The sequence below is a fragment of the Psychrobacter sp. C 20.9 genome, assembly GCF_001921765.1.
GTDB lineage: Bacteria > Pseudomonadota > Gammaproteobacteria > Pseudomonadales > Moraxellaceae > Psychrobacter > Psychrobacter piscatorii_B.
In genome coordinates this window covers 1-57671 of the sequence record NZ_MRYC01000015.1, presented here as the reverse complement: position 1 = coordinate 57671, position 57671 = coordinate 1, and the positions used below count along the sequence as shown (strand labels likewise).

Annotated in this window: 50 protein-coding genes and 1 tRNA gene (1 of these 51 running past the window's edge); 21 read left to right on the top strand and 30 right to left on the bottom strand. The window is 43.3% G+C overall.

From position 1 onward, the window contains the following. A protein-coding gene (putP, locus tag BTW00_RS10635) for a sodium/proline symporter PutP (RefSeq protein ID WP_075107391.1) crosses the window boundary here: on the bottom strand, window positions 1–1052 show its 5' portion. It extends 448 nt beyond the left edge of the window; 1052 of the gene's 1500 nt are visible here — the first part of the coding sequence; its start codon is at window positions 1050–1052; its stop codon lies beyond the left edge, outside the window. A gap of 475 nt (window positions 1053–1527) precedes the next feature. Beyond that, on the bottom strand, window positions 1528–2400 hold the full coding sequence (locus BTW00_RS10630; RefSeq protein ID WP_075107390.1) for a LysR family transcriptional regulator: 873 nt from the start codon (window positions 2398–2400) through the stop codon (window positions 1528–1530). A 473-nt stretch (window positions 2401–2873) separates the two neighbouring features. Between BTW00_RS10630 and leuC the strand changes: the two genes are divergently transcribed. The 6 genes from leuC (at window position 2874) to BTW00_RS10600 (ending at window position 8917) form a co-directional block, all read left to right on the top strand. After that, window positions 2874–4292: a 3-isopropylmalate dehydratase large subunit gene (leuC, locus tag BTW00_RS10625; protein WP_075107389.1), complete on the top strand. Its 1419-nt coding sequence runs from the start codon at window positions 2874–2876 to the stop codon at window positions 4290–4292. 14 nt (window positions 4293–4306) lie between these two features. Next, a complete protein-coding gene (locus BTW00_RS10620) occupies window positions 4307–4609 on the top strand; it encodes a hypothetical protein (RefSeq protein WP_143506591.1) in 303 nt (100 codons plus the stop codon). An 86-nt stretch (window positions 4610–4695) separates the two neighbouring features. After that, complete coding sequence (gene leuD / locus BTW00_RS10615) at window positions 4696–5346, top strand: 3-isopropylmalate dehydratase small subunit (protein ID WP_075107387.1); 651 nt, start codon at window positions 4696–4698, stop codon at window positions 5344–5346. 139 nt (window positions 5347–5485) lie between these two features. Continuing rightward, entirely contained in the window at window positions 5486–6205 is a 720-nt protein-coding gene (locus tag BTW00_RS10610; RefSeq protein ID WP_075107386.1) for a hypothetical protein, read from the top strand. A 39-nt stretch (window positions 6206–6244) separates the two neighbouring features. Beyond that, window positions 6245–7348: a 3-isopropylmalate dehydrogenase gene (gene leuB / locus BTW00_RS10605; RefSeq protein ID WP_075107385.1), complete on the top strand. Its 1104-nt coding sequence runs from the start codon at window positions 6245–6247 to the stop codon at window positions 7346–7348. A 294-nt stretch (window positions 7349–7642) separates the two neighbouring features. Further along, a complete protein-coding gene (locus BTW00_RS10600) occupies window positions 7643–8917 on the top strand; it encodes a L,D-transpeptidase family protein (RefSeq protein ID WP_075107384.1) in 1275 nt (424 codons plus the stop codon). A gap of 257 nt (window positions 8918–9174) precedes the next feature. Here the strand turns inward: BTW00_RS10600 and infA are convergent, their stop codons facing one another. The 7 genes from infA to dinB form a co-directional block, all read right to left on the bottom strand. Beyond that, window positions 9175–9396 carry a translation initiation factor IF-1 gene (gene infA, locus BTW00_RS10595; protein WP_021814850.1) on the bottom strand — a complete coding sequence of 74 codons (222 nt, stop codon included), beginning with the start codon at window positions 9394–9396 and terminating at the stop codon, window positions 9175–9177. Between the two features lie 111 nt (window positions 9397–9507). Beyond that, a complete protein-coding gene (gene truA / locus BTW00_RS10590; RefSeq protein ID WP_075107383.1) occupies window positions 9508–10347 on the bottom strand; it encodes a tRNA pseudouridine(38-40) synthase TruA in 840 nt (279 codons plus the stop codon). A gap of 43 nt (window positions 10348–10390) precedes the next feature. Then, window positions 10391–11464, bottom strand: coding sequence for an asparaginase (locus tag BTW00_RS10585; protein ID WP_256714055.1), 1074 nt, complete (start codon window positions 11462–11464; stop codon window positions 10391–10393). Window positions 11465–11649: 185 nt separating this feature from the next. Further along, window positions 11650–13302, bottom strand: coding sequence for a FimV/HubP family polar landmark protein (locus tag BTW00_RS10580; protein ID WP_075107382.1), 1653 nt, complete (start codon window positions 13300–13302; stop codon window positions 11650–11652). Between the two features lie 51 nt (window positions 13303–13353). Then, window positions 13354–15144 (bottom strand): peptigoglycan-binding protein LysM, encoded by a 1791-nt coding sequence (locus tag BTW00_RS10575; RefSeq protein ID WP_075107381.1) that lies wholly within the window; start codon window positions 15142–15144, stop codon window positions 13354–13356. 113 nt (window positions 15145–15257) lie between these two features. Beyond that, a complete protein-coding gene (queA, locus tag BTW00_RS10570; protein ID WP_075107380.1) occupies window positions 15258–16463 on the bottom strand; it encodes a tRNA preQ1(34) S-adenosylmethionine ribosyltransferase-isomerase QueA in 1206 nt (401 codons plus the stop codon). Between the two features lie 176 nt (window positions 16464–16639). Then, window positions 16640–17725, bottom strand: a complete 1086-nt coding sequence (dinB, locus tag BTW00_RS10565; RefSeq protein WP_075107379.1) for a DNA polymerase IV — start codon at window positions 17723–17725, stop codon at window positions 16640–16642. A gap of 508 nt (window positions 17726–18233) precedes the next feature. Here dinB and BTW00_RS10560 point away from each other — a divergent pair. Next, window positions 18234–18479, top strand: coding sequence for a hypothetical protein (locus BTW00_RS10560; protein WP_058023809.1), 246 nt, complete (start codon window positions 18234–18236; stop codon window positions 18477–18479). A 75-nt stretch (window positions 18480–18554) separates the two neighbouring features. On the opposite strand, the gene BTW00_RS10555 is transcribed toward BTW00_RS10560, so the two are convergent. Together BTW00_RS10555 and BTW00_RS10550 are read right to left on the bottom strand one after the other, a co-directional pair. Next, window positions 18555–18641: transfer RNA gene (locus tag BTW00_RS10555), tRNA-Leu, on the bottom strand. A gap of 132 nt (window positions 18642–18773) precedes the next feature. Next, on the bottom strand, window positions 18774–19547 hold the full coding sequence (locus BTW00_RS10550; protein ID WP_075107378.1) for a ferredoxin--NADP reductase: 774 nt from the start codon (window positions 19545–19547) through the stop codon (window positions 18774–18776). Between the two features lie 427 nt (window positions 19548–19974). On the opposite strand from BTW00_RS10550, the gene tsaA reads away from it, so the two are divergent. The 8 genes from tsaA (at window position 19975) to gspK (ending at window position 28029) form a co-directional block, all read left to right on the top strand. Then, window positions 19975–20832, top strand: a complete 858-nt coding sequence (gene tsaA, locus BTW00_RS10545; RefSeq protein WP_075107377.1) for a tRNA (N6-threonylcarbamoyladenosine(37)-N6)-methyltransferase TrmO — start codon at window positions 19975–19977, stop codon at window positions 20830–20832. A gap of 58 nt (window positions 20833–20890) precedes the next feature. Beyond that, window positions 20891–22678: a GspE/PulE family protein gene (locus tag BTW00_RS10540; RefSeq protein ID WP_075107376.1), complete on the top strand. Its 1788-nt coding sequence runs from the start codon at window positions 20891–20893 to the stop codon at window positions 22676–22678. Between the two features lie 174 nt (window positions 22679–22852). Continuing rightward, window positions 22853–23641, top strand: coding sequence for a TatD family hydrolase (locus BTW00_RS10535; RefSeq protein WP_075107375.1), 789 nt, complete (start codon window positions 22853–22855; stop codon window positions 23639–23641). A 234-nt stretch (window positions 23642–23875) separates the two neighbouring features. Then, on the top strand, window positions 23876–24559 hold the full coding sequence (locus tag BTW00_RS10530) for a TetR/AcrR family transcriptional regulator (protein WP_058023814.1): 684 nt from the start codon (window positions 23876–23878) through the stop codon (window positions 24557–24559). Window positions 24560–24725: 166 nt separating this feature from the next. Continuing rightward, entirely contained in the window at window positions 24726–25565 is an 840-nt protein-coding gene (locus BTW00_RS10525) for a prepilin-type N-terminal cleavage/methylation domain-containing protein (protein WP_083603630.1), read from the top strand. Beyond that, on the top strand, window positions 25565–26068 hold the full coding sequence (gspI, locus tag BTW00_RS10520) for a type II secretion system minor pseudopilin GspI (protein ID WP_227517161.1): 504 nt from the start codon (window positions 25565–25567) through the stop codon (window positions 26066–26068). The genes BTW00_RS10525 and gspI overlap by 1 nt, the downstream gene beginning before the upstream one ends. A gap of 2 nt (window positions 26069–26070) precedes the next feature. Beyond that, window positions 26071–26934: a type II secretion system minor pseudopilin GspJ gene (gene gspJ, locus BTW00_RS10515; RefSeq protein WP_075107374.1), complete on the top strand. Its 864-nt coding sequence runs from the start codon at window positions 26071–26073 to the stop codon at window positions 26932–26934. A 48-nt stretch (window positions 26935–26982) separates the two neighbouring features. Beyond that, entirely contained in the window at window positions 26983–28029 is a 1047-nt protein-coding gene (gspK, locus tag BTW00_RS10510; RefSeq protein ID WP_075107373.1) for a type II secretion system minor pseudopilin GspK, read from the top strand. 21 nt (window positions 28030–28050) lie between these two features. On the opposite strand, the gene BTW00_RS10505 is transcribed toward gspK, so the two are convergent. The 4 genes from BTW00_RS10505 to ychF all read right to left on the bottom strand — a co-directional run bounded on the left by BTW00_RS10505 (window position 28051) and on the right by ychF (window position 32093). Continuing rightward, complete coding sequence (locus tag BTW00_RS10505) at window positions 28051–28731, bottom strand: TetR family transcriptional regulator (RefSeq protein WP_058023818.1); 681 nt, start codon at window positions 28729–28731, stop codon at window positions 28051–28053. A 108-nt stretch (window positions 28732–28839) separates the two neighbouring features. Further along, complete coding sequence (locus BTW00_RS10500; RefSeq protein WP_075107372.1) at window positions 28840–30255, bottom strand: deoxyguanosinetriphosphate triphosphohydrolase; 1416 nt, start codon at window positions 30253–30255, stop codon at window positions 28840–28842. Window positions 30256–30333: 78 nt separating this feature from the next. Further along, the gene (locus BTW00_RS14110; protein ID WP_075107371.1) at window positions 30334–30816 is read right to left on the bottom strand and encodes a hypothetical protein; all 483 of its coding nucleotides are present in this window, start codon (window positions 30814–30816) and stop codon (window positions 30334–30336) included. A gap of 185 nt (window positions 30817–31001) precedes the next feature. After that, window positions 31002–32093, bottom strand: coding sequence for a redox-regulated ATPase YchF (ychF, locus tag BTW00_RS10490; protein ID WP_071001307.1), 1092 nt, complete (start codon window positions 32091–32093; stop codon window positions 31002–31004). Between the two features lie 454 nt (window positions 32094–32547). Between ychF and BTW00_RS10485 the strand changes: the two genes are divergently transcribed. The 3 genes from BTW00_RS10485 to BTW00_RS10475 all read left to right on the top strand — a co-directional run bounded on the left by BTW00_RS10485 (window position 32548) and on the right by BTW00_RS10475 (window position 36651). Next, a complete protein-coding gene (locus BTW00_RS10485) occupies window positions 32548–34746 on the top strand; it encodes an ATP-dependent helicase (protein WP_075107370.1) in 2199 nt (732 codons plus the stop codon). A 264-nt stretch (window positions 34747–35010) separates the two neighbouring features. After that, window positions 35011–36258, top strand: a complete 1248-nt coding sequence (locus tag BTW00_RS10480; protein WP_075107369.1) for an FAD-binding oxidoreductase — start codon at window positions 35011–35013, stop codon at window positions 36256–36258. 54 nt (window positions 36259–36312) lie between these two features. Continuing rightward, window positions 36313–36651 carry a RidA family protein gene (locus BTW00_RS10475; RefSeq protein WP_055124581.1) on the top strand — a complete coding sequence of 113 codons (339 nt, stop codon included), beginning with the start codon at window positions 36313–36315 and terminating at the stop codon, window positions 36649–36651. Window positions 36652–36838: 187 nt separating this feature from the next. Here the strand turns inward: BTW00_RS10475 and BTW00_RS13935 are convergent, their stop codons facing one another. Both BTW00_RS13935 and BTW00_RS10470 read right to left on the bottom strand, forming a co-directional pair. Then, complete coding sequence (locus tag BTW00_RS13935) at window positions 36839–36964, bottom strand: hypothetical protein (protein WP_256714054.1); 126 nt, start codon at window positions 36962–36964, stop codon at window positions 36839–36841. Between the two features lie 258 nt (window positions 36965–37222). Then, window positions 37223–37723, bottom strand: coding sequence for a lactoylglutathione lyase family protein (locus BTW00_RS10470; RefSeq protein ID WP_075107368.1), 501 nt, complete (start codon window positions 37721–37723; stop codon window positions 37223–37225). 107 nt (window positions 37724–37830) lie between these two features. On the opposite strand from BTW00_RS10470, the gene BTW00_RS10465 reads away from it, so the two are divergent. Continuing rightward, a complete protein-coding gene (locus tag BTW00_RS10465; protein ID WP_075107367.1) occupies window positions 37831–38700 on the top strand; it encodes a LysR family transcriptional regulator in 870 nt (289 codons plus the stop codon). Window positions 38701–38800: 100 nt separating this feature from the next. Here BTW00_RS10465 and BTW00_RS10460 read toward each other — a convergent pair whose 3' ends face one another. The 8 genes from BTW00_RS10460 to ppsA form a co-directional block, all read right to left on the bottom strand. Continuing rightward, complete coding sequence (locus BTW00_RS10460) at window positions 38801–39937, bottom strand: glycerate kinase (protein ID WP_075107366.1); 1137 nt, start codon at window positions 39935–39937, stop codon at window positions 38801–38803. Between the two features lie 112 nt (window positions 39938–40049). Beyond that, the gene (locus tag BTW00_RS10455; RefSeq protein ID WP_143506589.1) at window positions 40050–41408 is read right to left on the bottom strand and encodes a GntP family permease; all 1359 of its coding nucleotides are present in this window, start codon (window positions 41406–41408) and stop codon (window positions 40050–40052) included. A 331-nt stretch (window positions 41409–41739) separates the two neighbouring features. After that, on the bottom strand, window positions 41740–41979 hold the full coding sequence (locus tag BTW00_RS10450; RefSeq protein WP_075107364.1) for a hypothetical protein: 240 nt from the start codon (window positions 41977–41979) through the stop codon (window positions 41740–41742). A 321-nt stretch (window positions 41980–42300) separates the two neighbouring features. Next, window positions 42301–42807 (bottom strand): 50S ribosomal protein L9, encoded by a 507-nt coding sequence (gene rplI / locus BTW00_RS10445; protein WP_058023828.1) that lies wholly within the window; start codon window positions 42805–42807, stop codon window positions 42301–42303. A 20-nt stretch (window positions 42808–42827) separates the two neighbouring features. After that, a complete protein-coding gene (gene rpsR / locus BTW00_RS10440; protein WP_010198808.1) occupies window positions 42828–43058 on the bottom strand; it encodes a 30S ribosomal protein S18 in 231 nt (76 codons plus the stop codon). A 16-nt stretch (window positions 43059–43074) separates the two neighbouring features. After that, on the bottom strand, window positions 43075–43479 hold the full coding sequence (gene rpsF, locus BTW00_RS10435; RefSeq protein ID WP_058023829.1) for a 30S ribosomal protein S6: 405 nt from the start codon (window positions 43477–43479) through the stop codon (window positions 43075–43077). Between the two features lie 284 nt (window positions 43480–43763). Continuing rightward, a complete protein-coding gene (locus tag BTW00_RS10430) occupies window positions 43764–44732 on the bottom strand; it encodes an RDD family protein (protein ID WP_256714053.1) in 969 nt (322 codons plus the stop codon). A gap of 153 nt (window positions 44733–44885) precedes the next feature. Next, a complete protein-coding gene (gene ppsA / locus BTW00_RS10425; RefSeq protein WP_075107363.1) occupies window positions 44886–47270 on the bottom strand; it encodes a phosphoenolpyruvate synthase in 2385 nt (794 codons plus the stop codon). A 596-nt stretch (window positions 47271–47866) separates the two neighbouring features. Between ppsA and BTW00_RS10420 the strand changes: the two genes are divergently transcribed. Both BTW00_RS10420 and sthA read left to right on the top strand, forming a co-directional pair. Then, complete coding sequence (locus tag BTW00_RS10420) at window positions 47867–48763, top strand: pyruvate, water dikinase regulatory protein (protein WP_075107362.1); 897 nt, start codon at window positions 47867–47869, stop codon at window positions 48761–48763. 158 nt (window positions 48764–48921) lie between these two features. Further along, a complete protein-coding gene (gene sthA, locus BTW00_RS10415; RefSeq protein ID WP_075107361.1) occupies window positions 48922–50571 on the top strand; it encodes a Si-specific NAD(P)(+) transhydrogenase in 1650 nt (549 codons plus the stop codon). A 109-nt stretch (window positions 50572–50680) separates the two neighbouring features. Here the strand turns inward: sthA and BTW00_RS10410 are convergent, their stop codons facing one another. From BTW00_RS10410 to BTW00_RS10390, 5 genes are all read right to left on the bottom strand, one after another. Further along, entirely contained in the window at window positions 50681–51865 is a 1185-nt protein-coding gene (locus BTW00_RS10410) for an ABC transporter permease (RefSeq protein WP_075107360.1), read from the bottom strand. Beyond that, the gene (locus tag BTW00_RS10405) at window positions 51865–53175 is read right to left on the bottom strand and encodes an ABC transporter permease (protein ID WP_075107359.1); all 1311 of its coding nucleotides are present in this window, start codon (window positions 53173–53175) and stop codon (window positions 51865–51867) included. The genes BTW00_RS10410 and BTW00_RS10405 overlap by 1 nt, the downstream gene beginning before the upstream one ends. Window positions 53176–53178: 3 nt before the next feature. Next, window positions 53179–54378, bottom strand: coding sequence for an HlyD family secretion protein (locus tag BTW00_RS10400; protein WP_075107358.1), 1200 nt, complete (start codon window positions 54376–54378; stop codon window positions 53179–53181). Window positions 54379–54426: 48 nt separating this feature from the next. Continuing rightward, entirely contained in the window at window positions 54427–55293 is an 867-nt protein-coding gene (locus tag BTW00_RS10395) for a YihY/virulence factor BrkB family protein (protein WP_075107357.1), read from the bottom strand. Between the two features lie 166 nt (window positions 55294–55459). Next, window positions 55460–57127 carry a TolC family protein gene (locus BTW00_RS10390; RefSeq protein ID WP_075107356.1) on the bottom strand — a complete coding sequence of 556 codons (1668 nt, stop codon included), beginning with the start codon at window positions 57125–57127 and terminating at the stop codon, window positions 55460–55462. Between the last annotated feature and the right edge of the window lie 544 nt (window positions 57128–57671).

The window sequence follows — 57671 nt, the reverse complement described above, 5'->3', positions numbered from 1 at the left end:
AATGAGCTTGATACTACCAATAGCTGCGATGAGATGGTACTCATGATGGCCGCTAAAATCGCTGCTAATAGAAAACCTGAAACCAACGGGTGGAATAGGAACTGAGTGAATACTAAAAAGATAGTCTCAGGATCATCTAACGTCATAGCTGTCTTTTGTACATAAGCACGACCAGCAAAACCAGTCATGAGCGCACCAATAAGACTGACAATCATCCAGCTCATACCGATATTACGCGCAGTAGGCACATCTCGTACTGAGCGGATTGCCATAAAACGTACAATAATATGCGGCTGACCAAAATATCCTAAACCCCATGCCATGAGTGAAATGATACCGATGATACTCATACCGCTAGTAATATTTAGTAGGCTTGGATCAATGTTTCTAACGGCTTCAGTCGTGGCTGAAACACCGCCAAGATCCGTAAAGGCAACGAGAGGTACAATGACCATCGCAAACAGCATGATGATACCCTGAACAAAGTCAGTCATCGATACTGCTAAGAAACCACCGAATAGCGTGTAACCGACAACGACGCCAGCAGTCACCCAAAGTCCTGTGGTGTAAGATAGGTTAAGTGAGCTTTCAAAAAGCTTACCACCGCCTACGAGACTTGCCGCTGTGTAGACAGTAAAGAATAAAATGATAACCAAAGCGGAGATTACACGCAGCATATGCGATTTATCTTCGAAGCGGTTGGCAAAATAGTCAGGCAAAGTAATAGCGTTATCAGCGACTTCGGTATAAACACGAAGACGCGGTGCTACGATGATATAGTTTAAAAAGGCACCAAGGGTCAAACCAAGTGCGATCCAAATACTCACCACACCATCTGCATACATATAGCCTGGTAGTCCGAGTAGCAACCAACCTGACATGTCCGATGCGCCTGCTGAAAGTGCAGTAACTGCTGGACCTAGATTACGTCCTCCTAAAAGATAACCCTCGGTATCATTGGCTTGCTTAAAATAAGCATAAACACCAATTCCAATCATCACTAAAAAATAGGCGCCAAGTGATATAAGCACGCCACTAGAAACTCCGTTCATATAAGTTATCCTTAACCAACATTGTTGGCTTTAATTATTTTTTAACTATAAAAGTTCTGTCATAAAAGACGATGCCTCAAACAAAATATCTCAAACAATGTCTAAAGACAAAAAAAGCCATTAATTAAGACATAATGGCTTTTTTCAGTATCTTTTGTAGTTTTATATGATTGATGTCGTTATATGGCTAGCACTCATATAGAGATAGAGAACAATGGGAACCTCGCATTCCATTTATAGACTGTTGTTGCTCGCATCTGCTATTTATATATGAGTATTAGCAACCTACATAACCAATCAGCGAAACCATTAAACCTACTGTTAACCATCATATCTTACTAGAAGTATTCAATATATGACTATCAGTGTCCTTGTGGTAAATTTTTGTTATTAAAACAACGTCAAGCATATTATAACGTATGAGAGTCACAAATGCGAATAGCTTAAATACTTAAATTGTTATATTAGGATGGTTTTACTCAATCGGCGCAAGCAAATCGAGTAGTGCGGTTACGCTACTAGATTGTGTTAGCTTCGGATTGATAACCACACCTAAATAACGTTGTAATTCAATATTGTCGGCCATGTCGATACGTTCCAAATCTTGACTGACCATAGTTTGTGGAAGGACTGACCAACCCAGTCCAACAGAAACCAGCATCCGAATAGATTCAAGCGGATTGGTACTCATCGTGGCATAAGGTTTTAGGTTATGCTTAGCAAACTCAGCCAAAGTAATCTGACTGGTAAAGGTATTCGCAGAAGGCAAAATCGCAGGATGGCGTGCTAACTGCTCTAAAGTGACATTAGATTTGGTTGCCAAAGGTGACAAAGTACCCGTCATAAAATAAAGTGGATCTGACCAAAGCGTGTGATAGGTCAAGCGTTTATCGTATACAGGCGGTAGCGTGACAAACGCCAACGATAGATCGCCATCTAATACGGCTTTATGTGCTTTTTCTGAATCGACAAAATGAACCTCTAACTGAACAGCGGGATAAGTCTGAATAAAATGCTTAAGCACGGGTGCTAGATGATGCAAACCAATATGATGGCTCGTGCCAATCACAAGCTTGCCAGAGACGATATGCTGAGAATGCTGCAAGTTAATCTTGAAGTTCTCATAATCTTCCAACCAACGTTTTGCATGTGGCAGCATCTCAATAGCAGCCTGCGTAGGTACAATCCCGCGGCCTACAGTATCAAATAAAGTAATGTTAAACTCATCTTCTAAGTTTTTGATGCGCTTACTGACGGCAGGCTGAGTGATGAACAGCTTTTCTGCGGCACCTGAAATACTGCCAGTGTGCATAACGGTAACGAATGTCGTCAAGTTTGTGGTGTTCAAACGGATTTCCTTAGCTACTTTATGAGCTATAAATAAAAGTGGGCTGAGCCAATGATAATGTATTAAAAATAAAAGTTTGCATCTGGTTAAAAATCATCAATTATTATTATAGGATTTGCCTGCTATAATCACAAGATATCAAGGCGTATTGTCACATATTTATTCTTTTAGGTTGATTATTTGCAGTCTCAAGCGTGTTTTAGGCGCTGCTTATAGCCACAAATCTAAAATTATTAATGAATAATATTTATACTACACAAAATATAGCAATTCTAGAATATATATTTCAATATCATTGATTAGGTAGAAGTTATTGCAAAATGATGCTCTCACACAAATCATAAAGAGCTATCATGCAGTTAAATACGACATTATAGATAAATCTAATCGTTAATTGAACAAACAGAACCTTAGCTTACCAACAGGTGAGCAAGCGAAAATCAAGTCAGTAGTAATTAATAAAGGATAGCATCATGGCCGGTCAAACTTTATATGACAAACTTTGGAATGCTCATGAAGTCACCAAGCGTGACGACGGTTCGAGCTTAATTTATATCGATCGCCATCTGTTGCATGAAGTGACGAGTCCACAAGCGTTTGAAGGGTTGGAGCTTGCCAATAGAGCACCATGGCGTTTGTCTGCCAATATCGCCAGTCCTGACCACAATGTGCCAACAGTCACCAAAGAGCGCTCAGCAGGTGTCCCTGGTATTAAAGACAAGGTATCACGTCTGCAGGTTGTCACATTGGATGAGAACTGCACCAAATTTGATATCGCAGAATTTACAATCAACGATGCGCGTCAAGGAATTTTGCATGTCGTTGGTCCTGAGCAAGGTCTTGTGTTGCCAGGTATGACCGTTGTTTGCGGTGATTCGCATACAGCGACACATGGCGCACTTGGTTGCTTGGCACATGGTATCGGCACTTCTGAAGTTGAGCACGTATTGGCAACGCAGTGCTTGATCCAAAAGAAATCAAAAAATATGCAAATCCGCGTCACTGGTCAACTTGGTGCGGGCGTGACCTCAAAAGACGTCGTGCTGGCCATTATTGCGAAGATCGGTACGGCAGGCGGAACTGGACATGCGATTGAATTTGCAGGTCAAGTGTTTGAAGACATGAGTATGGAAGGTCGTATGACTGTCTGTAACATGGCAATTGAGGCTGGTGCTCGCGTGGGTATGGTTGCCGTTGATGATACGACGATAGACTATGTTAAAGGTCGCCCGTACGCGCCAAACGAGTCACAGTGGCCACAAGCTGAAGCCTACTGGCGTACATTATATTCAGATGATGACGCAGTATTTGATACCGTGGTTGAGATCGATGGTAGCCAAATAGCACCGCAAGTATCTTGGGGTACCTCGCCTGAGATGGTCGTTGATATCACCCAATCGGTACCGACACCTGACCAAGCCATTGATGAAGCCCAAGAAGAAGGTTGGTTACGCGCATATACCTATATGGGTTTAGAAGCTGGTCAGAAAATCACGGACATTCAGCTTGATCGTATATTTATTGGCTCATGTACCAATTCGCGTATCGAAGATTTGCGGGACGCTGCAGCAGTGATCAAAGGACGCAAAGTGGCTGATAATATCAAAGAAGCCATCGTTGTTGCAGGTTCTGGACAAGTAAAACTACAAGCAGAGGCTGAAGGTTTAGATGCTTTGTTTACCGAAGCGGGTTTTGAATGGCGCGAGCCGGGTTGTTCAATGTGTCTTGCCATGAATGCAGACAAACTTGAGCCGCAAGAGCATTGTGCATCGACGTCTAATCGTAATTTCGAAGGTCGTCAGGGTAATGGTGGTCGTACGCATTTGGTCAGTCCAGCAATGGCAGCTGCAGCAGCGTTGGCAGGTCATTTTGTGGATGTGCGCACTTATTAACGTACTCTAAAAAAATGGCAAATTTTGAAGTAACTAGAGATTCTGTTTGTATGGGTGATGATGCGGATGCACCTCATCATGCTGAATTTAGTTTAGAAACAACACTACCTTTGAAAGAGTTGATAATTACAATTTTAGATAATTATCGATTGGCTAGTGTTGCAAGCCCCATTGTTCATTGGGTATGCAAAATTAACAATGTTCATGTGGCTACTATTACAGTTACTGATCGCTCATATAGACAGATTGATTTTGAAGAGGATTTCATCATTGAGTTATCTTCAATGAATCAAGTACACTTTAAGTATGCTTGTTAAGTTTAAAGTGGAATTGGCGATAATTAATTCAATAATTCTGGCAACTTTACACTTAGAAAACACAAGCTAATAGAAAAGGAAAAACCATGCAAGCTTATAACACCCAAACCGGTATCGTTTGCCCACTTGATCGTGCAAACGTCGATACCGATCAAATTATCGCAAAACAGTTTTTGAAGTCTATTAAACGTACAGGCTTTGGCGTGAATTTATTTGATGATTGGCGTTATCTTGATGAAGGATATCCGGGCCAAGACCACAGCACACGCGTTATCAATCCAGACTTTGTATTGAATAAACCCCGCTATCAAGGCGCTACTATATTGCTGGCACGCAGAAACTTTGGCTGCGGCTCTAGTCGTGAGCATGCACCTTGGGCATTATCAGAATATGGCTTTCGTACGGTTATCGCACCAAGTTTTGCTGATATCTTTTACAATAACTGCTTTAAAAATGGCATGTTGCCGATTGTACTAGATGAAGCGATTGTGGATACATTAATGAAGGCGACTGTTGCCAATGAAGGCTATGAGCTGACGGCAGATCTTGAGCGTCAGGTAGTCATCACGCCAACAGGTGAAGAGTATGCTTTTGAAGTGGATGCTTTTCGCAAACATTGCTTGTTAAATGGGCTAGATGATATCGGTTTAACCTTGCAGCAAAGCGATGCTATCAAAGACTATGAGCATAAAATGATGCAAAAAACGCCATGGATCTTTAACGATGTACGCGCTTAGATAAGGATTTTATGATCCCTTGCTCACAAAACTGCTGGTCAGTCGCAACGCAGCGTTGAGTTATGGTGGTGAACTGGCTAAAATGAAGGGTAGTTTTTACCATACTTTATTATCTCTCTTATGAATAGTAGCCGCCATTATGAATAAAAAACGTTATGCTCTATCGACAAGTACGATTGTTGCTGCAAGCTTATTTTTGTCAGGCTGCCAGCTATTGACGGGCTATCAAAAAATAGATGAGGCAGAAAGTGCTGAAGCGTGGGTAGGTAATATCCAACCCGTTGCTGGCGAAGTGAACATCGCGTGCGTCGGTACTTACCACTGTGAAATCGTGCAAATAGATCAGACACTGGTTGTTTCCCCTGATAATCATGAGCCAGTTAATCCTCAGATTGTAGCGTCTTTGCCAAGTTATAAAAGCGCTGCAACGCCCCAAACCAGCATAGAGATGACACCGCTCATGAGTAAAAACTCTATAAAGATAGTGCCATTAGCCGCATCTGGTATGCCAGGGTTGACCAACTATTATGCACGGATGATGCCTGCAAAACGTGAAGTCCATGTCAATTTTTATCCAGAGAATAACATGGGATATGTTGAGCGTTTTGCGATGATTCATGATTTTGCGGACGCAGGTACTTACGAGTTACGTGCTTATCAAAAGAGAAGTAGTGAAAAATCTGGCAGTTTGTTGGATACAGCGTCGCCTGAGCCTTTATGTATTGATCTATTACAAGGTAATAAGGTGCAGCGCCGATTCTGTAAACAGTTAGAGTCTGAGCACCAAGGTGAGTTTGTAGAGACAGGCATGGTCAAAGCAGTGACGTCAGCATCTAAATCTAAAAAGACCACAGCGTAATAAAAATTAATTGATAAAAATATATCCAAAAGGATTAGTATGGCAACGATTTTAACATTAGCGGGCGATGGTATTGGCCCTGAAATCATGACTCAAGCCATCGACGTGCTCAAAGCCGTCAATGAGAAGTTTTCACTTGATTTGACATTAGAGTCTGGATTGATTGGTGGTGTGGCTATTGATGCCACAGGTGAGCCTTTACCTGATGAAACATTAGCGCGTGCACGTGCAGCAGATGCTGTATTATTAGGCGCTGTCGGCGGCCCTAAATGGGATACGATTGAACGTAGTAAGCGCCCTGAGCGCGGTCTGCTTAAAATCCGTGGTGAGCTGGGTTTGTTTGCCAATTTACGTGTGGCAAAGCTTTATCCGCAGCTAGCCAATGCGTCAAGTATCAAGCCTGAAATTATATCTGGTTTAGATTTGCTGATTGTTCGCGAACTGACGGGTGGCATTTATTTTGGCGAGCCACGTGGTATTCGCACACTAGAAAATGGTGAGCAGCAAGGCTATAACACGATGGTGTATAGCACCAGTGAGATTCAGCGTATCGGTAAAGTTGCTTTTGAGTTAGCAAAAACCCGTGCCCAAGCCGCAGGTACAGCTGCCAAAGTATGTTCAGTAGACAAAGCCAACGTCTTAGAAGTGACTGAGCTGTGGAAGCAAACAATGATTCAGATGCAGCAAGCAGAGTATAGCGATGTGGCGTTATCGCACATGTATGCTGACAATGCTTGTATGCAGTTGATCAAAGATCCTAAGCAGTTTGATGTCATGGTAACAGGCAATATGTTTGGTGACATTTTATCTGATGAAGCGGCAATGTTGACCGGTTCTATTGGTATGCTGCCATCAGCGAGCTTGGATGAGTCTGGCAAAGGTATGTATGAGCCATGTCATGGTTCCGCGCCTGATATCGCTGGGCAAGATAAAGCCAATCCATTGGCGACTATTTTGTCTGTCGCTATGATGCTGCGTTATACCTTTAAGCAAGAGGAAGCCGCACAGGCGATCGAGCAAGCAGTCAGTGATGTGCTTGATGATGGTCTGCGTACGCTTGATATTTTAGACAGCAATGAAGCTGGACTCAAGCAAGTGGGCTGCCAAGAGATGGGGCAAGCGGTATTGGCTAAACTGGTATAAGCCAACTAATCTAGTGCAGACCATTTTTATGTAGTTTTCACAGTCTAATCTCGTTCATTTTATACCCATAAGTTGCTGAGCAATTTATGGGTTTTTTATGTTATATGGTATTGAGTCATGCCTTATTGTAAACGGATCAGTGTGTTTGTTCACCCTATTAACAAATGCACAGTAGGAAGAGTCAGTTATTAACATAAAGTTGTTAGGGAATAGTGGTAGGGCTATGGCAATATATTTCTATAATAAATTTTTCGATATTCTTCGATACATGGTAATTATTTAGGGAGTTTTTTTATGTCTCAACTACTTAAGGTTGGCAGCGTTGTTATAGCGATGGGAACAGCGTCCGCATTATTAGTGGGCTGTAGCAGCAATGCTAATAGTACTGAAAATAGCGCACAAACGGCTAATGAGAGCAAGTCGTCTAACAGTGGTATGACAGACACTACAATAGATAATAATAACAATGCAGGTACCGAAGCAGAGCTGAGTACTAGTAGCAACCAATCTACTAGTAACCAAACTAATAGCAACAGTATGGATGCTGATACGATGGACAGCACGATGACTGATAGTAACGATATCAGTCCAGTCACCAACGGTGTTAGTCAGCAAATAGATGGTAATAGCAAAGCCGCAAATTCGCTAAATAAATTATTAACCAAAATTGAATACAGCACAGAAAATCTATCAGAAACTGCTAAAAAGGTAAATGAAGCAACATGGAAAGCTGATACCAAGATTGATCGTAATGTTGGTACCAAATTACAAGCGCTACTGAATTGGAATCATAGTGGTGTGGGTGCGGTCGATGGCTACTGGGGCAAGAACACGCGCAAAGCCATGCAAGCTTTTCAAAAGGCTCAAGGATTACCAGTAACCGAAGCGGTCAATGAAGAGACGTGGCAGGCGTTGACTAAAAATTCTACGCTTACTTCACAGCCTGTATTAGTCAGTTATCAGCTGACAGATGCTGATGTGAATGTCAAAACTACCCAAATTCCTGCTAGTGCTGAAGCCAAAGCCAAGCTAGATGGTATGTATTATGAAAGCGTCCTTGAAGCCTTGGGCGAAAAATTTCATATCAGTCGTGATTATCTCAAATCGCTTAACCCAAATGCCAGCTTTAAAAGTGGCGAAACCATCATTGTCTATAACCCAGGTAACCCTAATACAACGCCAGTGAGCCGAGTGGTCGCTGATAAAGACACGCAAACCTTATATGCATACGATGACAGTGACAATCTGGTTGCCAGCTATCCAACCACAGTAGGGAGCACAGCAACACCTTCACCAACAGGTACGCATAAGGTCAAAGTTAAAATTCACGAGCCAAACTATACCTATACTGGTGATAATGGCAAAAAATCTATTATCCCACCAGGCCCTAATAATCCTGTTGGTGTGGTATGGATTGGCCTTAGCAAACCATCGTATGGCATTCATGGCTCGCCTGATCCTGAACGTATCAGTCGTCAGGCATCAGCAGGTTGTGTTCGCCTCACTAACTGGGATGCATTGAGTCTATTAGGTGTTATCAAGAACGATGCTACTGTCGAGTTCAAATAACTCATCGTTTAATTATTTCATAAAACGCAGACAAAAAAATACCGCTGGAATTTAGCGGTATTTTTTTATGGTGAAACAAACAGCGAATACTAAATAACTAAAACAGTGATAGGCAATAATGAGCAGGTTAGCGTTTTCATTATTATTATCAGTCAAACCACTCAAGCGTCTATATCAGCTATCAGCGATAAAGTAGCTATTCGGCTATTGGCTGTATTTTCATAAATACTTTCATAACCATATGAGTTGGCGAGTATTTAGTTTTTACCACGATAAGTAATACGACCTTTAGATAGGTCATAAGGGGTCATTTCAACCTTAACTTTATCACCTGTTAAGATACGAATATAATGCTTACGCATCTTACCTGAGATGTGTGCAATGATTTCGTGTCCGTTTTCTAAACGAACTTTGAACAAAGTGTTAGGAAGGGTATCAATGACTTCGCCTTCAAATTCGATAATATCGTCTTTTGCCATAATTTGTATCAATCAATTAAAAATAAGCCCATATTATACGTAAGTTAGCAGATTAAAGCAATACAGAACCTGGTTTTGACTTGACAGCATGTAAGTGATATGTATGCTGATTTAGTCAGGTAAGTTTAACCAAATCGGTGTGAGGGGTGCCTGCGGCAATAGGCACTGGAAATGCTCAGGATAATAGGCATTGATGAAATACAAGCCATCCCCTGAGGCCGTAGGCGGCGCAATTGTCCGATCCTCTTTGCTCAAAATATTTAAAAAGTCTGCTGGTTCTAGCTCATGTTTGCCAATCGCGTATAGCGTACCCATCAAGTTACGAACCATGTGATGCAAAAATCCATCTGCCTGTATATCGAACACAATAAACTGACCATGAGCAAAAAGGTCGGCATGACTGACGGTACGTACTGGCTGATTGGACTGACAGGCCGCCGCACGGTAGCTGCTAAAATTGTGAGTACCAACGATATCGGCAGCTGCCTTTTGCATCGCTGCTAGGTCTAAAGGCTCATAGATATGGGTAACCTGATGATTGAGTATAGCAGAACGCTGCGCTTGATTGAGTGTGATATAACGATAACGACGGGCAATCGCACCAAAACGCGCATGGAAATCAGCTGGCATCGGCTGAATCCAGCGCAAAGCAATATCGTCAGGTAGTAGGCTATTGACACCCCGTAACCAGTTATGAGTAGGGCGATACGCATGCGTGGTAAAATGAGCAATCATATTGCTGGCATGGACACTGGCATCAGTACGTCCAGCGGCAATGACTTCGACGGATTCATTGGCGACCTTGCCGATAGCGGTTTCTAGTGCTTCTTGTACACCCAGCACTTCTCGTTGCCGCTGCCAACCATGATAGTGCGTACCCAAAAACTCAATCGCAATCGCCAAAGTATAGGTTGGTGAACGTTCAGGTTCGATAGTTTCAATCTTAGACATTTTGGTTTCTAAGCTTATAAAGTTGGAATTAATTAAAGAGCATTTATCGCTTTTTGATGCTTGTGCCAGGTTGACTGACATTATTCAACCAGCGCTGACGACGTCTTGCTGGACTGTCATAGCGCAGTAGCAACCATAACAACCGTGCATAAATAGCAGGGATGGTTAAGCGTCCACCAGCAATAACGTGGTAGTCATATTGCCAACTGCCTGCCGCGTAGCTGTCGCTCACACCGCCAAACGGACATTGACTGGCAGATATCACCATGTGTCCATGCTCGTGAACCAAATCAAGCGTCTTTGCTAGTGCAGCCGAATAGGGAATATTCCCCGCGCCAAATCCTAATAGGATAATGCCACAAGGCGGCTGTGATAATAACGCTTGTAGTTGATCATTGAGCACCTGAACATCATTAGGTAAGCAGTATAAAGCATGGATCTTGGCCTGCTCAGCACTTGCTTTGATATTGGGTAGTAAGTCTTGCTGATCATCCAGCCAATGCTGTCTACAAGTATCTGATAGATTTCTTATATAACTATTGGTTGGATACGCTGCTCGAGAATGCCCAGTAAATGCCATAAGGTCATGACTGTGAATTTTTTGCACGGTTTGTGCAGGCCACGATTCACCGCCAAAACTGATCTTGACACCTGATTCACCAGCCGTAGCTAGTTTTAATGAGTCGTTAAGGTTGCCCCAAGCGTCGCTATGAGCATTGATATCGTAGGAGTGAATCACTTCACTATCTAATAACGGCCGCATACTTCCAGTAACCACAATACAAATATCGCTACCGGCAAACGCTTCTGCTAAAAATGCACCTAAATAACTCAACGTGTCAGTGCCACTAATCAGGACAAAGCGTCTATCACCTTGACTATAAGCATTCAGTAATAGCTGATAAAAATGTACAAAATCAACTGGCGTAAGCTGGCTACTGTCTTTGATCAGCGTGTTGTCTAGCCATGAAATTGCTGGTGAACCAGTCGTATTGCTTTGCTCAGTCAGTAGCTTTTGTAGCGTAGGTAAAAAGACGTCTGCCGATAAAGGCGCAAGCGGCTTGCCATAGCTACCAAAGGTACCACCAGCATAGATTAATTGAACGGGGGCAGACATGTTTTTGGTCATAAAAGAAGATGGCATAGTATCAATACAGTAAATAATTATGAAAAAAGAAGCGCCAGAGCGTTTATTAGTGACAGGTTGAGAGGTCAGTAATAGATAGTATCAGAATTAAATGCAAAAAATCAGCAAGCCTCCGATAATAAGAGATACTTGCTGATAGGCACCTAAACGACTGATTATGCTGTGCGCTCAAGTAATAGTTGTGCTTGTTGTTTCTGCTCACTATTACCCTGAGCGATCACTTCATTAAGCAAACGTTTGGCACTGTCATATTCGCCTAATTGTAAATACTGATTGGCTAAATCTAGCGTCACTTGATTGCTATCTAATGATTTTACAAAGTCAAAATCTGCTGCAAAGCGCGATGAAAAATCTTCTGCTGATTCAACCGCTTCAGTGGTGTTATCAGATTCGAGCTCCACTGGTGCGGTTGTGGAAGCTGGAGCTTCTAATAAAGAATCAGTGTCTATGATATCGAAGTCATCAGCTATAGGCGTGTCATCATCAAATCTTAACGACGTAACTGGCGTGGTATCTGACGCTTCAAAAGCATTAATGTCAGTGTCATCATTGATCAGTTGTTCTTCAAAACTTAAGTTTGCAACGCCATTATCTTCGAGAGTACTACTATCAGAATCAGCGTTTTCAAAGTCAATATCTTCCAAAACAAAGCCATCAATATCGTTACTTACGTCAGTAGTAGATGGCTCATTAATCGCGAAAGTGTTAACGGCATCAATGTCGTCTGATTCGTCCAGATCGTCTAAAGATAAAGTAAAGTCATCTTCAATGTTTTGAACAGCATTGCTATAAGCTTTTTCTTCATTTTTATTAACAGAAGCATCTTTATCTGCATCGGCTGCTAAATCATCAAAATCTAAGATGAAGTCGTCTTCTAACACTAATGCTTCGCTTTCACTGTCTTGAACATCTGATACGTTAGAATTTTTAATTAAAGTGTTTTCTGCAGGTGATTCAAAATCGAACTCAAAGTCACTAAGGTCGTTGTCTTCTATGACCTCATTATTCTTGGCCTCGTTATTTTCGATAGTATCAGTATGGTCGCTTGTAGAAATATAAAGGCTATCATCATCTGTGGCCAATGATGTAACAGGAGTCTCATCAGTAGCATTTGACTCATTGAAATCATCTTCTAAGTCACTGAGCGTCAGATCAAAGCTATCGTCTACGTTTTCAGTAGACTCACTTGAAAACACTGGGCTATCGATAGGTTCATCTATTACAGCATCGTTATTATCTTTAATAACAGGACGAGCAGATATGTCAGCTGTATCATCGGCTTGATTAGTAGTAGATAAATCGAAATCTAGACTATCAAAACGATCATTATTATCTTCTATTGCTACTTCTGGTGCGGCTACTGGACTTTGCTCTCCAATGTATAAATCTTTTAATTCATCAGCAAGCGTAATGGTTTTTGCGTCGTTATGAGTTTTAATGCTGTTATAGACATCATGAAAGTTTTCTGGCTGATCTAGCGTAGCGTATATGCTCAATAGCTTAATAGATAACTGACTGTCATTAGGCTTTTCGTTTAGTCCACGATTGATCGTTTCAATGGCTTTGTCGTAGCGCTGTTGATCCATGAAACGCTGGGCAATCGTAATATGATCGAACTTATTGCTATCATTTTGATTGGTTTGGGCAGCAGTGCCATAATCCGTTTTTGATGCTGGTGCAGCGGTATTTTTTACTGAGCTTGCAGGTGGTTGTACACTTTGTTTTTGTGCTTTATTTTTGCGCAATAAAAAACCAGCGACTAACAGGATAAGCACCAATCCGGCGATGATATATAGCATATTGTCCATAGTTATTCCTACTCCTAAGATCACAGCATCGTGCGTTGATCCGTTAGGCAATTATTGATTGCGTAGTTTTTTGAGACGAGCTTGTAGCTCAGCCAGTTTTTGATTTTGTAATTGAAGCTTTTTCGTATAGTTGTCCAGCGCGCTGCTGGTTTTTGACAAGCGCTGAGCTTGTGAGGCAGTCTCTTGTCTTGATGCTTTTAGCGCTGCTAATATATCGGTGCTTAGACCATTGCCTTTATCTGCAGCTGATTTGGCCTGAGTGCCATCTGCATTACCATCATGACCAGGGGCAAGGACAGAAAACTGTGCTTGTGGCAGTTTCTGTGTTTTAGTGGTAGTCGGTTTCTTAGGTACGCTGGCCGCCTGTACTGTCTCAGACGACTTTTTGAGTGCTGTTTGCGCTGACTTTTTTACCACAGGCGTATTTGCTCTACGACTGTATTGTCTTTGGGCATTAATGGCATCCTCTAAATGTTGCTGTGAAGGGATGACATCGTAGCTGGGTAGGCGAAGCTTAGCATCAGCTTTTAACTGATCAGCATCTTTGTTGATAAAAGCATCAGGATTCTGTGACTGAATCTGTTTCATTACTGTTGGCGTATCGAGATTATTCTCGCGCGCTATCTGCTCCGCGATCATCCACAAACTATCATTGCGTTGCACCTGATATTGAGTGGTCGCATTCCTCGTTACTTTATTGCTAGCTGTACTTGGATTATTCATAGTTTTGGATGGTACAGGTGATGCTATATTAGCAGGTATATTGCTGCCTTGAGCTGCGGCGATAACACGATTGTCTGAGTCGATTGCACTTTTTGAGTTATCTCTCGCTTTAGTGGTTGTTGCTTTGACAGGTGAGCTTGCCATGAGGTCAGAGTCTGCTTTACTGCTTGGTTGTATTTGGCGCGTCACTTGTATGTTTAGGATATCAAGCTGCTTGTCAGTACTTGGCTTATCCGCCGCAACTACGTTGTTATGAGTGCGCGCCTCAGTACCGCCTTTATCATCAGGTGTCATGGTACCGCTACTACTACTTGCTACACTTAATGCACGGTTATCCGAAGTGTTCACCGAGCTTTGGCTGTTACCAATAGCAGTTGAATGACCGGTATTATTTTTTATGTCAGCATTGTTGTTTAAGCGACCATTATTGAGACGGCTAGGTGTATAAGTAAGACTGTTGACCTGTGAGGTAGCCGTCACTGTTGGCGCCTGAATATTAGGTGCTGGTGATGTAGAAGCCAACAATTCAGTCGCTGGTTTGCTTGGTTTTGATAACTTGGGCGAGGATATAGCAGGGGCCGACATCAGTGGCGGCGGCGCGCCTTTTCTAACCGTCAAAGGCATGGCATTACTTGCAGAAACGCTAGGCAAATTTGGCTTCTTGGCACCTGTGGCGATATTCTTACCAGTATTGATAGGTACACTATCTTTTAATGGCATCAGTAGCGTTTTTGGTACCATATTTTGCCGACCATTATCATTAATCGCTAAAACGACATCAGCAAAAGGCTTAGATACTGGCTGTGATGTGGTAATAAAAACTTGACCGCTGGTCGCTGAGGTGGGCTGAAAACGCACTGTCATAGAGTCAGTCGGGGTCAACCCCATTTGCTGGTAAATGGTCGAGTTTGCCAAACTGGCAGAAAAGTCAGCTGCGCGAATATTACTGACGACGATGCTCGCTACTAAAGGCTCATGCTGGGCCGAAGTGACTACCGTCTTACCAATGGTTGCTGCTTGTACGCTCGGCACTAACACGGCGCAGCCTACAGAACAAAATAGTGCCATCGATACCGCGCGATGTACAGTAGTCAAGCGACGAGATAGATGACAAGACATGAGCAGCCCTTTAGTATAAATAAGTTGTCTTTGCTGTTATAACAAAATACCGTTTAGTTTACCAGTTTATTTCACAACTGTTGTGTCCGATGCATAAAATGTTTATACAGTGTTCAGTGAGCTTTTTTATCTAGTAACATGGCATCGCCATAACTAAAGAATCGATACTGTTTTTCGATAGCATGTTGATAGGCGTGTTCAATAGATGCCTTACCTGAGAATGCTGATACTAGCATTAGTAGTGTCGATTTAGGTAAGTGGAAATTGGTCAATAACCGATCGATAACGCCGAATTTGAACCCAGGATAAATAAATATATCTGTATCGCCTGACCAACTAGAGAGTGCCTGACCGTCAATGGCAGTTTTTTGATAAGCCGTTTCGAGAACACGCGTCACTGTGGTACCAATCGCAATAACCTTTTTACCATTCGCGTGCGTTTGATTGATGAGGTCTGCCGTGGTCTGCGGCAAATGTGCGTATTCACTATGCATGGTGTGATTGAGCAGGTTATCTGTTTTGACGGGAGCAAAAGTACCCGCCCCAACGTGCAATGTAACAAAAGCGGTGTTGATACCTTTCTCGTCAAGCTTGCTCAGTACGGATTCATCGAAGTGTAAGCTTGCCGTTGGTGCAGCCACGCTGGCGAGCTTGGCAGGATCATGAAAAACGGTTTGATAACGAGTGTTGTCATTGTCATCAGCATGGCGCTCAAAGTAGGGCGGGATAGGCAGTTCACCATAAAGCTCTAGATGCGGCAATATCGGCGCATCAAACGCCAAAATGAATAAGTTGTCTTGGCGACCAATCATCGTAGCGCTCATATGACCATCGGCAAGTTGTAAGCGTTGACCAAGCTTGAGCGCTTTGCTGGCTTTTATGTGGCAAAGGGCAATATGCTCTTGATTAACTGCTTCATCATTGGTGTCTTTTAGATGCAGTGGCACTTCATCCAAGTCCGAAATACCAACTAGGCGTTCAATCAGTACTTCAAGTTTACCGCCAGTATCCTTTTGACCAAATAAGCGTGCTTTCATCACCTTGGTATCATTAAAGACAATCAGATCTCCAGCCTCTAATAAGTGAGGCAACTCAGAAAACAAACGATCTTCTACAATATTAGTGGTAGTGGACTGACTGTTGGCTGGCAAGTATAAAAGTTTTGAAGCAGAGCGCTGCGCTAATGGGTAGCGTGCAATCAGACTATCTGGCAGCTCATAGTCATAATCTTCAACGCTCAGATAATCTAAGACGTCGTTGTTTTTGGCGGTATCAGTTGGCGCGTCAGTATCAGCAGAGTCAATGTGAGAGTCGGTCATAATCAGTCTTTAAATGGATAGGGATTTTGGCATAATTGTAGCAGAAATACCTTTGTGAGAGGATACTTTGCTCAGCAGTAATCATGTATAAGATATGCTTCAAACCTATAAATAGCCTAAGTAAATATTATAGGCTATGTCAACTTACAAAGAAGTTTTATCAGTTGTAGACTAATTTACTCAAATAGATTTAGTTGAGGCAGTAACTGAGCGGCAGGTGCTAACGAAGAAAAAGTCACACCAACTAGCCGAATAGGCAGCTGGCGTGGAATATCCAAGAATAGCTTATCTAGCCAATAATGTGCAGACTCAGCGCTATCAAACGTCGTAGAAAGCGTGTGTGAGCGAGTGATTTGAGTAAAGTCTGAATATTTGATTTTTAGAGTAATGGTATGAGCGACTAACTGCTTTTGGTGCATTTGATTAAAGGCATCGGCGTTTTGCTCATATATTTGGGTGAGTAGCGCGTCATCATCATTTAGATTATCTTTGAATGTGGTCTCTGAACCAACAGACTTGTGCGTGCGTTCAGACTTTACAGGGCGCGCATCGCGGCCATGAGCAATATCATGATAAAACTGACCACGTTTACCAAATTCTTGTACCAATACGGCAGCTGGTGTGCGCCGAAGATCAGCGCCATTACTCACACCCATCGCATGTAAGCGCTTTGCCGTTGCTTTGCCTATGCCATGAAACCGCTCAATGGGTAGCGTGCTAATAAAGTGATCTGCCTCTTTTGGCGTAATGATGGCTGTACCGTTAGGCTTATTGATGTCAGAGGCAATCTTGGCGAGCATTTTATTAAATGACACGCCAGCAGACGCAGTCAATCCTGTATATTCCAATATCTGCGCACGTAACCAATTGGCCATCAATGTCGCTGAGCCTTTGTGTACAGATAACCCTGTAACATCAAGATACGCTTCATCTAATGATAGCGGCTCCACATGGGGCGTTAAACTATGCATAATGCGGCGAATATCACTACTGACCGCTCGATAAACCTCGAAACGCGGTCTTACAAATATCACTTCTGGGCAACGTTTGCGAGCTTCATAGCATGACATTGCAGAGCGTACACCGAATTGACGCACCTCATAACTGGCAGCGGCAACCACACCTCGACCATTAGGATCGCCACCAACCACCAATGGCTTACCACGTAGTTCAGGAAAATCACGCTGCTCCACACTGGCATAAAAAGCATCCATATCGATATGAATGATTTTACGGGAGTTCAATTGAATAGAGTCTGTCATATTCAATATTTTACCTGAATTAATGGCTTTTTCTATTATCAATTGTTAGAGACCAAAGTAGCTTTTCCGTAAATTTTTGACTAAACCGCAATAATATTTAACTATTGATATATATCGGTAATTAAATGTAGTGTAATATTATGTACAGCAAACAAGACAACTTTATAAACCTTATGCTAATGTTAGCGAACAGTTGTTTTCTATCAGCATCTTTTATTAAGGGGTTTGTTAAGTTATTTTATTTTAATAAACCGTCTATCTTAATAGAGCTGCCATTCATCGTAAATTTGATGGACATCTATTATAGTTGGCAGATTAAAGTTTTAAACTATAAGTATTCACAGTAATAGGCACGGTAACAAGAGTAGTTAACGCCTCATATATTTTTAGTACTGTAAAAAGACGTTGTTTGTAGCGCTCATACCAAACTTGTGAATTGAGTACTGGTAGATTAGCTCTTTAAAAAAATATCGTTGCTAGAGAGTTCAGAACGACCAAGGAGCAGAAAATGAATAACGAATTGAAAGGGAGTGATTTAACACGGGCAATGCTAGCACGCGGCGAAAAACGAATATGGTGTGCAGTTTGCGATGACAGCGACGAGCAAGCTATGATGGATCATTGTGGTAATGACTTTACCGCGTATATTGTGTCGTTTCGTAATGGGTCTTTTTATTGCAGTGCTGGCATGCCATGGAGCTATGCCGTACCGATTAAGATAAGTGTTGTTAGAGAATCTGAAGTAGCGATGTAAACAAAGAATTCACAGATATAAAAGTAACAGACACAAAAAAACCTCCGAAAAGGGAGGTTAGATTGTACTACTATATGGTACCAGTGGTCGGACTCGAACCGACACGCTTTTAAAGGCAACGGATTTTGAATCCGTCATGTCTACCAATTCCATCACACTGGCATGTTAGAAGATAATGTCTATTAAATAAATATTATCGAATTGGGTTACAGGGTTAACTCTGTATAGGCTGCGTATTATAGCAGCCTATTTTTGATCGTCAAGAATTATTTAAGATTAATTCAAAAAAATATTCTATCCTACAAAAGCACGCTCAACCGCGTAGTCTGCTTGTACACCCATACGCGGTGAAACGGTTAGTCCAAAGTCATCCAAAATGGCTGAAACTTCAGCATTAAACGGCATGCTACCGCAAATCATGACACGATCGTCGTCTTTATTCATCGGTGGTAAACCGATATCTTCGAATAATTTGCCAGACTTCATCAAGTCTGTGACTCGGCCTTGGTTTCTAAATTCTTCACGAGTGACAGTCGGGTAGTAGATGAACTTTTCGCGGAACCATTCACCAAAGATTTCATCATTAGGCAGCTCATTTTCGAACATATCGCGGTAAGCCAAATCATCAACGTGGCGGACACCATGAACCAAAATAACTTTGTCAAAACGCTCATATACTTCAGGGTCACGTGCCAATGCCAAGAAAGGGGCAAGTCCGGTACCTGTTGAGAGCATGTATAAATGTTTGCCAGGTAATAAATCATCTAATACCAACGTACCTGTTGGTTTTTTGCTGACCAATAGCTCATCGCCGACTTTGATATGCTGCAAACGTGAGGTTAAAGGGCCGTCTTGAACTTTGATGGAGAAAAACTCTAAATGCTCTTCGTAGTTAGGGCTGGCAATCGAATAGGCACGCAACAGTGGCCTACCATCGACAACAAGACCAATCATCGCAAATTCGCCATTACGAAAGCGTAGGCCATCGTCACGAGTGGTTTTGATACTAAATAGAGAGTCATTCCAATGATGAACCTCTGTGACCGTTTCGGTGCGAAGTTTTGACATAAAGTCCTCGTTAATTAATAAGTGGTTATCGCTGTCGTTAGGCTTAAATACGTATTAAATCAAAATTTTCAATGATAGATTAAAAAATATAAAAACCTATCAGTATTCTAATAGTTATCGAAAAAGCTGAATGTTAAAACGTACCTACCGTAAAATTCAATAATCAGGTTTATCTATCAGCCGATAGGGCTGTAGACTATTTTTCTTGCATGTTAAATCATCAGTATTGATAAGAGGAGTTACAAATAAGCCAAATGTAAAAGACTCTCATCAAAAAATTTCTTGCACATGATATCAAACTTTAAAGTAAAAATCCGTCTAGCTGCTACCCACCAGCATGATAAAATGGAATATCGTTAGTGAGTAATTTTGTATCATTTGGCCAAATTGTCTAAAAAGAACCGTTTTTTATTACTGGAGCCGCGCTATGTCTGATGACAATATGTCTTTAGATAACTCTCACCACGCCCCAATCATTGGCTACCATCGTGCGCCGCTTTCACAAAAATTTGGGGCGCCGAGGCAGCCAAATTTGGTCGCATTGACCAGCGTGATTGAAATGCTAGCGCCCTACGATACACCGGCGGCGTTTGAGGGTTTAGAAGACTTTAGCCATATATGGGTCAGCTGGCAGTTTCATCATAATTATCGAGATAAAGACAATAATCAAGCCAATAGTAGCTTCCGGGCGCAAGTGCGGCCACCAAGATTGGGCGGTAATCAAAAGATTGGCGTATTTGCCAGTCGCAGTATGTATCGTCCATCAGAGCTAGGACTGTCCGTTGTCAAACTTGAGCGTATTGAGATAGTACAAGGCCGTGTGCTACTTATCATCAAGGGTGCTGATATGATAGATGGCACGCCAATTATCGATATAAAGCCGTACGTAGCTTATAGCGACGTGCTTCTGGATGCAAAAAGTGGATTTGCGCCAATTGCTCCAGTATTGTTAGATGTGGTGATGACAGAGGCGGCTTACGAACAATTTATGCTGCTAGCAAGCGTAGGAGAGCCTGCTGAAATCAGTAATAATGATGCAAGCCATAGCTCTATAAAGAGTGTACCGAAAAGTGCTACAGTTGCTTCGATGGTCGAGCACATACAAAGTCAATTGCTAATCTCTGATATCGATGCTATCAAAGCGCTAATTGCGCAAGATCCAAGGCCTGCATACCGCCGCAGAGAGAAAGAAACCTCATTTATCATGCGCTATAAGTCTGTTGATGTGAGCTTTTGGCTGATAGACTCAGGACAGTTGCAAATAACAGCGGTAGTGGCAATATAAGTGATATGAATCGATAGCATGTTTGTCAACGTACCCCAAACAATAAAAGAAGAAAAATATGGCTGCTCAGAATTATTCGATAGTGATTGATTTACGCTGGTGCCTAGATGAATTATTGGCAGATAAAGTCATCGATCAACGTGGCTATAATTTGGTAATCACCAGCCGCCGAAACAAAGCGCAGCATCCATTGCTGACGATTAGTGAGTTTGGCTTGCCCAATGGCCATGCCCTCGATAGTAACTCTGACAATAAGTTGACGCTGGCATGGCTAAATCAGTGGCTAGCGGCCAAAGCAGACATGCCACTCGTTCGTATCGATCCATTAAAAGTTGACGTCCCGGCAGTGACGCAGCTGATGTCTTTTGAATATGCACGCTCACAGTATATTTTGCCCATTGAGGTCACTTTAGATGAAGTGGTTATCGGGACAGATCAGCCTTTTTATACCGATTGGCACTCAAATATCGAAAAGCTAATCAAGTCAAAAAGCTATCGCACGGTTTATATTAATCCTGAGCAAATCAATCGCTACCGCCAAGAGTTCTATCAAGTCACGCAAGCCATAGCTGGGGCGAATAGTGTTCACAAACGTGCCGCGGCTGATGTTACTAATGTCGAAGCATTGCTGCAACTGGGCGATAATACCAACCCTGATGCCAATGACCAGCATATTGTCAGAGTTGTTGATTGGCTCTTACAATATGCTTTTGAGCAGCGTGCCAGTGATATCCATTTAGAGCCGCGCCGTGAGACGGGAAAAGTGCGTTTTCGTATTGATGGTGTGCTGCATACTGTGTACGAGATGCCACTCGCGATTATCGTGGCGGTGACGGCACGTATCAAAATTTTAGGACGATTGAACGTTGCAGAAAAACGTAAGCCGCAAGATGGTCGACTAAAAACGCGTACGCCGAAAGGGCTAGAGACTGAGCTACGTCTCTCTACCATGCCCACCGCTTTTGGAGAAAAGCTGGTCATGCGGGTTTTTGACCCTGAAGTGCTCGTGCGCTCGTTTGCTCAGCTTGGTCTGTCGGGTAAGCAGCTTGAGACATGGCATGAGCTGACCGCAAATCCCAACGGCATTATTTTGGTCACGGGCCCAACCGGATCAGGTAAAACCACCACCCTTTATAGCACGCTCAAGCAGCTAGCCACTGAGCAGGTGAATGTCTGTACGATTGAAGACCCCATTGAGATGATCGAGCCTGCCTTTAACCAAATGCAGGTCAATCCAGGTGTCGATTTGTACTTTGCGGATGGTATTCGCTCCCTGATGCGTCAAGATCCTGACATCATTATGGTTGGGGAGATTCGGGATGCAGAAACAGCAAATATGGCAGTACAAGCCTCACTGACGGGGCATTTGGTACTCTCGACCTTGCATACCAATGACGCACCAAGTTCTATTACGCGCTTGCACGATCTGGGCATTCAGCCTTTTTTGACCTCAGCGACTATATTAGGGGTCATGGCACAGCGCCTGTTACGGACGCTATGTCCGCACTGCAAAAAAGCAGTAGAGGTGACGCCGGACAGCGAAATAGCCATTCAGTGGCAAGAGTTGGTACAACCTTGGCGCGCGCCAGTACCCACACAGATTTATACCGCGCAAGGCTGCGAGCACTGTCGACATACTGGCTATCAAGGACGAGTCGGGCTCTACGAGATTATGCCTTTATCCAATGAGTTAAAAAAATTGGTCGCCGCCGATGCCAATTTAGACGTACTTAAGCAGCAGGCATACCGCGAAGGGGTGCAACCCTTACGTGTCTCTGGTGCAAAACGCGTGAGCGAAGGGGTGACAACGATAGAAGAGGTGATGCGTGTGGTGCCGCTACATTAGTATGAGGCATTTACAAACCAGATTATCAACAATAGACACACCTAAATATTGCTGTGTTTGACTATAGCGATATTTTCTCGACTTGAAAATATAAGTCTTTAGAGCAATCAACACACTAACGAATGTTAAATTTCAATAACTTTTACTGATATTGTTCCAATAACGAGATTATTTATGTTTACAGATACACATTGCCACCTCAACCGCTTAGATCTAACCAAATATGATGGCCAGTTGTCCGGCGCGATTGACGCCATGAAAACGGCTAATGTCACTCGCGCGATGGCGATCATGTGTGATTTTGCTGAATATGATGAGATTGCTGATATTGTCAGCACTTATAATGATGAGACTTTAAACCTAGGGATGAGCGTCGGTATTCATCCTTGTGAAGACATTGGTATATTACAATCAGCGACAGTCGAGCGTCTGATAGAAACGGCCAAAGCGGATCATGTGTGGGCAATTGGAGAGACAGGACTCGATTATTACTGGTCAACAGAAAACAAAAAAGAGCAGCAAGCCAGCCTTGCGCGTCATATTCATGCCAGTCAGCAACTAAAAAAGCCACTCGTCATCCATATGCGTGATGCCAAAGAAGACACGATTGATATTCTAAAAAGTGAAGGTGCGGAGCATGGCATCATTCATTGTTTTACTGAAGATTGGGAGACAGCGAAGCGTGCGCTAGATCTAGGGTTTTATATCTCATTCTCAGGTATCGTGAGTTTCAAGAGTGCGCAAGACATCAAAGATGCAGCTCAAAAAATGCCTAGAGACAGAATACTCATTGAAACTGACAGTCCATACTTGGCGCCAGTCCCCAAACGCGGCAGACCAAACGAGCCTGCATATGTTCCCTACGTGGCAAACTGTATCGCAGACATGTATGGATGTAGTAGCGAGGAAGTCGGTGCGCTGACGGCAAAAAACTTTGAAAATTTACTGGCACAGTATCATTAAAATGGTTATGCTATGACCACTCAGTCATTTATTTGATAGTCTTGTGGTTCAATCCCCTTAGGTATGTATCACACTAAATATAGCCACCTGATTATCAATGACTATTTAGCAAACATAAGCATATTCCCTTTTGTGGTCCTCGAGCAGTCTTGGTACAGTCTCATACTTTCATTGCCGATGTACTGCCGTAAATGATGGTTGTATGCTTAATCTTGTCATGTTTTAGGAGAGATTATGAGTCGTCAGCATCAGTTTAAGGCACGAGAAGAAAATATCTTAGCGATGGCAGAGCAATTGCTACTTGAGTCAGGCGATGGTGATATTACTTTGGACAGTTTGGCCGATCAGCTCGACTTGGCCAAAGGCACACTTTATAAGCATTTTTCTAGTAAAGATGAGCTTTATTTGCGTATTATTATTCGTTATGAAGAGCAGCTATTCGATATCAACCGTATTGATGACTGTCCCTCGGCAGGCGTTGCTCGTATGATTTTTCAGCAGCTATTCAATCCGCAAAAAGCCATGCTATTGAATCAAATCGAAGAGCGTCTGGCAGCATCGGTCACTGGTCTGAATCGCTTATTTGGCGAGTTGTATGATATTCGTCGCCAGCGTATGAAGCGCTTGATTGATATTATCAGTGCTTATCTGAAAGACGAGCATAGTAGTCTGAGTACTCGCGATTATTTATCTTCTATTTGGGCGATGGGTCAAGGCGGTGCGGGTCTACTAAACTCAAGCTTTTATCAGCGTTATTTGGGTCGACGTGACACCTTGCGCTACGCCTTTGTTCAGCAAATGCTAGAATTGCCGAGTCATTATCCTGCCGAAGATGAAGAGGTGATGGATGAGGATATGCAAGAGTTGGTCGAGCAAATCGATACAGAATCAGAAGAGCATCGCAATACCAATTATTAGGATGTCGACTGATTTTCGATGTCATTGATTATTTAGTGTTACGTGTTGTCATACCTGATATGGCAGCACGTCAAAATGTATCTTTCAATGTATCTTTCTTAGCGTTCATAAAAATGAACGTTATCACCCTATATACAAAACTGAATTACAGGCTTATAGGTGCAATATGCCGGTCACTGTCAAGACTCAGTCCAGCTCAGCGGCCAATTGCCCTTTAGCCATCGTTGGTCAAACGCCAGTCGGTCAAACACCTTGTCCAAATCGCTTTGGTATTTTAGCTACATCGTCTGATTGTAGTTGTCTCTCTCTATCAAGTAATGCATGTCCCTCACAATATACCTCATCAATAAGCAGTCATAAGCAAAGTGGTTTTACGCTGGTTGAAATCGTGGTAGTGGTGGTGATTCTATCTATATTTGCCGGCATGATGAGTCTGTCTGTCGGCAGTAGTGACTCTCGCAAAAACCGCGCCTTTTATGAACACCTCACTGATTCACTGAGCTACGTCCGTTTGCTATCAGCTGAGCGTATGCAGCCGATGGGCTTACGTTTGCAGGCAGATAAGCAGGGACAGGTAGCGCCTGTAATCGTTACCTTATCGAATCCTTATATAGCCTATCAAACGGCTGATATTTCAGTAGGTAACAGGGACAGCCAGCCAAAGAACGCAATGGAGCTGTCTGCTGATTTGAGCAGTCTGTCAGACTCTACTGGAGAGACTCAGCCAACACCGAGCTGGGAGATTGAATCAGAGGTTAGCCTGCCTGAGCTGCCCGCTGGCGTGAGTATCAGAGTGCAGAGCTTGGATGCTAGTAATTCAACGAGTACAGGACGGACGCAAACGCTACAGCCTTGGTTTAGTGATCAAAGCGTGCCGCAGGTACTATGGTTTGGTACGGGCCAAGCGACGCCTGTCACCATCGAAGTAATTCACGATTCGCGTCTGGTGGGTGAGGTGATTACGATAATGCCCGATGGTAGTATGATGATAGGGCAGGGATTATAGTGAATAAGTTGTCCAAATATTCTGCGACGAAGGCTCAGCCTACGTCTCTCAAATCTATATCACTTAAGTCTGGGCGCGAGAGTGGTTTTACCTTGATTGAGGTAATGGTTGCCTTAGCCATTCTGGCAGTAGTGGCCGTCGCGGCGAGCCGTGCTAGCAGTGCGTATTTGAAATCGGTTGATATATTGCGCACCCGCACGCTTGCTCATTTTGTCGCACAAAATGCCGCTGCTGATTTACGTATTCAAGACACATGGTTGACCGCCAACCGTACCCAAACGATTAATGCTCAAGGGCGTGACTGGCAAATAGTCATGACTGTCGGTGATGCCATCACACCTGCACTAAAACAAGTAAATATCGCAGTGGCGCCTATCATAGACGGACAGGCAGGCACGTCGGTCACTGATATTAGTGTCATGCTAAGCAATGCCGACCAAGATACGGGCAGTTTAGATTTAAGTAGTGAAAGTAGTATCGGACAAGCAGGGGGCGGCTTGTGAGTATGAAACTACAGCGCGGGTTTACGCTGCTTGAGCTGATGGTTGCTATGGCGATATTTGCCATGTTGGCAGTCGCAGGCTGGCAAGTATTTGACAGTGTCAACCGCACGCGCGCACGCGCGCAGTTCCATGCTGATAATTTGGCCGTACTACAGTATGCCTATCTACAACTACAGCAAGACATGGCACAAGTGATTCCTTATCAAGCGCTTAATACTCAAAATAATAGTACGCCAACTAACAGTACAAACGACAGTACAAGTAATAGTAACCAAGCAGGCGAGCAAAAAAATGAGATAGCACCTGAGCCTTTTATGAGGGTAGATGGTGCGCATGTCAGCTTTGTACGCTTTGCTGATCCTGATCCACGTTATCAAAGCAGCACTAGTCTCCAGCATATTGAATATATTTTTGCAGATGAGCGCCTGATACGTCGTCAATATACCAGTATTGAAGATGGGCGCGATAGCGTCAGTTTAGACAGTGTATTATTAGAAGGTGTTACTGCTGGGCGTTGGCAAGCCTATTTGCCAGAGCTTAGCACCAAATTTCCAAGCGATGACGTCAATAATAGTAGCAATACAAATATAGCATTGGGGCAAGCAGCGGGTGCTAAGCCCGATGTTGTTTTGCTACCGAAAGGAATTGCCGTCAACTTTACTTATCAAGACATGCCTATTACTTGGCAGTGGGCCCTAGCGCCACAACCAATACCCCGTAGTAGCGCAAAGGCTGCTAATAGCAACGATAGTAATAATGATAATAGCAGCGACAATAATAATGGTAGTAATAGTAACAACAGTAATAGTAACAACAGTAATAGCGGTAGTAATACAGATAATAGCAGTGTGGGAAACAGTAATTGAGAAGGTAGTATTTAACATGCATCACTTGCTCAGCAACATAAGCTCTCTATGACAATGAACGCAAACTCTCAGCGCGGTGTGGCGCTGCTTACTATCTTACTATTGGTGGTGAGTATCACTGTGGTTGCAGGCGCGATGCTTGCTAGCCAAAAAGTTGCGATTAGGCGCAGCGGATTATTGTTTGATCAAAATCAGCTATTGCAAGACATCGATGCCGGTCAGCAGCTGGCAGTGACGATGATTCGTGCTGATAGCAAGCTTAACGACACCGATAGTGACCAAGATATCTGGGCACAGCCGATACCGCCGTACACATTAGCGAATCATAGTATCAGCATCGAGCTGCGTGATGAGGCGGGTCGTTTTAATATCAATAACTTATATCAAGGTGGCACGGTTGATACTGCTGCGCTAGAAGTGTTCCAACGTCTCTTAACACAGTTGAATTTAGAACCAGATATTGCTATTGCCGTCCTCGATTGGCAAGATACGGACAGTGAAGTCTATCTAGATGGCGGTGATGAAAGTGCGGTATATTCTCAGCAGCGAAACAGTTCAGTAGATAGCGCACTACCAAACCAGCCTTTTGTTAGCGTTGATCAGTTACAAGAGGTTCGAGGGGTGAGTGCAGAGGTGTTAGCGACACTACGACCTTATCTGACGGCGGTTCCTTATTACTTACCTATCAATATTAATACTGCGAGCCCCGCATTGCTTGCCGCACTGATCGATGGTGCCACCAGTCAGCAGATGCAAGGGATAGTCGACACGCGCAGTAAGCAAGTGCTCACATCTATCGATGAGCTATGGCAACTGCCAATTTTGAGTGGCTTAGATGAAAAGCAGCGGGCAGCATTGACGCCTTTGTTGGCAGTTGATAGCCAAGCCTTTATGGCGCTTATTACCGCGAGTGATAATGCAACTGTTGGTCAGGCAAGACAGCGCTTTGCCACTGTCTTGATTGGTAAAAACGCAGCGAACGACAGTCAAGCCACAAATGACACTAGTGGTAGCAGCAGCGATATCACTAGCGAAAAGCCCAAGGAAGTCAAAGTAGTCACGCAGCGACTATGGGCGTTTCGTCCTAGCTTTTGATGAATGGTAGTGCGCTTTTTATTAATCTCTCAAGCGGGTCTCTTCACTAGATTTCCAGTTATAAGCCCCATAAAACAACATCTGCGCTTGGCGAGTGCAGTTATGTAGCATCAACTGTTTATTTTCTTCGATGACATTTAGATCGATTTCGTCATCGTGATCTTCAGTGTAGGTCAATTCTAACCAGTCGATAATCCAAGAAAAGAACATATTTACGCCAGCCTCAGCCAATAGACGACGGTCGTAATCATTGATATGGGTAAATGCTGGCTGTAATGCCAGATCATCTGCCAAGCTTTGGGCATGTTTTTTAACCAGTTCATTGATGGCTTTTCGCACAGATTCTGAGCCACCGTAGCGCTCACTGACCAAAAACTGCCAGTAGTAAGGCTGATCGCTGACCATATATAAGAACAACTGAATGCTTTTGGCTATCTGACGATCAAAGCTACGCTTGCGTCCAATTTGTAGGCTATCGCTGAGTGTGGCGAGCGTACCACCCAACTCTTCGATGACCAAGGCGCGACCGAGCGACTCCATATCATCAAAATGGCGATAAAACGCAGTCGGCACAACGCCAACCTCACGCGTGACTTGTCTAAGACTAATAGAGCTAAAAGACTGCCCTGTCATACATAGATCGAGTACGGCATTAAAAAAAGCGTGCCGAGTTTGAAGTTTTTTTTGTTCGCGACTGCTCATAATATTTCAAAATTATCCGATAGAGGTTTATCATACTCATTTCAGCGCACAAATACGACCAAAATGCACAATTCGTGCTAATTTACTAAACCTGCACTAATTAATCTTTTAAACCACCGTACCCCAGTGACCTTGCAATTCTTGCGCCAATCGATAGGCTTCGTGGTCATTCATGCCTGTTATAAAATCTAAAATATTCAATATATTGTGATAAACATTGTCTGATAATGCGCGGCGATGCTCATCTAAGTGTGGCTGTAGTAATCTTAGTAGACTCTGTTGCTCAAACGACATAGATGCAGCAGCTTCTACTGCCTCAGTGCCCGTCCAAGCCAGTGGTACAAAGGCATCCATTAGACGATGCAAGCATTGATTGGCCATTAGCTCCATTCTTACCTTGTTTGGATGATTAAATATTTTTTCGCGGGCCAATTGCTTGGCCTGCAAGATACCGTTTTGCACACTGGTGTCGCAATGGGCAAACAAGCTGCCTTGGAGCGTACCTGCCAGCAAGTCTTCACTATTGGCCACAAAAGCATCGGTGATCGTATTGACCAAGCGCATCATGGCGCGTGATCGCAAAGAGGCCAGACTCTGCCTGACTGACATATGCACAGGCAGGCTGACGCTATCAGGACGCTCGCCAATCAGCTCATAAAAAATCGTGGCAACCTCGCTATAGGTTAGCATATTCAGATTAATACCATCTTCTAAATCTATCAGCGCATAGCAGATATCATCTGCCGCTTCTAACAGATACGCCAATGGATGGCGTGCAAAGCCATCGTGATGTGTTGAGCGCGGCAAATGCAAACATGCTGCCAGCTCCTCTAACTGAGAGGTCTCGCTATAAAAGCAGCCGAATTTCTGTACATTATGGGCGTTGTCATCTGCATCATTGCTGTGAGTGGCAAGCCAAGGATATTTCATAAAAGCGCCTAGCGTTGCGCAGGTAAGACGCATACCGCCTTTATCGGGATGGTGCTCATTGCGCACCAGTAACCGAAACCCTTGTGCATTGCCTTCGTAGGCCAGTAAGTCCAGTCGCTCGTTGCTGCTTAATTTTTGCAAAATCGCTTGAGGATCAGGCTGCCGAAACCAGTCACGAATGGCGTACTCTCCAGCATGACCAAACGGCGGATTACCAATATCGTGAGCGAGGCAGGCTGCTTGTACAATTACGCCAATATCAGATGGCGAGACTCCTGCTAGTAAACCATTGCCTAGCTTATCATGGAGCTTTTCTGCGGTCATCATCCCTAAAGAGCGTCCAATAGAGGAGACCTCAAGCGAATGGGTCAGGCGAGTATGGATACCCAGCTGATTGGTCAATGGATGAACTTGGGTTTTTTGATTCAACTGCCTAAACGAGTGAGAGAATACCAGTCTGTCATAGTCTTTGTGAAACTGTGAGCGAGTACTTGTATTAGCGCCGTATTTTTTGGCAGCGCCAAGACGCTGTGAGTTGAGAAGATGAGACCATTGCGCAGTAGAAGACGACAAAGAGGTTGGGGTACTTAGCATATTGGAACATCCGAAACCAAGGGAGCCTCTAGCATAACAAAATAGCGCCCTTGGTACAGCCACTAAGCGCCATGGCAATTAAGATTTATGACAATCAAAAATTACCTCTTCCTCGTCGATAGGCACATCACTATTTAGTGTTTTGTTTAGCAAGGTTGCGTTGTCACCATCCACTTGCCATATAATGCCATGAGTGTCATCTAATCCAATATCACTTGTGTATATGGTTTTGTCAGTAAGGGCGTCGCTACCAGAGACAGCTGTCAAATCGTATTCGATACCGTCAATAAGTAGGTGCGCGATCTGCGGTGTGGCATCGGTATGATAGTATAGGCCGATAGTAGCAGTAGGCTCACAAGAGAATGGTGTGCTGTTGCTAGCGTGCTCAGAATGGTCGTGACCCTCATGATCATGTCCTTCGTGAACGTCCATGTCATTATGACTTTCATGGTCATGTCCTTCATGATCGTGCTCTGCATGATTGTCTACGGTTGTCACATCTTCAGATGCTGCTGGCTCACCGTCTGTTTTTGGCTGACATCCTAACAATGAAACTGTCATAACACTGCCTACTATAGCAGCACTTGCAAATTTGGAAAAAGAGAAAGCGTTAGTCAAAATATAAACCCTCAAATAAGCAAAATAAGATATGTTATAATATAACAAAAGAATAATAAAATAAAGCCGATGCTGGAAAATATCCAACATCGGCTGATTAGCTATCAGATAGTATTGACTAGCTAAAGCTACACGTTAAATCTAAAATGCATGACATCGCCATCTTGAACGATGTAAGTTTTGCCTTCCAGACGTGACTTACCAGCGGCAGCAGCGCCTTTTTCACCGTTGTATTCGATGAAATCATCATAAGCGATCACTTCAGCACGGATAAAGCCGCGCTCAAAGTCCGTGTGAATCACGCCAGCGGCTTGCGGGGCAGTAGCGCCAATTGCAACGGTCCATGCACGTACTTCTTTGACACCAGCGGTGAAGTAAGTTTGCATATCAAGTAAGTCATAACCACCGCGAATCACTTGATCAAGCCCGGCTTCTTCCATGTCCATTTCAGCCAAAAAGTCTTTTTTGTCCTCTTCATCTAGCTGGGCAATTTCAGCTTCGATTTGGTTGCATAGAGGAATGACGATAGATTCTTCGCCAGTCGCGTAATCACGAACAGCGTCGAGATATGGATTGTTTTCAAAACCATCTTCAGCAACGTTAGCAATATACATGGTTGGCTTTAGGGTGATGAGGCCGTAGCTGCGGATGAGTTTTTTCTCATCAGCGTCTAGATTGGCCGCGCGCGCCGCTTTGCCTTCTGCTAATAATGGCTCAATCTTTTTGAACACATCCAGCATGGCGCTAGCGTCTTTGTCACCGCCTTTGGCTTTTTTGGTCAAGTTCAGTATCGCGCGTTCAACCGCTTCTAAATCTGCCAATGCCAACTCAGTATTGATGGTTTCGATATCATCGATCGGGCTGACGCGACCATCGACGTGTACCACATTGTCATCATCAAAACAGCGTACGACATGAGCAATCGCATCAGTTTCGCGGATGTTGGCGAGGAACTGGTTGCCCATGCCTTCGCCTTTTGACGCGCCTGCCACCAAACCTGCGATGTCTACAAACTCCATCGTCGTTGGCAATACGCGCTCAGGATTAACGATATCAGCCAATTTCTTTAGGCGTGGATCTGGTACTGGTACGATACCGGTATTGGGATCTTTGGTACAAAACGGAAAGTTTTCAGCGGCGATACCCGCTTTGGTCAACGCATTAAACAAGGTGGATTTACCCACGTTTGGTAGGCCGACGATGCCGCAATTAAAACCCATAACAGTCTCTCAATGTATTAATAAAATAGTTGGTGCTGAGCTAATATAAGACTTGATATTTAGTCAGGATAAAACTGAGTTCATCTAAAGCTCAGCTTGTTTGAAATATCAGTCAAATAGTAAATCAAAATTGGGCACATTGTAGCAAATTTACCGGAATAGGGGTGAGGTTGTTACGGTATATGCTAAGGTTTTTACTCAGCGGTGGCAGGTGTGTTTCTACTAAGGTTAGCATATGTCAGATAGGTTAAACGCTGAAAATTGAATACAATGGGTTGCTTCTTATTTAGATAAGTTGTATTCGATTTGGTATTCAGTATTTTTTGCTATAGTACGTTATCATAGATAAATAGTGGCATCAGGCTCACAAACAGTCAGTGCAATCTGCTGGCTGGTTTAATTTTTTTCAAACAATCAGCTCGCTCTAAAACAAAATGTAAGGCATTATCCGATAATGACAACTTCGATTTTTGACACACGCCGCTATAAATATCCACAAAACTTCCTTGAGATGAAGCCCAAACTTGCTCGACTTGAGCATGCCATCAAAAAGCTAGAGGCAAACCTCATTGATGCTAATAATCAAGTAAACACGAAGTTGTTGACTCAAAGATTGGACAGTCATTTAGGATTAAAAGTCGACTATGCCAGTGAGCTCAATCCCGATCAGCTCATGGCTGCCACCACTATCGAAGGTAAAGTGTTGGTGATTGCAGGTGCAGGATCGGGCAAAACCAAAACCTTGACCTATCGCACCAGCTATCTACTAGAAAATGGCGTGTCGCCCAAAGAGATTTTGCTACTAACCTTTACTCGTAAAGCGGCAAATGAAATCAAAGATCGCGCTAAATCTTTGCTGGCAAGTAGTCTTTCAAATCAAGAGTTATCTGATGACGCATTGGCTGAAGAGAAATTACCAACTGACAAGGCATTAAATAGTATCACCAGTGGCACCTTTCACTCATTTTGCAATATGCTGCTGCGCCAATACTCTGGTCTGCTCGGTATCAATCCACGATTTACGATTTTAGATACTGGCGATAGCGAGGATGCCATCGACTTGGTACACAAAGAAAAAAAGTATCCTACCCAAACCAAGTCACAGGCCTTTCCGCGCAAAAAAACGCTGCAAAATATCATATCGACGTCGAGAAACAGACGGATTCATATTCGCGACTTAATCGAGACTAATTATCCTGATATTGCCGTACATATTCCTATCATCGAGCAATTGGCAATTGATTTCCATGAGTATAAGCGTGCCAATCATTTATACGATTTTGACGACATTATCAGTCAAGTGGTACGTCATCTAAAAACCAACGACACTTTTAGACAGAGAATTCAAAGCACTTACCGCTATGTCATGGTTGACGAATATCAAGACACCAATATTCCACAAAAACAGCTGATCGATTTAATATGTGAACCTGAGTCGGTATCGCTGATGGTCGTTGGTGATGACAATCAAAGCATCTATGCCTTTCGCGGTGCTAATTACGAAAATATTTTGCTATTTGGTGAGACGTATCCCAATGCCAAACTTATCAAGCTTGAGCAAAATTATCGCAGTACACCTTCGGTACTAAACTATATCAATGCGTTGTCAGCGCAAATCACGCTAGGCTATCAAAAGCAGCTGTATTCTGATGCGCCAACAGCAGGCGACAAGCCAATATTTCGACGACTCAGTGATGAGACAAAAGAAGCGAGTTATATCACTGATAAGATAGTCGCGCTCAAGCCTGAGTATGATTATAACGACTTTGCGGTATTGTGCCGCACGTCTTTTCAGTCCAATTATGTACAGCTAGAATTTATGGCGCGCAATATTCCCTTCATCGTGGTGGGCGGTATCAAGTTTATTGAAAGACGCCATATCAAAGACGTGTTGGCTTTTGTCAAAGTTCTCTATAACCCGAACGATACGATTGCTTGGCATCGTATTTTAACTTTGTTTAAAGGGGTAGGAGCAGTCACGGCGACGCGCTTAACCCAAGCCATCACCGCTGACAATAATGCGTTTGAGTCGCTACTGGCAGCATCGTTTGCCAAAAAAAGCGATCAGCTAAAGCCTCTATATCACACGCTTACCAAGGCCCAGCAAGCAGAATCGGTCGAGACAGCTATCGAGCATATTCTTGAGTTTTATATTCCAGTGTTAAAGCTGATCGAAGAAAATTGGCGTGAGCGTACCGAAGATTTTCGGGTATTAAAGAATTTAGCGACAGAGCACACGAGCCTCGATAGCTTTTTAGAAAATCTTGCGCTCGATCCGCCCAATGACTCAGTCGCGGTCATGGAAAGCTCTGACGATGGACAAAGTAATGATAAAGTCACGATCTCAACCATTCATAGTGCTAAGGGGCTTGAATGGCCAGTGGTATTCGTTAACTCGTTGGTCGATGGCATTACGCCGCATCATCGCTCATTAGACGACTTTGAAGCATTAGAAGAAGAGCGTAAGCTGTTTTATGTGGCCTGTAGTCGTGCGAAGACGCAGCTGTATTTGACCGCGCCGAATTACTTCTCTAGTTACTCTGGATACTTTGATATGGCCTCACGCTTTATTGCGGAGCTATCGGCTGACGAGGTAACAGTAGAGACGGTAAAATCGCCTATCAAGAAAAATGATGACCCAATATGGTGGTGATTTTTTGAGGATATTGATGGTATCTATCATACTGGGTTTTAGTGTGTATTTTGCGGATTTTGGTCGTCTAATAATGGCTTCATACGCCAACTATTCCTTTTGAAAATGACCTACAAATAAAGGTATAGCCAAAAGTATTTAATAGTAAAAATATTTTTCAGATAAGGGTTTAAAATTTATCCCAATGCGTTACTATGACCACCTAATTTGGTAAGACCTTTATATTTGATACTCTGTATTAACACCCTAAGAAAAGGATAGGTTATGCGCTACGAAGTGATCGTTATCGGTGCAGGTATGGTTGGCACGTCAATCGCGTGGCATCTACAAAAAAATAACTCAAACGTATTACTCTTAGACAAGAAATTGCCAGGGTCAGAGACCTCATATGGTAATGCCGGCTTGATTCAGCGCGAAGCGATTCATACGCATCCTTTTCCTCGTCAGCTGACAGAAATGATCCGAGTATTACCTAACCAAGGTACTGATATTCGTTATCGCATACCGGCAATTCTGCGTTATCACCAAGCGCTGCTACAGTACTGGAAATACTCAACGCCTGCGTCAGTCAAAAAAATCGAATCTGAGTGGCAGACCTTGATTGAGCATTGTACCAGTGAGCACCAAACCATGATTAGCGCCTCTGGTGCTGATGAGCTCATTACTCGTGATGGTTGGCTACAATTGCATCGCTCAGAAGAGACTTTCAAAGAAGCGCAAGCATCCGCCATTGATGCGCGTAATCAAGGGGTTGAGCATAATGTACTGAACCTTGAACAACTAAAAGCAATGGAGCCTCGCGCCAATTTTGACGGTTTCGTTGGTGCTATTCATTGGTTGAATTCATGGCAGGTATCAAACCCAAGCTCGCTGGTAAAAGCCTACGCAAAAAATTTCCAAGACATGCAAGGTACGATCAAAGAAAATGACGTCAAAGAAATCGTCAAAGAGGCGGATGGCTGGAAAATCATCACTGACAAAGATACCTATTATAGTGATAAATTGGTCATCGCAGCAGGTCCTTGGTCAAATGATTTGATCAAACCACTTGGTTACAATCTGCCACTGTTCCCAATGCGTGGCTATCATCAGCATTTCAAAGTGACAGACAAAAATACAATCCATCATAGTATGTTTGATATGGATAAAGGGTTTGTCATGGGGCCGATGCAGCAGGGTATCCGTATCACTACGGGCGCTGAGATGACTACCATGAATGCGCCAAAGAACTTTGGTCAATTACAAACGGTATTGAAGCTTGCAAGAAAAATTTTGCCATTAGAAGATGCGGTTGAGAGCGAAGCATGGGCAGGATCGCGTCCTTGTATGCCTGACATGAAGCCCGTCATCGGTCCTGCTGATAAGCATGACAAGCTCTGGTTAGCATTTGGTCACAGCCATCAAGGCTTCACTTTGGGACCAATGACAGGCCGTCTGGTTGAAGAGATGATTCACGATAAGCCTGCATTGGTCGATTTAGCACCATTTAGTGCCCAGCGTTTTTCTAACTAAGCGCGACTTGACTGACTAAACAAAGATTCAAATTAATAAAAAGGTATAGACATGATTAAGAAGCTACATAGCAATCAGCGCATGAGCAAAACCGTAATCCATAACCAGACGATCTATTTGTGTGGTCAGGTGGGTAATGCAGAAGATGATATCAAAGCGCAAACATTGACTTGCTTGGAAAAAATCCAAACGCTATTAGAAGAAGTGGGTAGTGATAAATCAAAGCTACTATCAGTCACCGTTTGGATCAAAGACATGGCGGACTTTGCTGCTATGAATGAAGTCTATGACCAGTGGTTTGAAGGTATTCAGCCACCAGCACGTGCATGTGGCGAATCAGCATTGGCACGTCCTGAGCTATTGGTTGAGATGATCGCTATCGCTGCTGAGTAATAAGCGGCTCGTAGTACTTGTAGTATATGTATTAAATAGAAATAAAGAAGGCCATGATAGCGATATCGTGGCCTTTTCTATGCTTAGCAATAAGCCAACTCGATTATTGAAAAGGAATATGCTAGCTTTTTAATCCAAGCACGCGCCGTATAACGTCAGCGAAGCAATACAATGATTATTATAGGAATTAGCATTCTTTCCATACCGCTTGGCGTTTCTCAATAAAAGCATCAACCCCTTCACCCACATCATCTGCCATCATATTACCCGTCATGACCTCACTGGCATAGTCATAAGCGTCTTCGACACTCATATCCAGCTGCTTATAAAACATACAGAAGGTCATCTCTATCTAGAGTGGTGCCTAATTGAGTCATTTATCATCCTTGATAATGGGTCGGTTTATAGTTTTATATATAGCTGACTAAATAGTAGCATGGCTCATATTCTATACAATAGATGGAGCACATAGAAAGCGCATAAAAAAATAGCGCACTCAGGTGAGGAGTACGCTATTGGTTTTTCAGTTAAATATAAGCTAAATTCATACTAAGCTGTATTTATACTGAACTTAGTATGCGCCTTCGCTATAGATAAGCTCGTAGCTATGGCTATATATCTCGACGATGTTACCGAACGGGTCTTCCATATAGATCATGCGATATGGCTTTTCGCCAGGGTAGTAGTAGCGTGGTTTTTCCATACGCTTTTTACCACCTGCGGCAACCATACGCTCAGCCAGCGCTTCAACGTTTGGGTCTTGGACGCAGAAGTGAAAAATACCTGTTTTCCAATATTCAAAGTTATTTTCAGGGTTTTCCTGATTTTTAAATTCAAAAATCTCAACACCGATACGGTCACCAGTGGAGAGGTGAGCGATCCGAAAGCGGCCCCACCCAGCACCAAATACTTCAGTGCACATCTTACCAATCGGGCTGTCATCTTCAACAATCTCAGTAGGCTCCATGATGGTGTACCAACCCATCACTTCAGTATAAAATTTTACAGCAGCATCTAAGTCAGGGACTGAAAGACCGATGTGCGAAAAGCTTCGTGGATAAACGTTGTTCATAGCTTGTGCTCCTGTTTGCTGTACTCTTGTTTGACGTGAGGCCAGTATACAAACGCACTGTCATTATGTAAAATTATCGAATATTATAAAAATAAGTATGAAACGTAATGATTAATGTCACATGGCTACGCACTTTTTGTACGCTTGCCGAAGTTGGGCACTTTACTCGCACGGCTGAACGTCTATATATGACACAGTCCGGTGTGAGCCAACATATAAGTAAGCTAGAAGAGCAGCTGGACACAGATTTGTTAATTAGACAAGGAAAGCAGTTCTCATTGACCAATGCAGGTGAGCAGCTCTATAAAGAAGCAGGCGAGATATTGCAGCGATTATCAAATTTAGAGCAGTGCATCGGTGAAGATCCGCCTTACGAAGGGCTAGTACGGTTGATGTCACCGGGTAGTGTGGGACTTAAGCTATATCCGCAGCTTTTGACCTTACAGCAACAGCATCCAAAGCTAGTGATTGATTATCGCTTTGCCCCCAATGCTGATATTGAGCAGGCATTGGCAAATCACGAGATCGATATTGGTTTTATGACGGATATCTCAGATGATGAAACGATTAGCTGCAAGCCTATGGCTCAAGAAGCATTGGTACTAGTGACACCTGCGACTACAGTAGAGCCGAGCTGGGAGCAGCTTATGGCACTGGGATTTATCGATCATCCGGATGGTGCCCATCATGCAGGCATGCTACTGACTGCCAATTACGAGCAATTCCAGCATATCAATGATTTTGAGAAAAAAGGCTTTTCGAATCAGATAGGGTTAATTTTAGAGCCCGTCAGCAGGGGAATAGGTTTTACTGTCTTGCCAGCACATGCAGTTGCTGCTTATCCAAAGCCTGAGCTGATTAACAGTCATCATTTACCAGTTGCTGTTAGCGAAACGCTATATCTGGCAGTCAGACGACAACAGGCGCCCGCCAATAGAATGCTGACAGTCATTGATGAAATTAAAAAGTGGTTATAGGGGTTTTGAGAATAAAAGCACACGGCACAGTTATTGAGGGTGTGGTAGCTGTGCCGTGATTATGAGCAGATATGATAAATATATGGCTGTTAGAGCACGACTATTTTAAGTGTTGTCCAAGTTTGATACTTGCAGCGATATTAGCAGCAGTCGTTTCAATGTTGTTATAAGCAGAACCCAACACGTTATCGATCGTGTCTACTTTTTGGATACTTGGCATCACAACATTGAACTGACTGGTCTGAGCAGGTTTTAGTCCGTCAACACTGCCGCAGATAGCGATGACTGGGGTACGGCTGGCCTGAGCAATTTGACTGATACCACCAGCGACCTTACCCATGGCGGTTTGTGCATCGAGCTTGCCTTCACCTGTGATGACAAGATCAGCCTCTGCGATATGCTGTGACAGGTGAGCCACTTCGGCAACCGTATCAAAGCCTGACTTTAGCTGAGCGTCAAAGAACGTCATCATCGCATAGCCAAGACCGCCTGCCGCGCCAGCGCCTTCAACATGCTGACAGTCTTCGTAACCATGATTGCCGCAGACAGTTGCAAAGTGACTGAGCGCTTTATCCAAAGTATTGACTTGTTCTGGACAAGCACCTTTTTGCGGGCCAAACACGGCGCTGGCCCCAAGCAGACCACAGAGCGGATTGGTCACATCACAAGCAACTTCAAATACCGTGTCTGATATCTTTGTATGAAGGTTAGTATTATCGAGTTTATGTAGGCTGGCAAGTGCGCCACCACCATGAGTGAGCAGACTGTCATTGATATCATGAAATGTCATGCCTAACGCCATTAGCATGCCAAGGCCTGCATCATTGGTTGCGCTACCGCCCAGACCAATGACAATACGCTTAGCACCTTCTGCTAACGCATCTTCGATCAGCTCCCCAACGCCATAAGTGCTAGCAACGATAGGATTACGCTCATCGGCTGTCAATAAATGCAACCCGCAGGCTTGGGCCACTTCAATAACCGCCGTCGCGTCAGGCAATAATAGATACTTTGCCGTAATCGGTCTCATCAATGGATCATGCACTCTGACTTCTTTCCAGCGCCCACCCAAGACATAAGACAATACCGCTGAGGTGCCTTCACCGCCATCGGCCATTGGCAACAGCTTATAGTCAGCATCTGGAAATACTTGACTAAAGCCAGATTGAATAGCATGGCACACGTCCAGTGCTTCTAGGCTTTCTTTAAACGAGTCAGGGGCGATCAAAATTTTCATATGGCTCTCTTTGAATATCTTAAAGACACGATCATCGCAATAGTGTCGTGTTTTAAAACGTTTACTTAGCAATAATCAAATAAACGTATGTATACGTACCCAATCTCATGAACTAGATAAACACTAGGGTTAACAACCAGATGAATACGATGCTAGTCACACCTTGGATACCAGTGGCCATTGAGTGCGCTTTGTACGCTTGTGCCACGCTCATGCGACTAAACTGGCTCACGATCCAAAAGAAGCTGTCATTGGCGTGAGAGATCGTCATGGCACCGGCACCAATTGCCATCACGCAGAATACACGGCCAAGCTCACTGTCCAAGCCAATTTGGTTCAACAGTGGGGCAACCATTGCAGAGGTTGTGACCAATGCCACTGTGGTTGAGCCTTGTGCTGTTTTTAGCGCAGCAGAGACGATGAATGGCATAAAAATACCTAAACCCAAGGCCGATAACGTCGAACCTAGATAATCGCCAATTGGTGTGACTTTTAGCATGGCACCAAATGCGCCACCAGCACCAGTGATCAGTAGGATAGGGGCTGCTACTACCAAACCTTGCGAGATACTGTCGCTGATTTGCTGCGTTTTTTGCTCTGAATCAATCAATAAAAACGATAAAAACAAACCAATCAACAATGCAGTCAATGGGTTACCAATGAATATTAAAATCTCTGCTAGCGTACCACTACCGAACGGCGCACTTGGGAAATTGGCAACCGACGACAGACAAATTAATATGATAGGCACAATAATCGGTAAAAACGCCATTGTTGCTGAAGGCAGTTTGCTGTAGTCATCGCGTGTTTTTATGCCTTCAGGTAGGGTCGCTGCTTGAGCATCTGTGGCATTGATATTATCAGGCGTAGCGTTAAGAAAGCGATTAGACCACCACCAACCAGCCAGTACAGCAACTGCAGTCACGACCACACCAACCATGATGACCAAACCTAAGTTTGACTCTAGACCTAAGTTACCTGCCGCCGCGATTGGGCCTGGCGTAGGCGGGACAAAGGTGTGGGTAGCGTATAGACCAGTAGCCAAGGCAATACTCATCGCGACACTTGATACATGTAATCGCTCAGCCAAAGACTCTTTTAGAGAGTTCAAGATAATATAGCCAGAGTCACAAAATACAGGCACCGAAACCACTGCACCGACGATAGACATGGTCAAAGTAGGGAAGCGTGGCCCCAATACTTTGATGACTGACTCTGCCATTACAATAGCCGCACCCGTTTTTTCGAGGATTAAGCCAATAATCGTACCAAATACAATCACAAGACCGATATAGCCTAGAATCCCACCAAACCCATCAGAGATCGTTTTTGCGACCGTATTAAGTGGTACTTGATAAAATAGCGCGACCAAAAAAGCGGACAAAATCAACACTAAAAAAGGATGCCACTTCAATTTTGCGGTAGCGAAAATAATAAAAAGAATGGTCAGCACAAGCCAAAATACAATCATCACTGTCTCAATATGGTTTATATCTTAATGAGTTATTCACACAAACAGGCATCAATAACGATACGAAATTTTGAAGGGGCATATTTTATAGCAAATAGGGGTCACTAGGAAATACATTTGTCAAAGAGATGCTGTTCGTTATGGCGATATGAACATTTTCTGATGAGAGTAGTGGCATTCTTATGCCTGCAGAGTTATCGCTTTTTCGATTTTCAGACCGCATTTAACCAAGGTTTTTCACTAAAAAAAGACTGACCACTATAGATGACCAGTCTTTTATAAGGTATCGCTTATTTTTTTGTTCAAGATGAGTTTTTATATAAACTCCAATCTAAGCAATCTTATCGAAGAACGCTTTATTGTCAGTAGCTATCATAGAATCGAAGCTTACGTAAATACCTTTATCATCTAGCGTTGCATACCAGTGATCATCATCGCCGCTGGTCAGTATCTGAAAGTATTTGTCATTTACGATTCTACCTACCGTATAGATCTCACCCTCTGAATAGAAATCGTTACCTTTGACACAAAGTAGTTTATCGTCAGTGTTTATTTCATCAGTGTTGGTCATATTAAAGTACTCTATTAACGAAAAGTATAAAAATAGAGCATGAACTCTACTCGTTATGGCGAATACAATTATATAGACAGTATCTTGTTGGTTGGTATAGCGTTTTTAATTGAGTTGTTGCAATTAGTTACTGCAAGATATCATGCTGACAAATAGTATTGAATACAGCTTTTAGTAATCGATTGATACTTACAAGGCATCAAGAAAACTCTAATGTAATGCGAAAGTATTATGATCACATGTATAAAATATCGACATAAAAAAAGCCAGCAACACAAGGTCACTGGCTTTTTTATAGACTGAGTCTAATTATCTAGAAGATTACTCTTCAGAATAATCTTCGTCAGCTTCTTCTTCGTCAGCTGAATCTTCGTTGTTACCATCTTCAGAAAGAATAGTAACTAAGATGCTAGCAGTAACGTCATGGTGTAGCTGAATATCAACATTGTATTCGCCAACTTGACGTAGCGTGCCTTCAGGTAGCTTGATTTCAGCACGGTCAACTTCTAGACCTGAGTTAGTCAATGCTTCAGCAATATCGCGAGTACCGATAGAGCCAAATAGCTTGCCTTCGTCACCTGATTTAGCACGCATGATAACATTAACGTCAGTTAGTGCATCAGCACGCTCTTGAGCAGTAGCGATCTCTTTTGCTTCTTCAGCTTCAAGCTCAGCACGACGTGCTTCGAACTTTTCAATGTTAGCTTTGGTCGCAGGTAGAGCGCGGCCTTGAGGGATAAGAAAGTTACGACCGTAACCTGGTTTTACATCGACAGTTTCACCGAGTTTACCAAGGTTGACGATACGCTGTAACAAAATAATTTGCATGAGTCATTCCTAGTTAGCGGTTAACCTTGATGGTTATCAGTGTATGGAAGTAGCGATAAATAACGAGCTTGCTTGATAGCAGTCGCTAGTTGACGCTGATATTTAGTAGACGTACCGGTAATACGGCTTGGTACGATTTTGCCATTATCACTAATGTACTGTTTTAGCAATTCAACATCTTTATAGTCGATGTGAGTAATGCCTTCAGCAGTGAAACGGCAGAATTTGCGACGGCGATAGAAACGTGCCATGAGTATTCTCCTTTAATTAGTCTTCACTGTTGTCGTTGTCGTCATTATCGTTTTCACGATTGTCTGGACGACGAGTAGTTGCTTTGCGTGCGCGTTTTTCATCGGCATTCTTGGCTAACTGCGACTCTTCAGTGACAGCTTCGTCACGGCGCATAACTAGACTACGAATGATCGCGTCGTTATAACGGAATAATTCTTCAAGTTCAGCCAAAGTCTCGCCGTCAGTTTCGATGTTGAAAAGAACGTAGTGAGCTTTGTGAATCTTGTTGATTGGATAAGCCAATTGACGGCGGCCCCAATCTTCAAGGCGATGGATAGCACCACCGTTGTCTTGAACCAACTTGATATAGCGTTCAACCATGCCGACCACTTGGTCGCTTTGGTCTGGGTGTACAAGTAACACCAGTTCGTAATGTCGCATTATGACTCCTTACGGATTAGTAGCTATTAACCCTATGTTAATAGCAAGGAGATTTATAAGGTAAGCCCACGTTCTTAAAAATATAGTAAGAAATAAGCTTAGTTTATAAAGCGCCGTATTATAACAGTACTTGGCGCTTAACACAAAGGTTAATAACCACGCGGCTGTCAATAAAGTTTCGAAATAATATAATTATTGTATTTACTCAATAAAAAAAGCCGCAATAGTACGCAGCTTTTTTAAGTATAACGAGCTATAAAACCAATAACCAAATTAAAATACTGTTACTCAGATTTTGATTTCTTTACCAGTTGGCTACTGTCTGCTTTGACCACTAAGGTTTTGGCAAGTTTGTCATGCCAACCGATATTTTCAGGGCTTTTTGATGCCATGTAATAATGGATAGCAATAATCACAAAACCCAAAAAGCTAGTAAACGAAAACAGTAAATTATAGATAATAAACAACAGTAACGTACGTGTACCGACCAGCTTGATAAACGAGGGTAGACGATGTGTGGTCTGATCCACAACCCGAATACCAGTGATTACTTTGCCTAGGGATTGACCACGCATGATAATAAATACCAGCTGCAGTGCAAACAAGCCAAAAACCATGACTTGCGACATCATGAGCGTGCTACTAGGAAGGCTTTCCATCAACGACATTGAATATTGATAGGCAGCATCCATATCTTGGATATTTTGAAACTTGGTATAGTCCACATCCATTTTGGTCAATGCCATTACTAATGGCAATATGGCCAATACATACAGTAGCCCATTAAGCGCGGTTGCCAATACGCGTGACATGATTGGCGCAAGTACCACGTTGCCGACAACTTTATCATTGTCTGCAACAGCCTTTTTGAGAGTCGACTTGTTTAATGAGACATTGTTGTGCGGCGTTTGATGACGATTGGTCGTCATATCGGCCTTCACATTTTTAGAACGTTCAGGCTTGCCATATAGTCTATCTAATGATACTGAATTATTATCTTTAGTATTGCTGGTATCTTCAGGGAAGACAGTCACATTATTGATAATAGAATCATTCGCATCAGGAGTAGTAGCACCAGTCGGTCGATAAACCGTTTGATTATTGGTCACATTTCCTACGCGCTGCCACTGATCTAAGCCTTCATGCCAGATTAAATCATCAAGCAATACTTCGCCTGATGCCAGCATGATATTAAGCTGTTCCAAATTGTATGGACCCGCTTGTACGTTATTTCGAGCAAGGAAAATCTGCATAATTGCCTACATAGTTAGTCATATCTTAAGTCACTTTTTCAAGCCACTTTCGCTAATACATTATATTAGGGTCTATTTGAAAAAATCAAATAGACCCTAATGTTAGTATATTAAATGACTCTGTCAATTAACGCTGTGACGTATCGTTACGTCTTATTTCGTTTCTTCGCCAGCTAAGAAGAACCAAGTATCTAACACTGAGTCAGGGTTTAGTGACACTGAGTTGATGCCTTGTTCCATGAGCCAAAAAGCAAGATCTGGATGATCTGATGGACCTTGACCGCAAATACCAATGTATTTGCCTGCTTTGTTACAAGCTTCAATCGCCATAGATAATAGCTTCTTAACCGCAGGATCACGCTCATCAAATAGATGTGAGACGATACCTGAGTCACGGTCAAGACCTAGCGTTAACTGAGTCAAGTCGTTTGAACCGATTGAGAAACCATCGAAGTGCTCTAGGAAATCTTCTGCTAATAGCGCGTTGGTTGGTAGCTCACACATCATGATGACGCGCAGACCATTTTCGCCACGTTTTAGACCGTTTTTCGCGAGTAGCTCGATGACCTCTTTTGCTTCGCCAACGGTACGAACGAATGGAATCATAATCTCAACGTTGGTCAAGCCCATCTCATCACGGACGCGTTTTAGTGCTTTACACTCAAGCTCGAAGCAGTCACGGAAGTTGTCAGACACATAGCGACTGGCACCGCGGAAACCTAGCATTGGGTTTTCTTCTGATGGCTCGTATAATTTACCGCCGAGCAAGTTGGCATATTCGTTTGATTTAAAATCAGACATACGCACGATAACTGGCTGATCCATAAAGGCAACGGCTAGGGTTGAGATACCTTCGACCAATTTATCCACATAGAAATCGACTGGTGAGGCATAACCGGCGATACGCTCATTGATCGCTTGGGCGATTTCACGTGGCAAGCTGTTCATATTTAGTAGCGCTTTTGGATGCACACCAATCATACGGTTGATGATGAACTCTAAACGCGCAAGACCGATACCTTCGTTTGGCATTTGGGTAAATGAGAAAGCGCGATCTGGGTTACCCACGTTCATCATGACTTTGAATGCAAGCTCTGGCATAGATTCAACAGAGTTGGTCTGTACTTCAAAATCAATCTGACCTTCATAAATAAAGCCAGTATCACCTTCAGCACAAGAAACCGTCACGTCTTGACCGTCAACCAATAGCTCAGTGGCGTTACCACAACCAACGATGGCTGGCACACCTAGCTCACGCGCGATAATCGCTGCGTGACAGGTACGACCACCACGGTTGGTGATGATAGCAGAAGCGCGCTTCATAACTGGCTCCCAATCCGGATCAGTCATGTCTGATACAAGAACATCGCCTTCTTCTACTTTGTCCATCTCGTTTAGGTGAGTAACGATACGGACTTTACCTGAACCGATACGCTGACCGATTGAACGACCTTCACACAATACTTTTGCGCCAGTCGTGTCGATGACATAACGCTCCATGACATTGCTGTCTTGACGGCTCTTAACGGTTTCAGGACGTGCTTGAACGATAAAGATTTCACCGCTGTCACCGTCTTTTGCCCATTCGATATCCATCGCGTGGCCATAATGCTGCTCGATCGTGACCGCTTGCTTGGCAAGAGAGGTCAGCTCTTCAGTAGTCAAAGAGAACTGCATGCGATCTTGTTTTTCAACATCGACCGTTTTCACTGATTTTGCGGTGCTGCCTTCATCACCATAAACCATTTTCTTGTGCTTGCTGCCTAGGTTACGGCGAATAACGGCAGGCTTACCATCGGCTAGCAGACGTTTTGAGATGTAGAATTCATCTGGGTTAACCGCGCCCTGTACAACCATTTCACCTAGGCCATAGCTTGACGTGATGAACACGACTTGATCAAAACCACTTTCGGTATCTAGCGTGAACATAACACCAGCAGCACCAGTCTCTGAACGTACCATACGCTGTACGGCAGCAGACAATGCCACGCCTTCGTGCTCAAAACCTTTGTGTACACGGTAAGAGATTGCACGGTCGTTATATAGCGAGGCAAATACTTCTTTAATAGCAATTAGGACGTTATCAATACCGCGAATGTTCAAGAAGGTTTCTTGTTGACCAGCAAATGACGCATCTGGCAAATCTTCAGCAGTCGCAGAAGAGCGTACAGCAACAGCGATGTCTTCGCCGCCGCTCATGGTTTCGAACGCTTGACGTACTTCTTGCTCAAGATCTTTTGGCAATTCTTGCTCGATAATCCAAGTACGGATCTTTTTACCAGTCGCCGCAAGCTTATTAACATCATTGACATCCAATGTGTTTAGCTCGTTGTTGATTTTTTCTAGTAAACCTGTTTCTGTCAAAAAGCGATTGAATGCGTTTGATGTGGTGGCAAAGCCGCCTGGAACACTAACGCCTAAATCAGAAAGATGGCTGATCATCTCGCCAAGTGAGGCATTTTTGCCACCAACCATTTCGATGTCGTCTTTTCCTAGCTGATCAAGATTGATTACAAGTGCTGTAGATTGCGCTGCCATGATAACTCCAGAAAATAAGGTTATTTAGTAAAGATTATAACGGTGAATTATACCGCCATATTAGGAGGAATTCGAGGGGTTTTACCAAAAAACTTGTTAAAAATACACAAATTGTAGGATTTGCTACACAGAGTAAGGCCAGTCTAATCAAGTTTCGCATTTACTCAGATGAAAAATCTCATTGCTAGTGACGATGTTATGCGCTTTCAAAAGCCAATTACTGCATAAAATAGACGTATTCAAATAAGCCATATTTAGAGTATTTCTATAATTTATGTTTCAATCTTATGTTTATATATAGGAAATGCCATAAAAAACGCCTTGATGAGAGGTGGATTGGCTATGACGACAAGATGAAAAACAATGTTGGTGCTAAGTGTATGCCTGTAACATTGATTTCTATTAAGAAGCTAATATGCGTATAATGTAGCGGATAGATAAGTGATGCATATGGCTATATAAATATGCAATAGCAGCGCTGCCATCGTTCTGCATTTAAAAGAGATAAGGCAGCCAAAGTTAGATAAATGCTATTAGATCAATACTAAAAATGAAATGAAGATCATTATTGAGTTTTCAACCGAGGTGTCAACGTTATGTACTCAAGCAATCCATCTGAACAAGTCAAGCCCACTATCCAAAATCGTCATGCGCTAAACTTGGACAGCTCACAAGCCATTAGAACGGCATTTTTTATCTCAGATGGCACCGCAATTACGGCTGAGACCCTCGGACGCGCTATTTTGAGTCAGTTTGCCTCGGTCCCTTTTGAGACAAGAGTGTTGCCATACGTCGATAGCTTAGAGCGTGCCGATGATGCCGTAGAGCAGATCAACATGGCGTATCAACGTGATGGGTCGTTGCCGTTGGTGTTTGATACGATCGTCAATCCAGAGATTCGTGAAAAAATCAATTCAGCACACAGCTGTAATTTGGATATGTACGAAGGGTTGATTGGCCGCGTTGCAGAAGAGACTGGCGTAGAGCCAGATGGTCATTCAGGTCATGCGCATGATGATGTTGATTCTGAGACATATAAAGAGCGTATCGATGCAGTCCATTTCGCCTTAGACAATGATGATGGCGCACGTACTCGTCATTATAATGCAGCAGATATTATCTTGGTGGGTGTGTCACGCTCTGGTAAGACACCGACGTCACTATATCTTGCGTTACAATTCGGTATTCGCGCCGCCAATTATCCTCTGACCGAAGATGATTTGTACGACAATCAACTACCAAAAGCGCTGCGTGACCATAAAGACAAACTGTTTGGTTTGCTCATTGATACCGATCGCTTGGTAAAAATACGCCAAGAGCGTCGTGCAGGCAGTCGTTACTCAAGTTATCAGCAATGCCAGCAAGAACAGCGTGCGATACAAGGGATTTATATTACGCACGGTATCCCAAGTTTGGATGTATCAGAGATGTCTGTTGAAGAAATCGCCACGCGTATATTACAGATGACAGGTCTTAAACGCCGCATTGGGTAATGGACTATTAATTTTATAATATGTAATCGTCATCAAGTTTGTAAAAAGTATATTCATGTCTTATGGTGAGTACAACTTTACTAAGCTGCTTGGATATTAAAAATATTAACTCGTGCACATAGATATTAATAGAGCAAACAATACATAAAGAGGACATGATGGTAAGTAAGAATATAAGTGACGCAACCAATGATACTGGTAAAGACGTCCATACTGAAGTATCGAATAAATCTAATGGTCGTTCGCCCAATCCTGAGCATACTGAAGGTAAAGACACAAAACAGAAAATCGAGCAGACTCATGAGCAGGTCACTGAAGATATCATGCATTACCCTGATCTCATCAACCCGCTTGATGACACTCGTATTGATATCAAATCTGGATTTACCAAAGATTCTCGTCGACTAAAAAGTGACGATCACGAGTATGAGTATGATGCGGTGGTTTTAGGTGCAGGTCCTGCTGGTGAAGCCGCTGCCATGAAGCTGACCAAATCTGGTAAAAGAGTGGTCGTCGTCGATCCGCGTGATCAAGTAGGAGGTAACTCTACTCACGTCGGTACAATTCCTAGTAAAGCATTGCGCCAATCAGTATTTAACTTAATTAACTTCCGTCGCGACCCGATGTTTACCAAAGCGATGGAGTATAAGCAAGTTCCGCTAAATGAAGTATTGGCTAAGGCGCGTCAAGTAATCCGTCGTCAAGTCAGTACGCATACCCGTTTTTATGAGCGCAACCGTATCGAAGTTATTCAAGGTTGGGCAAGTTTTATTGACGCTCATACGCTGCGCATTGAAGTCGACGACAATGTCTACGAAACTATTACTTTCAATAAGGCCATCATTACTGTCGGTAGTCGTCCTTACCGTCCTGATATTTTAGACTTTAAACATCCACGCGTTTTTGACTCTGACAAAATCTTGCAAATGGATTATGTGGTCAAAAAAATCATCATCTATGGTGCAGGGGTGATTGGCTGTGAGTATGCGTCTATCTTTACGGGTCTTGGCTACAAGGTTGATCTAATCAATAACCAAGATCAGCTGCTCAACTACTTGGACAGCGAAATCAGTGATGCGATCGCGCATGACTTTAGACAGTTCGGTGTGCTTATCCGTAGTAATGAAGAGATTGATCATCTCGAGACTCATGATGATTATGTGGTTCTACATTTAAAAAGCGGTAAAAGAATCAAATCAGATGCCATTCTTTGGTCAAATGGTCGCTCAGGTAATACTGAAGGACTGAATTTAGAAGCCATTGGGCTAAAAGCAAATAGCCGTGGTCAGTTAAAAGTAGATGATACTTACTGTACGGACGTCGACAATATTTATGCTGCTGGTGATGTCATCGGTTGGCCATCATTAGCCTCTGCTGCCTATGATCAAGGTCGCTGTGCTGCTGCCTTTATGGTCGGTGATAGTGATGCCGAGCCAGTATCTAGTGTCCCAACTGGTATCTATACCATTCCTGAAATCTCTTGTATCGGTAAAACAGAGCAGGAGCTAACGGATGAGAAAGTTCCGTATGAAGTGGGTCAAGCGTTCTTCAAACATCTGGCACGTGCCCAAATCATTGGTGAACGCTCGGGCGTATTAAAGATACTGTTCCATCGTGATACGTTAGAGATTTTAGGCATTCATTGCTACGGCAACCACGCTTCAGAGATTATTCATATCGGTCAAGCAGTGATGAAGTGTAAGAGCAATAATACGCTTGAGTATTTTGTCAATACGACTTTTAACTATCCAACGATGGCAGAAGCGTATCGTGTGGCTGCGCTTAACGGCTTGAACCGAGTATTTTAATGTTTAAAAATGACTCAAAGTGAAAGTGTCATATGTATAAAAAAGCGCCTGCTAATATTAGCAGGCGCTTTTTTATGCTCATAGATTTAATTAATGTGAAGATTTATAATTAGGCTTTTTTTTGCGGAATACACTTGCGTAAAAATAGCAATAAAACAAAATAGAGCAACCACAAGCCAGCCAATGCATAAAACCCTATGGCGACTTGAGAGATACTTGCACCCATTTGGTTAAGCTGTACAGAGGTGTTGATCGCAGGGGTAGTTGGTACGATCCAGCGTATTACTTGCAAAACTTGGGGCAACTGGTCGGCTGGCCAAGGGTAGCCGCTTAAGAAGAATATCGGTAGGGAGATAAAGATTAAGATCTGCATACTGCGCTCACGCTGCCGGAACCATAGCCCAAGTACACAGCCGAGCGTTGCGACTGTCGGACAAAACAGTGCTAAAAACAATAGCGTTCCGAGCATATTTTGCCCACGTGGATAATGATGTAGCTCAAACGCCCAACCATAATAAAAACAGCCAATGATAAAGCTTAGCGTGCTCAGCGCTGTGATACGTCCGAGCCAACCGCGTACACTCGCAGCATGACGCCGCTGCTCATACCAAGTGCCAATCAGCATGGCGGTCGCCATCAATAGTGTCTGTTGTAAGATAATGACGGAGACGGCTGGTACGACGTAGGCACCGTAGCCTTCAGTTTGATTATAAAGTGGCATGATTTGTAGTGGTACTGCTTGAGCGCTCCGTGCTGCGGTGGGTGCATAAGCGCCTTTCGCGATATTTTTCTTTACCTTGATCCCCGCTGATACGGTACCAACTGCTTTAGAGAATCCCAGTTGGACGTTCTTATTTAAAATAAAGTAGCCGCCATTGCCGAGGACGCTAACATACGCTTGCTGTCCTGACATGACTTGTTCTTCAAGGCCGCTTGGAATCACCATATAGCCTGCAATTTGGTCGGACCATATGGCTTCTTTGGCCGCTTGTTCATTGATAAAGTGCTCAGTATCTAGATATGGACTGGCACTTGCATAATGGGCGAGCGTGCGCGACAAGTTACTATTGTCATGATCAACAATACCCACTGGTACATGGTTGACCACTTCAGTTGAGTAGGGCCAAGGATAGAAAAACCCATAGATAATCGGGGCGATAATCAACATCAAAAGCACGCCTTTATCCCCAAAAACGTCTTTGAACGTTTGAATAAAGCTTGTCCAAAATGTTTGAGATGCTGGAGCGATGGCTGATTGAGGCTCTTTGCGCTTGAGCTTTGATTGTGCGGACATTAGCGTGCTCCCCAACGTTCAGGATGCGCCAATGCGCGTTTGGTCAATAGGGCTGTCAGTAGCATGGCGATGATAGTGGCAAGCGCCAGACCGTAGACAATAGGTACAGAGATAGCAATAGGCGCTTGCATTTGTAACTGAGCAATATGTAGCTTGAGGTAATGTGTCAGTGGCAATGCATTTGACCAGTATTGCGCGCTATCACTAATCGCAATATAAGGAAAGGTCACACCAGCAAAGGCATAAGAAGGCGCTGAAATAAAACCAGTGGTTGACAAACCCATACGCAGTGAAAAGGAGTTCAAAGTAAAAATAGCACCAAGCCAGAATGACAGTATCATCAAACACAATAGGCCGATATATACTGCGATGATTGACCCAATGCTTATATTTTGGTTCGACGTTACAAGCCACAATACCAAAGCCGACCATAAGCTATAGGCCAATATTGGCCAAAAATACTTACCCAATAGACCGGATAGCAATACTGATATACTCACCGAATTGGGCATTTTTGAGTCTGATGATGGTGCAGTGTTGTTGGTGCTATCTTGTGTGGTGTTTAACGCAGCTGCTTTTTTAGAGGATTTAGCCAAGGCTAAGTCAGGTGTACCTGTACTGATAAAGCGATACCAGTGACCAATATTTTTATCGCGCAGCTCGCGACCAATGGTGGTTGCCCCGACGACCATCGCTAATATATGTAGTAGTGCAGGTATGACGGTCGATGCCAAAAACTGCTGATAATCGGTTGCAGCATTGAACAAACTAATACGCTGGATACTGATAGGCGAGTAAGCAGTCATGGCTTGCGACGGCCCTACGCCTTGCTTTACCAATCGTTTGATCTCTACCCCTGCGGATAAGGTGCTAGCAACTGCTTGGACAGCCGTTTGAATAATGCCAGAGTGCGTACCGTACTGGGCGTTTACTTGTAGGATTAAAGGGGCAGGCTTGTTAGATAAAATGTTACGCGAAAAGTCTTCAGGAATGATGACAACCGCATAAATATCACGTTGCAAGATCGCAGCCTCTGCATCCGCTGGTGAATAATAAAGCTGTCTAACCGTAAGCGTAGGACTGGCTTCTAAGTAACGTACGGTAGTATTGGCGACAGCACTATTGTCCTGATCGATCACCCCAATGGGTAAATCGGTGATCTGAGTCTGTGAAAATATCCACCAAATCAGCAGCACTGTAGCTAGTGGTATCCATACCACCATGCTTAAGTCCCAATGGTTTTTGGCTAAAAAACGGCGCTCATAAGCGGCGCTACGTAAAAAAGCCTCACTTAACTTAGTCAAGTGCATGGCTTACTCTTGGTTCTGATTGATAGGATTAATATGCACAACCACACTCATTCCTGAGCGAATACGAGTATCGGGCGTAGATGGTCGTGCTTTGACCTCAAAGGTACGCACATCAAAGCCATCATCATTGTTGGTCGGTCGCCAAGTGGCAAAATCAGATAAGGTCGATGTCGCATAAACAGTGAATTGCTTGCTATAAGGCTTATCTGCTGATGATAATGCGGGAATAGTACCTGTAAATGTCTGACCAATAGCGAACTGGTTTAAATAAGATTCAGTGACATTGAGCACTACCCATTGGTCATTGGTATCCACCAACGTCAGCAAAGGAACGCCTTGACCGATGACTTCTCCAGCACTAACGATGACATTGTCCACAACACCAGCGATAGGGCTCTTTAGATTGGCCTCTTCTTTTGCTGCCAGTGCCTCATCTAACTGGGCATCGACTTGAGCGACTTGAGCGGTAGCCGCTGATTTGTCTTCACTACGAGCGCCTTCTAATGCCAAATCATATTGCAAACGTGCGGCTTCAGTTTGGTCTTGAGTGGCTAGGTATTGGGCATAAGCCTCATCGCGTTTTTGCCGTGCCATCAATCCTTCTTCATATAGACGATTGACACGCTGATAGGTGTTTTCTGCCAAATCAGACGCGGCTTTATTGGCTTGCCAAGCGGCTTTGGCTTGAGCGATCTCTTGCGGGCGTGCCCCGTTTTCTGCTTTGTCCAATTGACTTTGTGCGATTTGCTTACCAGCACGTGCTTGGTTGATCTTGGCGTTAATCTCAGGCGAATCCATCTCAATGAGTTGTTGACCCACCGTAACCGTATCACCTTCTGTCACCATAATGTTAGCAATGCGGCCTGCTACCTTTGCAGCGATAGAGGTTTGCTGCATTTGCATTTGCCCTTGGAGGGTAATGACTTCTGGTTCATTATGCTGATTGCTTTTATATAAACCGTATGCAATTGCGCCAAGAACACCTAATACAAACAGTACGAGCAATATCTTTTTCATACGAGCAGATTTATCAGCTTTTGCGTTGCCACGACTATAAGCGGGTACAGATTGCTCTGGAACGTCAGACCCACTAGATACATTTTCTACTGGATCGACGGAGGCTTTTGTATCTTGAGAGGTCACTGACTCGTTTGAATCAACTGATTTATTTGAGTTGTCTGATTCGTTTGGAAATTCAGTCATGACGGTGTGATTCCTAAAGCAGCAAAGTTGAGAACAAAGGATTTATGATTAGTACACTCGAACAGCATAAGGTTTGGCATTGTCTATGGCTTCAGAATTAAAAATCGCACCAAAAGCAACGATAAAGGCTGAATAATACAGCCAAAGCATAATGACCACCGCCGCTGATAGCGCCCCAAATTCAGCACTATAGTTGTTGAAGTTTTGCACATAAATCGAAAACAGTACGGACAATATAATCCAAAGAATGGTCGCGAGCGTTGCTCCTGGAACCAGTTTTTTTAGTGCAACGGCATCGCGATTTGGTGCTAGGCTATAGATACTTAAAAAGCTTAAAAAGATAATACCCGCCAATACAGGCCATCTGGCCCACAGTGCAACCGTTTCAGCCACTTGAGGGAAGGGGAAGTAATTCGCTGCTACAGGGATAATAGCAATAGAAGACACCGCTATTATCAAGACGACTACTGCACCAAAGGTCAGGCTCACTGCTCGAATCGTACCTTGTATAAAGCTGCGCTCTTGGGTGATATGAAAAGCGAGATTGACAAGGGCAATTAAAGATTTGATGCCTTTGGAACCAGCATAAAGGGCAAGTAAGGTCGATATGATCAGGCTAAATGTCAGCGTGGATTTGGTATTAGAGACCAACTCGCTCAGGCGCGAATTGAGGACTTCGTACACTGTATCAGGTATAAACGGACGCAAAATGGAGATATGCTCCTGCATCTCAACGGGTGAAAATACGAGACCATAAATCAGCACAAATACCGCCATTGCTGGAAAGATGGATAAAAAACCAAAAAATCCGACACTGGCGCAATGTGCCCAAACATTAGTGGTATTCGCAATAGGCCACGTTTGTAGCAAAGTTTGTAGCCAATTATTTATCGATTTGGACGTTGGTTTTTTCATAAAACAGTGATTCACTATAGTTATAGTATGGTTTATTGAGCGTTATTTTTTGATAGCGTCATGCTGATTTGGTATATATCTTCGCTCATTAGCCTTATAACACTTAAAAGTTGAAACGACGACATAGCGCTTATTCGTATACTTTATAAGCTTTCATATACAATCATCATTCAGTGTACAAAGTCGGCAGCTGGATATCAGCGGCATTAAGATAAGCGTTAAAAGCAAGCGGCGTACCGCAGCTTTGCATGAGTGCGGCCAATGACTGTACATAACTGTTGGCAGCTTGCGCTTGCTCAGTACGTGCTTTGAGCGATTGCGTTTGTGCTTGTACCACATCGACTGTGGTATTCACGCCTTCTTGCAATCCTAAGCGGCGCAATCTTAACACTTCTGCAGCCAAATCAACGTTACTTTGTAGCGCTTGATAGCGTGATTGAGCATTATTAACATCGTGCCAGTTTTTTTCTACCAGCAGTAGCAGGTTGTCGCTGACTTCAATCTCAGAAAGATCTGCCTGACGTATTTGAGCATTGCTTGATGCCAATGACGCGGTTTTATCCAGTCCGCCCCATAGCTTCCAACTGGCAGAGATACCAGCGACCCAGCTTGGGTCTTTTTCGAGCTGACCATAACCATATAGCAAGACTGTCGGCTTGTAGCCAGTATCTGATAATGCATGCAACTGCTGAGCCTGCGCGCGTTTGGCGGCGACCTTTTGTAATCCTGGATGATTATTCAGTGCCAAATCCTGAAAATAGCTAACATCCGGTAGGGGACGGCTAGAGACAAATAATGGCGTCGTCGGCTTAATACGATAATCAGTACGTAGCAATCGCTGTAGCGCAATCATAGCTAAGCGCGCGTCGTTATTGGCATTGACGGATTCGCTTTTGGCATCGGCAAGCGCAGACTGTGCTTCTAGTCTATCGACGCGCGAAATAAAGCCTTCTTCAAACAAGCGTTCTGCCATATGATCCGTTTGCTGCAAGGTATCGTAAGCATCCTCACGTAAGTAAGCGGCAATGATCGCCAATTGGGCCTTAAAATACCGTTCAATTAACGTATTATAGAGCTCGTTTTTATCAAGGATGCTATCGGCAACTGCTTCTTGTGTGCGTGCATCTGAGGCGCCAGTCAATGCGTCCGTACGTCCAGCTGTATAAATAGGCCAGACCACACCAAGACCTGCGCCCGTCGTCGATCCTGAGCGCTTAATATTATAAGAGTCTGGAATTCGCTCACCGACCAACTCCCCAAAGTTTGGTAAATCTGGGAGGTCTTCAATCGGAGGAACCGCGTTATCGACGGTATTATTTACTCCGTTGACGATACCGTTTCTAAGAGACGATAGATCTATATCCTCATCAAGATGGTAAGAACTGGCAGAGACGCGCGCAAATACGAGGGGGTTGTCGATGGTTCTGAGGGCCTCAGTTTGGTATTCGCTGGCAGCGATGGCTGCTTGATTGGACGCTATTTTGGGCGAGACTTGAACCAAAAGCTTTTGCGCTTGTTCTAGGCTTAAAAAGCTAGAGACTTCTAATGGATAGCTATTATCCACGGCTTTGTGTGTGATTGGATCGATAAGGGTGTTTAATGCACTGTGCTCAGCATGAGTCTCTGCTAATGTATGACTAGGTGCCATTGCTGTCTGAGCTGTCTGATTATTAATCTGACCATCGGCATCCACAATTTTTGTCACAGTCACCGGTGTCATGTCATCTGATGATTCTATATTATCTGAGCCCGTGCTCGCATAAGTCACTATAGGGCCGCTCATGAGTGCAACTGTCATCATAGCAGTCGGTAGCGCTGATAAAGTGAATTTCATAAGTCACATAAGCCATTAATTAGAATGTAAGGTATTATAAAATAACGGACAGCATTAATAGATTTTATCGCTCAGAATATAAAGCGGTCATACTATTATAAACGATTTGCTAGTAAGCGAATAAATGATGCTGAAATAAAGTATTTGTACTGAAATATCAGAATGCTTTTTAATAAAGTGCGTGCTAATACGAAAGCGCTAAAAATGTATCATTCAAAATAAGGCGTACACTGTATAGCCACAATGGTGACGGGTCAATGCTCAGTATTCTGCTATTCTCTATTGTGTCATCCCTAGCGGTATGATAGAGGTTTGAGCTGTTTTTTAAATATTCGTTTATAAGTAACATCATAGCGAATAAGACGTCTTAGAGTTAACCAATTTAAATTAACGTGCTGTTATTTCTATCATTAGGGCGTGTTGAACATTCGACCATGGCACTGACAGCGACTATTTTTTAGGCGATTCGATGTTAAAAATAATAAGTTTAGTCATTCTAAGCGCTTATTTTTAACGATGAAGCGGCAAAAAAGAGTCCTGTCCC

Coding starts and splice junctions, on each gene's coding strand:
- leuC (WP_075107389.1), top strand. CDS start 2,874: ATGGCCGGTCAAACTTTATATGACAAACTTTGGAATGCTCATGAAGTC.
- BTW00_RS10620 (WP_143506591.1), top strand. CDS start 4,307: ATGGCAAATTTTGAAGTAACTAGAGATTCTGTTTGTATGGGTGATGAT.
- leuD (WP_075107387.1), top strand. CDS start 4,696: ATGCAAGCTTATAACACCCAAACCGGTATCGTTTGCCCACTTGATCGT.
- BTW00_RS10610 (WP_075107386.1), top strand. CDS start 5,486: ATGAATAAAAAACGTTATGCTCTATCGACAAGTACGATTGTTGCTGCA.
- leuB (WP_075107385.1), top strand. CDS start 6,245: ATGGCAACGATTTTAACATTAGCGGGCGATGGTATTGGCCCTGAAATC.
- BTW00_RS10600 (WP_075107384.1), top strand. CDS start 7,643: ATGTCTCAACTACTTAAGGTTGGCAGCGTTGTTATAGCGATGGGAACA.
- infA (WP_021814850.1), bottom strand. CDS start 9,396: ATGGCAAAAGACGATATTATCGAATTTGAAGGCGAAGTCATTGATACC.
- truA (WP_075107383.1), bottom strand. CDS start 10,347: ATGTCTAAGATTGAAACTATCGAACCTGAACGTTCACCAACCTATACT.
- BTW00_RS10585 (WP_256714055.1), bottom strand. CDS start 11,464: ATGTCTGCCCCCGTTCAATTAATCTATGCTGGTGGTACCTTTGGTAGC.
- BTW00_RS10580 (WP_075107382.1), bottom strand. CDS start 13,302: ATGGACAATATGCTATATATCATCGCCGGATTGGTGCTTATCCTGTTA.
- BTW00_RS10575 (WP_075107381.1), bottom strand. CDS start 15,144: ATGTCTTGTCATCTATCTCGTCGCTTGACTACTGTACATCGCGCGGTA.
- queA (WP_075107380.1), bottom strand. CDS start 16,463: ATGACCGACTCTCACATTGACTCTGCTGATACTGACGCGCCAACTGAT.
- dinB (WP_075107379.1), bottom strand. CDS start 17,725: ATGACAGACTCTATTCAATTGAACTCCCGTAAAATCATTCATATCGAT.
- BTW00_RS10560 (WP_058023809.1), top strand. CDS start 18,234: ATGAATAACGAATTGAAAGGGAGTGATTTAACACGGGCAATGCTAGCA.
- BTW00_RS10550 (WP_075107378.1), bottom strand. CDS start 19,547: ATGTCAAAACTTCGCACCGAAACGGTCACAGAGGTTCATCATTGGAAT.
- tsaA (WP_075107377.1), top strand. CDS start 19,975: ATGTCTGATGACAATATGTCTTTAGATAACTCTCACCACGCCCCAATC.
- BTW00_RS10540 (WP_075107376.1), top strand. CDS start 20,891: ATGGCTGCTCAGAATTATTCGATAGTGATTGATTTACGCTGGTGCCTA.
- BTW00_RS10535 (WP_075107375.1), top strand. CDS start 22,853: ATGTTTACAGATACACATTGCCACCTCAACCGCTTAGATCTAACCAAA.
- BTW00_RS10530 (WP_058023814.1), top strand. CDS start 23,876: ATGAGTCGTCAGCATCAGTTTAAGGCACGAGAAGAAAATATCTTAGCG.
- BTW00_RS10525 (WP_083603630.1), top strand. CDS start 24,726: ATGCCGGTCACTGTCAAGACTCAGTCCAGCTCAGCGGCCAATTGCCCT.
- gspJ (WP_075107374.1), top strand. CDS start 26,071: ATGAAACTACAGCGCGGGTTTACGCTGCTTGAGCTGATGGTTGCTATG.
- gspK (WP_075107373.1), top strand. CDS start 26,983: ATGACAATGAACGCAAACTCTCAGCGCGGTGTGGCGCTGCTTACTATC.
- BTW00_RS10505 (WP_058023818.1), bottom strand. CDS start 28,731: ATGAGCAGTCGCGAACAAAAAAAACTTCAAACTCGGCACGCTTTTTTT.
- BTW00_RS10500 (WP_075107372.1), bottom strand. CDS start 30,255: ATGCTAAGTACCCCAACCTCTTTGTCGTCTTCTACTGCGCAATGGTCT.
- BTW00_RS14110 (WP_075107371.1), bottom strand. CDS start 30,816: ATGACAGTTTCATTGTTAGGATGTCAGCCAAAAACAGACGGTGAGCCA.
- ychF (WP_071001307.1), bottom strand. CDS start 32,093: ATGGGTTTTAATTGCGGCATCGTCGGCCTACCAAACGTGGGTAAATCC.
- BTW00_RS10485 (WP_075107370.1), top strand. CDS start 32,548: ATGACAACTTCGATTTTTGACACACGCCGCTATAAATATCCACAAAAC.
- BTW00_RS10480 (WP_075107369.1), top strand. CDS start 35,011: ATGCGCTACGAAGTGATCGTTATCGGTGCAGGTATGGTTGGCACGTCA.
- BTW00_RS13935 (WP_256714054.1), bottom strand. CDS start 36,964: ATGAGTGTCGAAGACGCTTATGACTATGCCAGTGAGGTCATGACGGGT.
- BTW00_RS10470 (WP_075107368.1), bottom strand. CDS start 37,723: ATGAACAACGTTTATCCACGAAGCTTTTCGCACATCGGTCTTTCAGTC.
- BTW00_RS10465 (WP_075107367.1), top strand. CDS start 37,831: ATGATTAATGTCACATGGCTACGCACTTTTTGTACGCTTGCCGAAGTT.
- BTW00_RS10460 (WP_075107366.1), bottom strand. CDS start 39,937: ATGAAAATTTTGATCGCCCCTGACTCGTTTAAAGAAAGCCTAGAAGCA.
- BTW00_RS10455 (WP_143506589.1), bottom strand. CDS start 41,408: ATGATTGTATTTTGGCTTGTGCTGACCATTCTTTTTATTATTTTCGCT.
- BTW00_RS10450 (WP_075107364.1), bottom strand. CDS start 41,979: ATGACCAACACTGATGAAATAAACACTGACGATAAACTACTTTGTGTC.
- rplI (WP_058023828.1), bottom strand. CDS start 42,807: ATGCAAATTATTTTGTTACAGCGTATCGTCAACCTTGGTAAACTCGGT.
- rpsR (WP_010198808.1), bottom strand. CDS start 43,058: ATGGCACGTTTCTATCGCCGTCGCAAATTCTGCCGTTTCACTGCTGAA.
- rpsF (WP_058023829.1), bottom strand. CDS start 43,479: ATGCGACATTACGAACTGGTGTTACTTGTACACCCAGACCAAAGCGAC.
- BTW00_RS10430 (WP_256714053.1), bottom strand. CDS start 44,732: ATGCAGATTTTCCTTGCTCGAAATAACGTACAAGCGGGTCCATACAAT.
- ppsA (WP_075107363.1), bottom strand. CDS start 47,270: ATGGCAGCGCAATCTACAGCACTTGTAATCAATCTTGATCAGCTAGGA.
- BTW00_RS10420 (WP_075107362.1), top strand. CDS start 47,867: ATGTACTCAAGCAATCCATCTGAACAAGTCAAGCCCACTATCCAAAAT.
- sthA (WP_075107361.1), top strand. CDS start 48,922: ATGGTAAGTAAGAATATAAGTGACGCAACCAATGATACTGGTAAAGAC.
- BTW00_RS10410 (WP_075107360.1), bottom strand. CDS start 51,865: ATGTCCGCACAATCAAAGCTCAAGCGCAAAGAGCCTCAATCAGCCATC.
- BTW00_RS10405 (WP_075107359.1), bottom strand. CDS start 53,175: ATGCACTTGACTAAGTTAAGTGAGGCTTTTTTACGTAGCGCCGCTTAT.
- BTW00_RS10400 (WP_075107358.1), bottom strand. CDS start 54,378: ATGACTGAATTTCCAAACGAATCAGACAACTCAAATAAATCAGTTGAT.
- BTW00_RS10395 (WP_075107357.1), bottom strand. CDS start 55,293: ATGAAAAAACCAACGTCCAAATCGATAAATAATTGGCTACAAACTTTG.
- BTW00_RS10390 (WP_075107356.1), bottom strand. CDS start 57,127: ATGAAATTCACTTTATCAGCGCTACCGACTGCTATGATGACAGTTGCA.